36 protein-coding genes and 2 pseudogenes are annotated in these 44474 nt (G+C 36.8%); 28 read left to right on the plus strand and 10 right to left on the minus strand.

The features are described from left to right. Window positions 1–258: 258 nt before the first annotated feature. The 5 genes from BOQ62_RS08880 to BOQ62_RS08900 form a co-directional block, all read right to left on the minus strand. Complete coding sequence (locus tag BOQ62_RS08880; protein ID WP_129038779.1) at window positions 259–1479, minus strand: aminotransferase class V-fold PLP-dependent enzyme; 1221 nt, start codon at window positions 1477–1479, stop codon at window positions 259–261. A 241-nt stretch (window positions 1480–1720) separates the two neighbouring features. Further along, window positions 1721–2365, minus strand: a complete 645-nt coding sequence (locus tag BOQ62_RS08885) for a 50S ribosomal protein L25/general stress protein Ctc (protein ID WP_129038781.1) — start codon at window positions 2363–2365, stop codon at window positions 1721–1723. Between the two features lie 56 nt (window positions 2366–2421). Beyond that, on the minus strand, window positions 2422–3360 hold the full coding sequence (locus tag BOQ62_RS08890) for a ribose-phosphate pyrophosphokinase (RefSeq protein WP_076596457.1): 939 nt from the start codon (window positions 3358–3360) through the stop codon (window positions 2422–2424). An 84-nt stretch (window positions 3361–3444) separates the two neighbouring features. After that, window positions 3445–5007 carry a G-D-S-L family lipolytic protein gene (locus BOQ62_RS08895; protein ID WP_129038782.1) on the minus strand — a complete coding sequence of 521 codons (1563 nt, stop codon included), beginning with the start codon at window positions 5005–5007 and terminating at the stop codon, window positions 3445–3447. 12 nt (window positions 5008–5019) lie between these two features. After that, entirely contained in the window at window positions 5020–6258 is a 1239-nt protein-coding gene (locus BOQ62_RS08900; RefSeq protein ID WP_129038784.1) for an OmpP1/FadL family transporter, read from the minus strand. Window positions 6259–6726: 468 nt separating this feature from the next. Here BOQ62_RS08900 and BOQ62_RS08905 point away from each other — a divergent pair, with 468 nt between their 5' ends. From BOQ62_RS08905 to BOQ62_RS08930, 6 genes are all read left to right on the plus strand, one after another. Further along, window positions 6727–8136: a stage 0 sporulation family protein gene (locus BOQ62_RS08905; RefSeq protein WP_129038820.1), complete on the plus strand. Its 1410-nt coding sequence runs from the start codon at window positions 6727–6729 to the stop codon at window positions 8134–8136. Further along, the gene (locus BOQ62_RS08910; protein WP_129038786.1) at window positions 8129–8593 is read left to right on the plus strand and encodes a gliding motility lipoprotein GldH; all 465 of its coding nucleotides are present in this window, start codon (window positions 8129–8131) and stop codon (window positions 8591–8593) included. The genes BOQ62_RS08905 and BOQ62_RS08910 overlap by 8 nt, the downstream gene beginning before the upstream one ends. A gap of 6 nt (window positions 8594–8599) precedes the next feature. Then, window positions 8600–10978 carry a transglycosylase domain-containing protein gene (locus tag BOQ62_RS08915; protein WP_129038788.1) on the plus strand — a complete coding sequence of 793 codons (2379 nt, stop codon included), beginning with the start codon at window positions 8600–8602 and terminating at the stop codon, window positions 10976–10978. Between the two features lie 75 nt (window positions 10979–11053). Further along, the gene (locus BOQ62_RS08920) at window positions 11054–12595 is read left to right on the plus strand and encodes a protein adenylyltransferase SelO (protein ID WP_129038790.1); all 1542 of its coding nucleotides are present in this window, start codon (window positions 11054–11056) and stop codon (window positions 12593–12595) included. A gap of 109 nt (window positions 12596–12704) precedes the next feature. After that, window positions 12705–13541, plus strand: coding sequence for a T9SS type A sorting domain-containing protein (locus BOQ62_RS08925; protein ID WP_129038792.1), 837 nt, complete (start codon window positions 12705–12707; stop codon window positions 13539–13541). A gap of 75 nt (window positions 13542–13616) precedes the next feature. Continuing rightward, window positions 13617–14894, plus strand: a complete 1278-nt coding sequence (locus BOQ62_RS08930; RefSeq protein WP_228413858.1) for a DUF6080 domain-containing protein — start codon at window positions 13617–13619, stop codon at window positions 14892–14894. Window positions 14895–14951: 57 nt separating this feature from the next. Here BOQ62_RS08930 and BOQ62_RS08935 read toward each other — a convergent pair whose 3' ends face one another. Continuing rightward, window positions 14952–15509, minus strand: coding sequence for an SPOR domain-containing protein (locus tag BOQ62_RS08935; protein WP_129038793.1), 558 nt, complete (start codon window positions 15507–15509; stop codon window positions 14952–14954). Window positions 15510–15693: 184 nt separating this feature from the next. Here BOQ62_RS08935 and BOQ62_RS08940 point away from each other — a divergent pair, with 184 nt between their 5' ends. The 15 genes and pseudogenes from BOQ62_RS08940 (at window position 15694) to BOQ62_RS09005 (ending at window position 31991) form a co-directional block, all read left to right on the plus strand. Next, complete coding sequence (locus BOQ62_RS08940) at window positions 15694–17052, plus strand: c-type cytochrome (protein WP_129038795.1); 1359 nt, start codon at window positions 15694–15696, stop codon at window positions 17050–17052. A gap of 23 nt (window positions 17053–17075) precedes the next feature. Then, window positions 17076–20140: pseudogene (locus BOQ62_RS08945) on the plus strand (TAT-variant-translocated molybdopterin oxidoreductase). 25 nt (window positions 20141–20165) lie between these two features. Continuing rightward, window positions 20166–21563 carry an NrfD/PsrC family molybdoenzyme membrane anchor subunit gene (nrfD, locus tag BOQ62_RS08950; RefSeq protein WP_129038796.1) on the plus strand — a complete coding sequence of 466 codons (1398 nt, stop codon included), beginning with the start codon at window positions 20166–20168 and terminating at the stop codon, window positions 21561–21563. Next, on the plus strand, window positions 21550–22071 hold the full coding sequence (locus BOQ62_RS08955; protein ID WP_045491790.1) for a DUF3341 domain-containing protein: 522 nt from the start codon (window positions 21550–21552) through the stop codon (window positions 22069–22071). The genes nrfD and BOQ62_RS08955 overlap by 14 nt, the downstream gene beginning before the upstream one ends. 1 nt (window position 22072) lies before the next feature. Next, window positions 22073–22759, plus strand: coding sequence for a c-type cytochrome (locus BOQ62_RS08960; protein WP_129038798.1), 687 nt, complete (start codon window positions 22073–22075; stop codon window positions 22757–22759). Window positions 22760–22767: 8 nt separating this feature from the next. Continuing rightward, window positions 22768–24099 (plus strand): quinol:cytochrome C oxidoreductase, encoded by a 1332-nt coding sequence (locus tag BOQ62_RS08965; protein ID WP_129038800.1) that lies wholly within the window; start codon window positions 22768–22770, stop codon window positions 24097–24099. Window positions 24100–24238: 139 nt separating this feature from the next. Continuing rightward, a complete protein-coding gene (locus BOQ62_RS23070; RefSeq protein WP_228413860.1) occupies window positions 24239–24802 on the plus strand; it encodes a hypothetical protein in 564 nt (187 codons plus the stop codon). Window positions 24803–24954: 152 nt separating this feature from the next. Then, window positions 24955–25254: a hypothetical protein gene (locus BOQ62_RS23075; protein ID WP_228413862.1), complete on the plus strand. Its 300-nt coding sequence runs from the start codon at window positions 24955–24957 to the stop codon at window positions 25252–25254. 116 nt (window positions 25255–25370) lie between these two features. Next, window positions 25371–26570: a hypothetical protein gene (locus tag BOQ62_RS08975; RefSeq protein ID WP_129038802.1), complete on the plus strand. Its 1200-nt coding sequence runs from the start codon at window positions 25371–25373 to the stop codon at window positions 26568–26570. Window positions 26571–26573: 3 nt separating this feature from the next. Further along, on the plus strand, window positions 26574–27113 hold the full coding sequence (locus BOQ62_RS08980) for an adenine phosphoribosyltransferase (protein ID WP_129038804.1): 540 nt from the start codon (window positions 26574–26576) through the stop codon (window positions 27111–27113). A gap of 229 nt (window positions 27114–27342) precedes the next feature. Continuing rightward, the gene (locus BOQ62_RS08985) at window positions 27343–28050 is read left to right on the plus strand and encodes a tetratricopeptide repeat protein (RefSeq protein WP_129038806.1); all 708 of its coding nucleotides are present in this window, start codon (window positions 27343–27345) and stop codon (window positions 28048–28050) included. A 3-nt stretch (window positions 28051–28053) separates the two neighbouring features. Continuing rightward, a complete protein-coding gene (gene ribH / locus BOQ62_RS08990; RefSeq protein ID WP_034734563.1) occupies window positions 28054–28572 on the plus strand; it encodes a 6,7-dimethyl-8-ribityllumazine synthase in 519 nt (172 codons plus the stop codon). A gap of 176 nt (window positions 28573–28748) precedes the next feature. Next, window positions 28749–30827 carry an LTA synthase family protein gene (locus BOQ62_RS08995; protein WP_129038824.1) on the plus strand — a complete coding sequence of 693 codons (2079 nt, stop codon included), beginning with the start codon at window positions 28749–28751 and terminating at the stop codon, window positions 30825–30827. Between the two features lie 66 nt (window positions 30828–30893). Next, on the plus strand, window positions 30894–31757 hold the full coding sequence (locus BOQ62_RS09000; protein WP_129038808.1) for a neutral zinc metallopeptidase: 864 nt from the start codon (window positions 30894–30896) through the stop codon (window positions 31755–31757). Between the two features lie 36 nt (window positions 31758–31793). After that, window positions 31794–31991, plus strand: a complete 198-nt coding sequence (locus BOQ62_RS09005) for a hypothetical protein (RefSeq protein ID WP_129038810.1) — start codon at window positions 31794–31796, stop codon at window positions 31989–31991. Between the two features lie 39 nt (window positions 31992–32030). Here BOQ62_RS09005 and BOQ62_RS09010 read toward each other — a convergent pair whose 3' ends face one another. Continuing rightward, window positions 32031–32894 (minus strand): GLPGLI family protein, encoded by an 864-nt coding sequence (locus tag BOQ62_RS09010; protein ID WP_129038812.1) that lies wholly within the window; start codon window positions 32892–32894, stop codon window positions 32031–32033. 12 nt (window positions 32895–32906) lie between these two features. Further along, window positions 32907–33821 (minus strand): GLPGLI family protein, encoded by a 915-nt coding sequence (locus BOQ62_RS09015; RefSeq protein WP_185146794.1) that lies wholly within the window; start codon window positions 33819–33821, stop codon window positions 32907–32909. Window positions 33822–34060: 239 nt separating this feature from the next. Here BOQ62_RS09015 and BOQ62_RS09020 point away from each other — a divergent pair, with 239 nt between their 5' ends. The 4 genes from BOQ62_RS09020 (at window position 34061) to sufD (ending at window position 38374) form a co-directional block, all read left to right on the plus strand. Continuing rightward, the gene (locus BOQ62_RS09020) at window positions 34061–34390 is read left to right on the plus strand and encodes a HesB/IscA family protein (RefSeq protein ID WP_027372006.1); all 330 of its coding nucleotides are present in this window, start codon (window positions 34061–34063) and stop codon (window positions 34388–34390) included. Between the two features lie 82 nt (window positions 34391–34472). Next, the gene (gene sufB / locus BOQ62_RS09025) at window positions 34473–35921 is read left to right on the plus strand and encodes a Fe-S cluster assembly protein SufB (RefSeq protein WP_129038814.1); all 1449 of its coding nucleotides are present in this window, start codon (window positions 34473–34475) and stop codon (window positions 35919–35921) included. 233 nt (window positions 35922–36154) lie between these two features. Beyond that, window positions 36155–36898 carry a Fe-S cluster assembly ATPase SufC gene (gene sufC, locus BOQ62_RS09030; protein WP_105683083.1) on the plus strand — a complete coding sequence of 248 codons (744 nt, stop codon included), beginning with the start codon at window positions 36155–36157 and terminating at the stop codon, window positions 36896–36898. A gap of 141 nt (window positions 36899–37039) precedes the next feature. Beyond that, on the plus strand, window positions 37040–38374 hold the full coding sequence (sufD, locus tag BOQ62_RS09035; protein WP_410494184.1) for a Fe-S cluster assembly protein SufD: 1335 nt from the start codon (window positions 37040–37042) through the stop codon (window positions 38372–38374). Between the two features lie 77 nt (window positions 38375–38451). Here sufD and BOQ62_RS09040 read toward each other — a convergent pair whose 3' ends face one another. Both BOQ62_RS09040 and BOQ62_RS09045 read right to left on the minus strand, forming a co-directional pair. After that, window positions 38452–39375: a DUF3078 domain-containing protein gene (locus BOQ62_RS09040; protein WP_129038816.1), complete on the minus strand. Its 924-nt coding sequence runs from the start codon at window positions 39373–39375 to the stop codon at window positions 38452–38454. Window positions 39376–39602: 227 nt separating this feature from the next. Continuing rightward, window positions 39603–40528: pseudogene (locus tag BOQ62_RS09045) on the minus strand (DUF3078 domain-containing protein). A gap of 248 nt (window positions 40529–40776) precedes the next feature. Between BOQ62_RS09045 and BOQ62_RS09050 the strand changes: the two are divergent. From BOQ62_RS09050 to gdhA, 3 genes are all read left to right on the plus strand, one after another. After that, window positions 40777–41544: a rhomboid family intramembrane serine protease gene (locus tag BOQ62_RS09050; RefSeq protein ID WP_129038818.1), complete on the plus strand. Its 768-nt coding sequence runs from the start codon at window positions 40777–40779 to the stop codon at window positions 41542–41544. Window positions 41545–41576: 32 nt separating this feature from the next. Then, window positions 41577–42686, plus strand: coding sequence for a DNA-processing protein DprA (dprA, locus tag BOQ62_RS09055; protein ID WP_129038827.1), 1110 nt, complete (start codon window positions 41577–41579; stop codon window positions 42684–42686). Between the two features lie 189 nt (window positions 42687–42875). Continuing rightward, on the plus strand, window positions 42876–44234 hold the full coding sequence (gdhA, locus tag BOQ62_RS09060; RefSeq protein ID WP_105700419.1) for an NADP-specific glutamate dehydrogenase: 1359 nt from the start codon (window positions 42876–42878) through the stop codon (window positions 44232–44234). The last annotated feature ends 240 nt before the right edge of the window (window positions 44235–44474 follow it).

The following is a 44474-nucleotide window of genomic DNA, read 5'->3' on the forward strand; positions in this document are numbered from 1 at the left end:
CTTAAAAGTGCTTCGGGAATAAATTCTAAAACATCTTTAAGTGATATTTTGTGATCTTTAAAAACTGACATAAACAATTGATTATCAGCAATAAAGATACAAAAAATGAAATAATAAAACAAATTAAATGGCTGATAATCAATTAATTAAAATAATAATATTGAATATCTAAAAACAAAAAGTCGGAAGAAAAAATCTTCCGACCATGACTAGCTATTAAGCTGCTTTTAATTTATCTCATAAAGAATATTGTATTGATTAGCTCAACATTCTTTGTGCTTTCTTCACTCCTTCTACCAGAATATCAATTTCCTCGAAAGTATTATACACTGCAAAACTTGCTCTTACTGTTCCTGCAATATTAAAGAAATTCATAATAGGCTGCGTACAGTGATGTCCTGTTCTTACAGCGATTCCCATCTTATCAAGAATCATCCCTACGTCAGAAGCAATACCTACACCTTCTAAATTAAAGGAAACAACTCCGGTTCTATGAGCTTTTTCACCATAGATCTTAATTCCTTCTAATTCTAAAAGCTGTCTCTGGGCATATTCCAATAAAGCATTTTCGTGATTCTGAATATTGGTATATCCTACTTTATTCATGAAATCAACTGCTGCACCTAAAGCAATATTTCCTCCTACATTGGGCGTTCCAGCTTCATATTTAAATGGAAGACCTGCATAGGTAGTTCCTTCGAAAGAACACGTTGCAATCATCTCTCCTCCTCCATGAAACGGCGGCAAAGCTTCCAGTATTTCACGCTTTCCATATAAAATACCTGTTCCCATCGGAGCATACATTTTATGGCCTGAGAATACAAAGAAATCACAATCCATCTTCTGAACATCAATATTGAAATGCGGAGCAGACTGAGCACCGTCTATTACAACGTAAGCATCAGTATTTTTTCTTGTTTTAGCAATAATCTCCTCAATAGGGTTTACAATTCCCAGCGCATTGGAAACCTGATTAACAGAAACAACCTTTGTCTTTTCGCTTAAAAACTGATCAAAATGATCCATCTGAAGAATCCCGTTTTCATCAATAGGAATCACATGAAGTTTTGCTCCGGTTCTTTCACAAAGCATCTGCCACGGAACAATATTAGAATGGTGCTCCAGATAAGAAATAATGATCTCATCATCTTTCTGCAGTTTCTGTGTTAAAATATAGGCGATGAGGTTCAGTCCTTCTGTTGTTCCTTTTGTAAAAATAACTTCAAAATCATGCTCAGCATTGATGAATTTTTGGATTTTTCTTCTTGAAAGCTCCATTTCTTCTGTTGCCAGCTGGCTTAGGGTATGAATTCCTCTGTGAACATTGGCATTAAGTTCTGTATAATATGCGTGACAGACTTCCAAAACTGAATTTGGTTTTTGGGAGGTAGCTGCATTATCCAGATAAACCAGAGGTTTACCGTTCACTTCTCTGTCCAATATAGAAAACTGGCTTCTTATTTCCTGAATGTCAAACATTTATTTATTTTTTAAATTAAAACGTTCTTATTTAGAACTCTTCAAATTTACGGCTTTTTTTCCGAAAGGAAGTATGAGATAAGAAGTTGATAGTTATCAGCTGATAGAAATATTCGATAGCTTATAGTAGGGATAGTATATGAAGTAAGAATAGTAAAGAGCAAATTGTTGTTTATCTTTATCATACAAAAAAAACCTACCAATAAATTGATAGGTTTTATATTGTTTAAATAAGCAATTCTTATTCTGCTGCAGTTTCTGCTGCTTCAGGAGCTGCTCCTTCTTCAGTTGCAACTTCTTCTTCATCTTCATCATCCATTGCAGCTGCACCACCTTTCATTGCATTTCTAGACATCTTAACAGCAACTACTACTGCATTGTCTGGGTGTACAAAAGAGTAACCTTCTGTTTTGATACCACCGATGTAAAGTTTGTTACCAATTCTTAATGGAGTAACATCTACAACGATTTCGTCAGGTAGGTTAGCAGGGATAGCTTTTACTTTTAGTTTTCTGAAAGACTGACGTAAAACACCACCAGCAACAACACCTTTAGAACGTCCAGTAATTCTTACAGGAACCTCCATGATAACCGGCTTATCGTCAGATAACTGATAGAAGTCGATGTGAAGAATTTTGTCCGTGATTGGGTGAAACTGAATATCCTGAAGAACAGCTGGAATTGTTTTTCCGTCAACTTCAATAGATACCGTGTGTGCTTCAGGAGTGTATACTAATCCTTTGAAAGCTCTCTCTTCAGCAGAGAAGTTCAAAGGTGCTTCACCTCCATAAACAACACAAGGAACTAATTCAGCATCACGTAAAGCTTTTGTAGACTTTTTGCCCACGTTTTCTCTTTTTGTACCTTGAATTGTAATAGATTTCATTTATAAAAAATTTAAAAAATTATTTTGTTTTTAATTTGCAATCTGTTAAAAATCAATTAAATAACAAATTTACTACTAATTGATTTGTGCTCATGAACCATGGTCATAACATCTGCAAATAATGGGGCGCAAGATAGCACTTTTATTTTAGATGACAAATTATTTTTAACAGGAATTGAGTCAGTTACAATAACTTCCAAGAGTTTTGAGTTCTCAATATTCTCGTAAGCCTTACCTGAAAGCACTCCGTGAGTAGCCATAGCTCTTACTGTTTTCGCTCCTTTTTCAATTAAGATGTCTGCTGCTTTACAAAGTGTACCTGCAGTATCAATCATATCATCAATAAGGATTACGTTTTTACCTGTCACATCCCCGATAAGGAACATTTCTTCTACAACGTTTGCTTTCTTTCTTTCCTTGTAAGCAATTACTACTTCAGCACCTAAATGGCCAGCATAGTTTTTCGCTCTTTTTGCACCTCCCATATCTGGAGAAGCAATGGTAAGATTATCAAGATTTAAAGATCTGATATAATCCACAAAAATAGAAGAAGCATACAAATGATCTACCGGAATTTCAAAGAATCCCTGAATCTGGTCAGCATGAAGATCCATTGTCATAATTCTTGTTGCTCCTGCTGCAGTAAGAAGGTTAGCAACTAACTTAGCACCGATCGGCGCTCTTGGTTTGTCTTTTCTGTCCTGTCTGGCAAGTCCGAAGTAAGGAATTACTACGGTAATGCTCTTTGCAGAAGCTCTTTTCGCTGCATCAATCATTAGAAGAAGTTCCAAAAGATTGTCTGCAGGAGGGAATGTAGATCCAATCAGGAAAACTCTCCCTCCTCTTACGGATTCGTCCAATACAGGCTCAAATTCCCCGTCGCTGAACTCCTGAAAGTTGATTTTCCCTAATTCTTTCCCATAATTCTGGGCAATTTTCTCTGCCAAGTCCCTGCTGGTTCTTGTACAAAATAGATAACTTAACTGATCGGCCATTTTTACTTTTTAAAAGATTTTGCAAATTTAAAAAAAACCACAAGATTTACTCCTGTGGCTTCTAAGTTTTTATTTTATCAATTATTAAGGGAATTTAACTCCTGAATATTTGTTCGGATCTACCTGTGGAAGTGTAGACTTATATTTAGCGTTAATAGACTTAATAAATTCATTCGCTACAATCCCGTATCCACGACCTGTAAGGTGAACTCCATCTAATGAGAAAGCCCCTCCTGTTACGAACTTCGCAGTATATTTTACGCCGTCAAATGAAATACCGGATTGTCCGTTCAGTTCCAGCATTTTAGCTCCTGCATCTACAAAAGCCAATCCATAAGAATCAGCAAGTGATTTGATAGAGGCATTATATGCTGTTGTAGCTGTTTGTACATAGCCAGCTTCTGTTTTTGTTAATACATGCTGGTTTTGTAATGGGTAAGAAATACCATAAATATTTACCGGAGCCGGAACTCCTGCCGCAGTACTTCCAATCACAGAACTTGTAGTAAGTAAAATATAATCATCTGCCGTAGCCTGTCTAGCCTGTCCGAAGATCTGCCCAAATGCAGCAGCTGTTGGAGCCCCCAAAGAAGGAGTCAAAGCAGCAGTAAGCTGTGCTGATAAATCTGTAAGAGCAACATCTTTGATCAAAAGCGGACTTGGACCGGATGTAGAAAGTAAATTAATTCTATCTCCTGCCCCAAAAGCAGTAAGCGCCTGTTTCAACGGCCCATACAAGCTTGTATTAAGCGTCGCTAAATTTGAACCTAAAGTTGTAGGCGTCAAAGGATTGTAAGGAACGGTAGTGAAAAAAGGAACGGAAGTAACAGAAGGAATATTAGCAATAACACCTTTTGTTGTCCCTACACTTTTAAGACCATCTAAAACCGCCTTGATAGATCCCGCTACCAGTGCAGGATCTGAAATATCATTAGATTTATAAGTTGTCGGATTTGTATTTCCTGACTGCACTGTAGCAGTAGTATACGTTGTAACACCCCCTGTTGTCTGAGAGTTTGTTCCTCCGTTGGTAGCATATGATAATACATCATTATTTCCTATCCAAAGAGAAAAGAATGTTGCTTTCTGAGCCATAGCATCAGCCAGCACACTTGTTGTAGCAGAAGATGCAAATCTCACAAAATAAGGGTTAGCTGTTCCTGTAGCAAGACCCGCCTGGCTACCATATCCAGGAGCCACCAAATGGAAAGATTTTGCACCAGGCACCCCCATATTATTATAAGAACCTCCACCAGACAGAACATCCAGTGCGGCTGCCGGAGCACTTGGCACCGGACTCAGAGATCCGTTAACTACCTGAAGGTTCAATTTTCCAGGGAATCCCGGAAGATTGTTAAATCCTCCTACATCATTAGGCATCAATGGCAATTTAAAGTCTCCTCCACCTGCAAGTTTCATTTGCCCTGCAATCATATTAGGGTAAGATTCATTTTGACCACTGCTGTACAAAGCTCCGTCACGATATCCCGAAGTAAGTGAATTTCCCAGTGAAATATATTTCGTAAAATCTGCGTCACCTTTTGTTACCTGGATATCTTTCACATCCGTATCGAAATCCGTATTACAGCTTGTAACTGTAAAAAGAAGTGCAGAAACTGCAATTGTCGATATTATAATTTTTTTCATAGTCTTCTAAAATTAAAATGGATTATAAGATAAACCTAGACCTAAGTAGAATGCTGTAGCTTTCGATTGTCCGTAGAAACCTAAGTTAGCATTATCTACATTTCTGTATTGAGGCATTGCATATCCTCCGGCAATATCAACTCCGAATTGTTTCAACTTAATACCTATCCCTCCTGTTACAACATAAGTGTCATATGAAGGTGTTTCCGGAATAAAGTTATTTGTAGTATAAGGTGCTTCATCATAATAAGCCCCCAAACGTCCGTAAATCATATTGGTGAATGCATATTGAGTTCCCAATCTGAATGTTTTGGAGTTTCTGAAGTTTTTAGGACTGGTAAGAATAGTAGGATCTGACGGATTGTTTCCAATAGGAGCATTTTCGAAATCTAAAGTAAGCTTGCTGTATCTTTCCCATCCATGATAGTTAAAGTCTGCAGAAACCTGCCATTTCGGTGTTACTCTATAGGTTAAACCAATGGTATACTCTTCCACCAACGGAAGCGTTGCAGAGAACCCATCCTGTCCCGCAGCATTTAATTTCAACTGGTTATAGATAGATTGAGAAGGGAACTGGAAAGTAGCTGTACCATTTTTAGCCTTCATATCTATTGCTGAACGGTAAGCAATACTTACATCTAATTTCGGATCAGGTCTGAAGTAGAAACCGAAACCATATCCATGTCCGCTTGCTTTTTTATCATTGATATTTACCTGTCCTCCAAATTGTGTTACTGCTTTATCCCAATCTACAACTCCTTTTGCATAGATATAGCTGGCACCAAAAGATACCCAAGGAGCTAGTTTTACAGAAACCATTGGCTGGAAGTAGAAACTTTTCAGTTCTAATTTCTGGACCATTTCTTTACCTTCCCAGTCATTTGGCCACTTAATTGTACTTCCAAAAGGTGTTGTAACACTTAGACCTACGGTAAGCTTTTCTATCGGTCTATAAGTAATTGCGGCATAGAAAGGAGTTCCTACAGGGTTATCTGTCTCTGTACTTTGTAAAGTATTGAAGTTTTGAAAAGTAACCTTGTTACTTGCTGCAAACCCTCCTGCCACTACACTCAGTTTGGAAGGGATAAATGACATACCCGCTGGGTTAAAAAATGTCACACTCGCGTCTTCGGCATGAGCACTAGTATGCGCCATTGCCAATTGTTTTACCCCCTGCAGGGAAACTCTGAAGCCTCCTGCGTAAGATAGAACTCCCGCCAATAAAGCAGTTGATACTAATATTTTTTTCATAGACTATTATTATATAAGCCAAATATAAAATTATTTTGAATACGTCTGTTAATATTTGCCAATATTTTAAACAATATACTAAAAGAAAACTATGTTTAAAATAGTACATTCTGATAAATAAAAGATAAAACAATCATTATTAAAGCCTTAATATTATTTCAACTAAAAACATATTCAAGTGTTTAATTTTAAACAATTGTTTAACTTAAACATGATACCAAGATAAAAACAAGAAGAACAGAGTAAAATAATAATGAATGTTAAATTAAACAGTCATCAACTAAAAGTGTTAAATTAAAAAAAAACAAACCCTCTTCTATTCTCTTTAAAGCACCCATATTCCAGTCTCCGGCCTTTATTCTTGTTTAAAATAAGTAAATGTTTTATCCCGAATTCAGGTTATTTAAGTATTTTAGAATTACATAAAGATAAAAAAACATAAATTTGCAGATTATAAATAATAGAAATATGAGTTGTGGATGCAAAACATCCGGCGATTCTGCACATTCTTGCGGCCCTAAGAAAACCGCAAATGGTTGTGAAAATGTAAATACCTGCGGGAATAGTTATAAATTAAGTGTTTTTGACTGGCTTTCTAACATCAACAATCCGGCACCAAACAGGTGTGATTTTGTAGAAGTTAGGTTTAAAAATGACAGAAAATCGTTTTATAAAAATGTAAACAATATTCCTTTACATATAGGTAGCGTAATTACAGTAGAATCAAGTCCGGGACACGATGTAGGCGTTGTAAGCCTTACGGGAGAATTAGTAAAGATTCAGATGAAAAAGAAAAAGTTTTCTGAAGAATTGGCACTCAAAATATACCGACAAGCCAACCAAAAAGATCTTGAGGTGTGGCAGGAAGCAAGAAAAAAAGAAGATGGCGTAAAGCTGGAAGCAAGAAAAATTGCTCAGAGACTAGGCCTTGAAATGAAAGTTACTGATGTGGAATATCAGGGTGACTCTTCAAAAATCACTTTTTATTATACTGCAGAAAACAGAGTAGACTTCAGACAGCTGATCAAAGATTACGCCGGAGCGTTCCGTACAAAAATCGATATGAAACAGATCGGTTTCAGACAGGAAGCTGCAAAAGTAGGCGGAATTGGGTCTTGCGGACGTGAACTTTGCTGTTCTACATGGCTTACAGATTTCAGATCTGTAAATACCAATGTCGCAAGATATCAGCAGCTGAGTATCAACCCTCAGAAACTGGCAGGACAATGTGGTAAGCTTAAATGCTGTCTTAACTATGAACTAGACAGTTATCTGGATGCACTAAGCCATTTCCCTTCTTCTTCAACCACTTTAGAGACAGAGAAAGGAAAAGCATTCTGTATCAAAATTGATGTTTTCAAAAAGAAAATGTGGTTCGCTTATGTGGACAGTTCTATTGCATGGTATGATTTCGATATTGATCTTGTAAAAAAACTGATTTCAAAGAACAAAAGAGGAGAAAGAATACTCCCTCTTGAAGACCTTAAACAACCGGAACCTTCTGCTCATACGATTGACCTTATCCAGGAAAATAATGTGGATCGTTTCGAAAAGAAAAACAGAAACAACAACAGAAACAGAAACAACAACCAGAATAAGCAGAATAGCAACCCACAAGGACAACAGGGACAGCCACAAGGGCAAAAAAGAAACAGACCTGAAAGGCAAGACAGACCAGACAGATCTGAAAAACCTGAGAATCCTAACGCTAATGCTCAGTCCGGAAATCAGCCAAGACCTCAAAAACAACATCCGCAGCAAAAACCGCAAGCGGAAAAAGCAGAAGGAAATGCTGATGCTGGCAACAAGCCACAAAACAATCCGAATAAGAAGAAATTCAAAAAGAAATATCCTCCAAAAAAAGATAATAATGCATAAAATTTTAGGATTACTGTCACTTATCCTTTTCTTTAGCTGCAACTCTTCCTCAGGAGGAGATGTCATCATGAATTCCGTTGATAACAAATGGAATAAGAAAAGTGAGCAAAAATTTAATCTTGAAATTTCAGATCCGCAGAATCCTAAAAATATTATATTTGTTGTAAGAAATAACAACAGTTATCCTTACAGTAATATAAGGTTTATAGTGAATTTCACCAATCTCCAAAACAAAAAAAAGGAAACAGATACCTTGAATTATATACTGGCAAAACCAAATGGAGAGTGGCTTGGTACAGGGTTTGGTGATACGAAGGAAACTTTGTTTCAGTATAAAGTAAAGTATACATTCCCAACAAAAGGAAAATATGAAATCGGTCTGATACAGGCAATGAGGAATGACAACCTTGTGGGAATTGAGGATATTGGGGTAAAAATAGAAACGGCTAAACCGTAACCATAAATGGAAGAAAACAAAAAAAATGCAGGAAATAAGGGGAAAACATTTCCTCTGCCTCCCAAAAAAAAGAAAGATACCTCCTGGAGAAAATGGGTCTCATTCATTTGGATCGGACTTGTTGCAGTAGTTCTGGGAATTTCAGGACTTTTCTTTGCGGTCTCTCAAGGATTTCTTGGGGAAATGCCTGATGTAAAAGAACTTGAAAATCCAAACATCTTTGTGGCTTCAGAGATTATTTCTTCAGATGGAGTTACTTTGGGTAAATTCGAAAAAGAGAAAACACAACCTATCGTTTATAAGGATCTTCCTCCTTTCCTTATTTATGCCCTTCAGGCTAAAGAAGATGAGCGTTTCAAAGAACATTCAGGAATTGACCTTCAGTCTGTTGCCAGAGCCGTAGTTTTTGGCGGTGGCCGAGGTGGAGGATCTACCATAACCCAGCAGTTGGCTAAATTACTTTTCACAGGGAAAAGAGCGGACAATAAAATTAAAGCTGTTTTTCAAAAGCTTAAAGAATGGGTAGTGGCTGTAAGCCTTGAAAAAAGATATACCAAAGAAGAAATTGTAACCTTATATTTCAATAAGTTTGACTTTTTATACAATGCAAACGGTATTGAAATGGCTTCCAAAATATACTTCAACAAGAAGACATCCGAGCTTACTTTACCCGAAGCGACCATGTTTGTTGCCATGCTTGAAAATCCGGTAAAAAACAACCCGATGAGAAATCCGGAAAGAGCAAAAGCGAGAAGAGATGTTGTTTTGGATCAAATGCTAAAAACAGGTTATATAGATCAGGCTACTTTTGATAAAGCTGCTGCAACACCTATTACATTAGATTATCATCCCATCAAAAATATTAATGATGACTATTCTGCCTATTACAAATTTTATCTGAGAAAAGAGATTGACAAATATCTTGAAGCCAACGAAAAAGAAACCGGCAAAAAGCTGAACCTTTACAAAGACGGGCTAAAAATATATGTTACTCTTGATTCTAAAATGCAGAAATATGCGGAAGACGCCATCAAGGAACATTTAACGGATCTTCAGAAAAGATTTGATGCAGAACAGAGAGGAAGAAAGAACAGACCATTCTATTATCTGAATGACAAACAAATCAATGATGTAATGGTTCAGGCTATGAAAAGAACCGGCCGATACAAACTGTTGAAAGCCGACGGTATGCCTGACGACTCTATCATGATGGAATTCAAGAAACCTATCAAAACTTCACGATTCACATGGAGCGGAGAAGAAGAGATAGAAATGTCCCCTTGGGATTCTATCAGATATCACAAACAGATCGCACAGGCAGGTTTGATGTCTATGGTTCCGGGAACCGGAGAAATCAAAGCCTGGGTAGGAGGTATAGACTGGCAGCACTTCCAATATGACCACATTAAGCAAGGTAAGAGACAGGTAGGATCTACATTCAAACCTTTCGTATATGCAACTGCAATTATGAAACTGGGGATGACTCCTTGTTCAGCAGTTTCTAACGGAACTTATGATCATAACGGATGGCATGTACCGGGAAGAGGCGGAATGCTTACTTTAAAAGATGCATTGGCACACTCTCAAAACCCTGTTGCTGCAAGACTTATTGAAATGACGGGAGTAGATGCTGTAATCCAGACGGCAAGAGATCTGGGAGTAACAGAAGATATTCCAAGAAATAATACCATTGCTTTAGGTTCATCAGACATTACGATTTATGAAATGCTAGGTGCCTACAGTACTTTTGCCAACTATGGTAACTACATCAAGCCAGAAATGATCTGGAGAATTGAAGATGCCAACGGTAGAGTAATTAAAGAAGTAAACGCAGAGCCGAAAGAAGTCATGAACCCAATGTATGCATACACCATGATTGAACTAATGAAAGGGGTAGCACAATTCGGAACCGCTTCCGGAGAACTGGGAAGAAAAGGAATTTCTAAAGCAGTGGAAATTGCTGGTAAAACAGGAACAACTCAGAACAACTCGGATGGATGGTTCATGGGAATCACACCCAAATTAGCAACCGGAGCATGGGTTGGATGGGAAGACAGAGCAACTCACTTCTTTGGTACAGGTGAAGGTCAGGGTGCGAAAATGGCATTACCCATCTGGGCAATCTTCATGAAGAAAGTATGGGCGGATAAAAGTTTAGGAGTAACTCCTGATGATAAATTTATCAAACCTTCAGACTGGAAAGATGGCTGTGCTAATCTTAAAGGCTTAAGCGGAGGGTATGGAGACGACGGAAGTCTTCAGACTATTGATGAGATCAAAAATCCAAGACCTGTAGATCCTTCCCCTAAAAAACCAACAGAAAAGAAAGAGGATAACATTAATGAAAATCTTCATTCCAATGATGAAGTAGATTTCAATAAATAAATTCTCTTTTAGAAATATACAAGACCTTTCAATAATTTGGAAGGTCTTTTCTTTTATAATTAATACCTTTGAACTATGAATATCGAACGCATCAGACAGCCTTTCATCGAAAATTTCCCAGGTGATTTTTCTAACAACCCAATGCAGAGAAATACACCAAAGGTTTTATTTGCCACCACTAAACCCGCCGGTTTTGATAAACCCGAAGTAATTGCTTTTAACGAAGCCTTATCGGAAGAAATAGGATTAGGAAAATTTGAAGATAAAGATCTGGACTTTCTTGTGGGGAACAATCTTCCGGAAAACGTTCAAACTTATGCTACAGCTTACGCAGGACATCAGTTCGGGAACTGGGCAGGCCAGCTTGGGGATGGAAGAGCTATTCTTGCAGGAGAGATTACAAATGATTCCGGGAAAAAAACAGAAATCCAATGGAAAGGAGCCGGAGCTACTCCATACTCCAGACATGCTGATGGAAGAGCCGTATTAAGATCTTCTGTACGGGAATACCTGATGAGTGAAGCCATGTATCATTTAGGGATTCCTACAACAAGAGCATTGAGTCTGGCTTTTACCGGCGAAGATGTAATGCGCGATATTATGTACAGCGGAAATCCACAGCTTGAAAAAGGAGCCGTAGTCATCAGAACAGCTGAAAGCTTTCTACGTTTCGGACATTTTGAGTTAATATCTGCGCAAAGAGAATACAATAGTCTTCAGGAATTGGCAGATTTTACTATTGAAAACTATTATCCGGAAATTACATCATCTGATAGTCAGAGATACAAAGATTTCTTCAAAAATATTTGCATCCGTACTGCAGACTTAATGGTTGAATGGTTTAGAATAGGTTTTGTACATGGCGTTATGAATACAGATAACATGTCTGTTCTGGGATTAACAATTGATTACGGACCTTATTCTATGATGGATGAATACGATTTGAATTTCACTCCCAATACAACAGACCTTCCCGGAAGAAGATATGCTTTCGGAAAACAGGGACAAATTGCCCAATGGAATCTTTGGCAGCTTGCCAATGCCCTTCATCCATTAATTAAAGATGAAAAGTTTTTAGAAGACACTTTAAATAATTTCGGAACCTATTTCTGGGAAGCACATGATCAGATGCTCTGTAAAAAATTCGGGTTTGATCAGCTTCAAAAAGAGGATGAAGATTTTTTCACGAATTGGCAGGGATTAATGCAGGAACTTCAGTTAGACTACACCTTATTTTTCAATCAATTGGAGAAAATAACTCCAGACACCAACCTGAAAGATCATTTTAAAGAGGTTTCCTACATTATTTTTAATAAAGAAATGTTGGAAAAACTAGGTCATTTCATTACTAGCTATCAAAAAAGATTAGATTTAAATTCTATTTCAAAAGAAGATTCAGTAGCGATGATGAAAAAGACAAACCCCAAATTCATTCTTAGAAACTACCTCCTTTATGAATGCATTGAAGAAATCAGTAATGGCAAAAGAGAAATGCTGGAAAAACTTACCAAAGCCTTAGAATCTCCTTATCAGGAAATATATCCTGAGTTTTCTGCTAAAAGACCATCCGGCTATGATGACACCGCAGGATGCTCTACCCTTTCGTGTAGCTCTTAGTAAATTAATAACAAAAATACTTATTAACTAGTATATTTTTAACATATTAAATATTTTTCACTATATTTATAAAAATCTTTAATATGAAAAAATTGTATTTTCTTTAGCATTGGTATCATGCTTCTACAGTCATGCCCAAACGCTACTTTCGGAAAGCTTCGAAGGGACGACATTTCCTCCAACAGGATGGACAAAATCTAACACAAATGCATCAAGAGCATGGGATTTAACAGGTACCGTTTTTTCCGGAACCTCCGCCTCTTCTATTGAACTAAAAACAAGATTTACTATTGCCGGAACGAATTCTGCAACTATTGACTGGATCTCGGGAGCTAATACTGCAAATCTTGTAAGCCCAACTTTTAGCTTGGTGGGAGCCACAAGTCCAATATTCAGCTTCAAAGTAAAAGTGGGCTGGGGATATATGATAAGCCTGAATAAAGGTAACCTTCTTGCACAAATCTCAACAGACGGAGGAACCAACTGGACTACTCTTTGGAATGAAGATAGTGAAACAGCTTTCACCGATGATGGTGATGGCAATATAGATACTGACTTTTACAACACTGTTACCGTACAAAAAAGCCTTACCTCTTATATTGGCCAGGCCAATGTAAAAATAAGATTCCAATATGTTGCCAATGATGCCGATGCCGTTTCAATTGATGATGTTCAGGTTATTGCCAACGGAACCCTTGGTACAAACGAGACCACCAAAACAAGAACCAACAATCTCTCCATTTATCCGAATCCTACAAAAGGAGAAGTCAATATAAAAGTTGATAAAAAAATAAAATCAACATCCGTTATTGATCTATCAGGAAAAATCATTAGAATCAATAATTCCGGGAGCACAGACATCTCTTCACTTTCAAAAGGAACTTACCTGTTAAAAGTAGACTTCGCAGACGGAACGTCTACCACAGAAAAAGTGATCAAACAATAGTCACGTTTATACAATCTTTACATAACCACCAGCTTTTGGTGGTTTTTTTATTTTACTTTTGCAAAAATCTGACACGTGTCTTTTATCAAAACAAAAATTATCAATTTTTTCAAACTGATTTTTCCTTCCACTTATACTGAATTGGCAGTTTTTCTGTTTTTTATGATCTGCTATGGACTTTTAGGGTCATATATTGCGCTTCATTACAGAATTATTTTTGACAGCAGAATTCCATGGGATGCTTATTTTAGTTTTGATAACAAATCTATTCTGATGACAGGAGGTAGTTTTGAAAGACACCCCCTATCCTATTATTTTTTCAACTGGGTAAGAGAATTCTCTTTACTTATTTCAGGCGGAAAAATGGATGCCAGCTTCAGACTTACCCTGGCATGGCTTAGCAATATCATTATCACTTTAAATATTGTTCAGGTTTTCAAATATTTAAAGAACATTATCTGCCTTCCTCTTTGGCTAAGTGTTTTAATCGTTTTATTTTTCGGAGCTTTTTCTACCAATATAATACTATCATTCACCCCTGAGAACTTTACATACACTCTGTTTTTACTCTCCTTATACAATTACTATGCAGCGATAAAGCTAAGAAATGAAGAGAAAACACCCGCAATAGCCCTGTCACTGGCAGGAGTTACTATCGGAGGGCTTACCATTACCAATTTTGTGAAAGTTTTTATTCCTCTTCTTTTTGAAAAGGGTTTATTTAAAGATTGGAAGAAATTTGGAAACGCCGTAGTAAGAGTAATGATTACTGTGGTTTGTTTTGTTCTGCTTTATTTAAACAGAATTGATTTCAAATATCAGAATATCTTCTCTAAGACGAATCAACAGTATGAGAAATTCTCCAATGTAGAATCTATGCCTACATGGGACATGATTCTTTCTTTCTTTTTCGGAGGTAATATCCTTTTCCCCGGATTCATCATCTCGGATAAACATAACATGAAGGGATTTAATTTTAAAGGACTGTATATGGACCTTTACTCATCAGCTTTTCCTTACTTCTTTATAGCCATATTACTAATCCTCCTTATTTGGAGTTATTCTAAAAATTTCAAAAATAAATGGGTTCAGGTTATTGCCATCTCATTTTTCGTTGATATTGTGATCCACTGCGTGATGAGGTTTGGGCTTCACACTTCGTATATCTACGGAGGACATTTTGTTTTTGTCTACCCGCTTCTTTTAGGATGGCTATTTTATGCTTACAGATCATCACCAAAGATGATGTCATTTTTATCATTGACTCTTGCAGTATTATTCATTTATCTTCTGATCAATAATATATTTCGAATGGCAGAATTTTTCTGGTTTATGGAAACTTATTATCAATAAAAAAGCTGAGAAAATTTCTCAGCTTTTTTTATTATTTATTTCGAATAGAATCTTTTTTTATTTTGCTTCCGCACAGAAAATTCTATATTGTACAGCAACTGCAGATTTAAAATACTCTCTAATCTTTGAAAGGTCGCTGGCAGCACTTTGTTTAGTGAAATAACTTCCTGCCAGAATTTTATAATTCGGTCTTAAAGAAGCATCTGTTTCTACCTTAAGGTTAGGGAATCTTTTTCTGAAATAAGACTTAACTTCATTAGCCTCTTCATTACTTTTCACGGTTGTAATCTGGATTTTAAACCCTAAAATTCTAGGATTTTTCTTACAAATTTCAGCATTGGTAAGTTCTCTGTTCGGAACATAGATTTTGGGAGGTTTTGTATTGATCCCTGTAGAAATTCCACTATCATTAGAGCTGAAATCTTTAGGAGAATTGGCAGGAGCAGTTTTAGCACATTTTCCTTCAATTCCTTCCAAAGCAGCATTTATTTTGGAATCCATAGTCATAACAAGCTCTGTCCCGGAAAGGGTGTCCTTTTTAACAACTTGCTGGGCTCCAACACTATAAAAACCAAATAGTGATAATATCGAAAATATTTTAATCAAATTTCTCATTTAAACTTGTTTGCGCAAATTTATACAAATTAAAAAACTATACCAAACTAGTTATTTAGAATCAATACAAATTAAACGTAAATGATATTTTCCCTTTTCGATATACCGTTAAATTCCTGTTAAAAATATTATTTTTGCGGAATTGATTGAATGTTCAATAATTTACTAACATAAGATAATTTAAATGATTAGTTGGAGAAAGCATTATAAAAAAACGTTGATCGCAATAGGCTTATTGCTATCAACCAGTGCTTCATTTTACGGGCAAGACGGCGATCCTAAAAACGGAGAGAAACTTTTCAAAGCGAATTGTACTGCATGTCACGCGCTGGACAAACAAGTTGTTGGACCACCATTAAAGGGGGTTGTAGAACGAGTAAAGACAGAAGGTGGTGTAGACAAAGATTGGCTTCACAAGTGGATCAAAGACAACAAAGCTCTAAGGGCTTCTGGGGATAAATACGCCAATGAGATTTTTGAAAAGTTTAATAAGACTGAAATGCAGGTCTTTCCAAATCTTACAGATAAGGATATTGACGACATTTTAGCTTTCACGACTAATCCTCCTGCTCCGGAAGAGAAAAAGCCGGCAGCAACTCCTGCAGCTGACGCTTCTGCGGCAGCACCAGCAGACAAAACAACGACAAACGTTGTCATCATTTCACTTTTAGCGATTGCAGGTTTACTGGTTTGGATCTTGGTTAAACTAAGACAACTGGTAACGTTAGGTCAGTCTGAAGAATTAGCAGGATTGAACGAGACAAGAGTTCGTTCGTTCAGTGAAATGTATGAAAAGTTCCACTTTATCGGTAAAGGCTTATTAGCTATTCTGGCTATTCTAGCAGCTTACGGAGTATGGAACTGGCTGATGTGGATCGGGGTTTACAAAGGGTATAAGCCTGAGCAGCCTATTTACTTCTCTCACAAAATCCACGCTGGAGAACAGAAAATTGACTGTCAATTATGTCACTCTAGTGCTAAATACGGAAAAGTATCTGAAATTCCTTCTATGAACGTTTGTATGAACTGTCACAGAACAATTTCTGAATACAACGCAGATCACTACATGGAGCCAGGAAAAGATAAGGCATTCTATGACGGAGAAATCCAGAAGATCTATGCAGCAACAGGTTGGGATCCTGCAAAACAACAGTACACAGGAAAAACACAGCCGGTTGAATGGACAAGAATCCACAACATGCCAGACTTCGTTTACTTCAACCACTCTCAGCACGTTGTAGCAGGTGAGCAGGCGATTATCAATTCTTTCAACAAAAAGAACCCTAACAACAAAATTGATGTTGTATGTAAGGCTTGTCACGGTAAAATTGATACAATGAATGTTGTTCAGATGGCAAACGACTTTACTATGGGATGGTGTATCGAGTGCCACAGAACGACTGAAGTTGATATGAACAACGGTTATAATAAAGAGTACTTCAAAAATCTACATGACAAGTTGAAAAAACAGTATCCACAAGATGGAGGTAAGATCACTGTAGATGCCATTGGAGGTCTTGAGTGTGGTAAATGTCATTATTAATAACTAAAAAATTAGAAGTATAAATGGCTTCAAACAAAATACAATTCAGAAGTATTCATGAACTTAAAGACCCAGCTTTAATGGTAAGCTGGCTCTTAAAGAGTTCCAGGAAGAAATTCCGGTAGAAGATTTCCTTGGAGATGCTGAACAGAATGGTTCCAGTACTTCAAGAAGAGATTTCTTAAAATTACTAGGATTCTCTACAGCAGCAGTAACTCTTGCTGCTTGTGAAGCTCCGGTAATTAAAACGATTCCTTACGTAGTAAAACCACACGATATTATTCCAGGGGTTCCTAATTATTACGCTTCAACATATTTTGATGGTTTCGATTTCGCTAGTGTTTTAGTAAAAACCCGTGAAGGTAGACCTATCAAAATTGATCCAAACCCAGCTGCTGGCGATTTAGGTAAAACTAACGCAAGAGCTCAGGCAAGTGTACTTTCTCTTTATGATAATGATAAAGTAAAGCAGCCTAAACTAGACGGTAAAGACGAAACTTTCGATAAAGTAGACAGCTTCGTTCTTAAAGGTTTGGAAGAAGCTAAAGCGTCAGGTAAAAAGATTGTGCTTTTATCACACTCTTTTGCTTCACCTACTTTCAAAAAGTTATTCGGTGAATTCAAAGCTAAATATCCTACAGCAGAATTAGTAACTTATGATGCTTTCCCTTACTCTGCAGCATTAGATGCAGCTCAGGAAGTATTCGGACAGAGAGCATTACCTGTTTATGACCTTAAAGGTTCAGAATTGGTAGTTTCTTTCCAGGCTGATTTCTTAGGGGATTATAACGCTTCAAGCTTAGAAACTTCTTATGCAGCAGCAAGAAAGCCAGGTCAAACCATGTTGAGACACGTACAAGTGGAATCTAACATGTCATTAACTGGTGCTAATGCTGACTCAAGATACAGATTAAAGCCAAGTGCTGTAAACAAAACTTTAGTTGAAGTTTACAACGCAATCGTAGGTGGTGGTACTACTGATAAGACTGCTACTGAAATTGCTAACGAATTGAAAGCAAAAGGAAGCAAAGCGGTTGTTTTTGCTGACGGTTCTAAAGGTGCACAGGTTTTAGCACATTTAATCAACCAAAAATTAGGATCAGTAGCTTTCACAGGTAAAGCGAACTTCCTTAAAGAATTTGATAAAGCAAGATACCAAGAATTCTTAGGATGGGTAAATGCAGGTCAGGTTGGGGTATTAATTACCAACAATGTAGACCCTATCTACTCTCATCCAAAAGGAGAAGATTTCAAAAAATCTTTATCTAAAGTTTCTTATGTAATTGCCGTAGCTGATAAGAAAAATGAAATGTACAAAGCAGCGAAAGCTGTAATTCCGGTAGCAAACTGGTTAGAGTCTTGGGGAGATATTGAACCACAGACAGGAGTATATTCATTAATGCAGCCTACCATCCAGAAAATCTACAAATCAAGACAGATTGAAGAGTCTCTATTGGTTTGGAAGAATGGTAAAAACAATGCAGCAAACAACTACTACGATTATTTAAAAGCTAGCTCAGCTTCTATCTTAGGTGGTACTTCTTTCAACAAGGCATTGTATAACGGTATTACTGCTTCTACTAATTCTACAACATTAGCTTACGCAGGTGGAAACGCTGCTCAGGCCGTTGCTGAACTAGGAAACTTTAAAGCTTCTGAATTAGAATTAGTACTATATACTAAGACTTCTATGGGAGACGGTACTCAGGCAAACAACCCTTGGTTGCAGGAATTACCAGATCCATTGACAAGAATGTCTTGGGATAACTATTTGACAATTTCTCCTAAAGATGCAGAGAAGTTTGCCATTGACAACGATCTTAACGCGAGAATGCAGTTGGATGGTTCTATTGTAAACCTTACTGTAAACGGAGTAACAATAAAAGATGTTCCTGTATTTATTCAACCTGGTCAGGCAGAAGGATCTGTAGGTCTTGCCCTTGGTTATGGTAAGAAAAACTCAGGAGCAACTGCAGATACCGGAGTAAACGCTTATCCTTTATTTGACGGTTCTAACCTGGCTGTTTCAGGGGTTAAAATTGAAAAAACAGGAGAAGACCACGAATTTGCAGGGATCCAGCTTCAAAATACATTAATGGGTCGTTATGAAATCGCTAAAGAAGTTCCTTTGGCTGAGTTCATCAATGTTCCTTTCGATGATGAGCACAAAGGATGGAACAAACCTTTGGAATACCACACTATCAGTGGAGCTCTTCCAGCAAAAAAAATTGACCTTTGGGATGCTTTCGATGATACAGATGGACCTCACTTCAACTTATCTATCGACTTGAACTCATGTACAGGTTGTGGAGCTTGTGTAATTGCTTGTCAGGCAGAAAACAACGTTCCTGTAGTAGGTAAAGAAGAAGTAAGAATGTCCAGAGATATGTATTGGTTAAGAATTGACCGTTACTATTCTTCAAGACAGAAAGTAGAAGTATACGAAGGATTGAAAGAAGGAATGGCTGTACCGGAATTGTATGGTACTGCTTTCGGAGACGGAGGTGCATTAAACCACCCTGCAGACAATCCGGATGTAATCTTCCAACCAGTAATGTGTCAGCACTGTAACCACGCTCCTTGTGAAACTGTATGTCCGGTAGCGGCTACTTCACACGGTAAGCAAGGTCAAAACCATATGGCTTACAACAGATGTATCGGTACAAGATATTGTGCAAACAACTGTCCGTACAAAGTAAGACGTTTCAACTGGTTTACGTATAACCTAAACGATAAGTTCGATTTCAACATGAACAACGATTTAGGAAGAATGGTACTTAACCCAGACGTAGTTGTAAGAACTAGAGGGGTAATGGAGAAATGTTCAATGTGTATCCAAGAAACTCAGGCTACTATTTTAGCAGCTAAGAGAGAGAACAGAAAAGTAACAGATGCTGAGTTCAAGAACTCTTGTGCTTGTGCTGCTGCTTGTTCTACCGGATCAATGACTTTCGGAGACATGAATGATAAAGAGTCTGAAGTGAGAGAATTGTATTCTAGCAACAGAAGATATTATTTACTAGAGGAGATCGGAACCAAGCCAAACGTGTTCTATCACACTAAAGTAAGAAACAGAGTAGAAAAATAAAGTTTAAATAATAAATAGGTAAAAAATGTCAGGACATTACGAAGCTCCGATAAGGGAACCTCTAATTATTGGTCACAAAACTTATCACGATATCACAGAAGATATTGCACGACCTATCGAAGAAAGAGCAGGTAAATTATGGTGGATCTCATTATATGCTGCACTAGTTCTATTCCTCTATGGATTCGGCTGTATCGCTTACACTATCGGGACAGGTATTGGAGCATGGGGGCTTAACAGAACTATTAACTGGGGTTGGGATATTACCAACTTCGTATGGTGGGTAGGTATCGGTCACGCCGGGACCCTAATCTCAGCAGTATTATTATTATTTAGACAGAGATGGAGAATGTCTGTAAACAGATCTGCAGAGGCGATGACGATCTTTGCGGTTGTACAGGCAGCAATCTTCCCTGTAATCCACATGGGTAGAGTTTGGGTTGGATACTGGGTATTCCCTTTACCAAACCAATTCGGTTCTCTTTGGGGGAACTTCAACTCTCCTCTACTTTGGGACGTATTTGCGATCTCTACGTATTTCTCGGTATCAACTGTATTCTGGTTCATGGGACTAATCCCTGACTTTGCAATGATCAGAGATAGAGCTAAAACTCCTTGGACGAAGAAAATTTATACATTCCTAGCATTCGGTTGGGGTGGTAAAGCAAAACACTGGCAAAGATTCGAAGAACTTTCTTTGGTTCTTGCAGGGTTGGCAACTCCACTTGTATTCTCAGTACACACAACTGTATCCTTTGACTTCGCAACTTCAGTAATTAAAGGATGGCACTCTACGATCTATCCTCCATACTTCGTTGCTGGTGCGATCTTCTCAGGATTTGCAATGGTACAAACACTATTGTTGGTAGCTAGAAAAGTGTGTCACTTAGAAGAATACATCACAATGTATCATATCGAAATTATGAACATCGTAATCGTTCTTACAGGTGGTATGGTAACTGTAGCTTACGCAACTGAATATTTCATCGGATGGTACTCAGGATCTAGATTTGAAGATTTCACATATCTTTCTCCAGGTGCTGCTGTTGGACCTTACTGGTGGGCATTCTGGTCATTGATCATCTGTAACCTTGTAGTTCCTGCTTCATTCTGGTTCAAAAGAGCAAGAACGAACATTATCTGGACATTCATTGTTGCATTGATCATCAACATCGGTATGTGGTTTGAGCGTTTTGACATCATCGTTATCAACCTTTCAAGAGACTACTTACCAGGATCATGGACTATGTTTAAGCCAACGATCATTGATGTGGGTGTATACTTAGGAACAATCGGGTTCTTCTCTGTATTATTCTTATTATACGCAAGAACATTCCCTGTAATTGCACAGGCTGAATTAAAATCGATTCTGAAAATCTCAGGTGAAACTTATAAAGCAAAAGAAGGAGATGAGCACCACTAAAATTGTATACGGACTTTATGCTGACGACGACGATTTAATGAACGGCGTTAAAGCATTCAACGATAAAGGAATCGCAATAAACGAGGTTTATACTCCGTTTCCGGTTCACGGACTAGATAAAGCTTTAGGTTTAAAGAAAACTAGAATTTCTGATGCAGCTTTCATCTATGCTTGTTATGGTGTTACTATCGGTGCTACTATAACCTGGTATGTAATGAATCATGACTGGCCACAAAACATTGGTGGTAAACCAGCTTTTGACTGGGCACATAACATGCCGGCATTCGTAGTTCCAATGTTCGAATTAATGGTATTCTGTGCAGCTCACATGATGTCTTTAACTTTCTTGGTTAGAAACAAAATGTACCCAGGAGCTCCAGCTCAGAACCCAGATCCAAGAACTACTGATGATAAATTCATGATGGAATTTGTAACTGAAGATGTAGAATCTGTAAAACAGTTGCTTATTGAAACTGGAGTTGAAGAAATAACTGTTAAAGACGCTTAAAATGAAAAAGAATGTATTAAAAATTACAGCAGTTTTAGGTTTAACAACGGTTTTACTTAACTCTTGCGGACCAAAGGAGAACACTCCGTTGGTATATTTCCCGGATATGTATTTTCCGGTAGCTTATGATCCATTGATGAAAGCTCAGGACGCTTATTCAGATCATGAAAATGAAATTCCTGCTTTTGTTAAAAATAATGGTGCAACAGGTCTTTCTCCAGTAGAAGGATCAGTTCCTCAAAATAAAGACGGTGTTTTTGAAGAAAGCCTATTACCTAAGAATGTTGACGAGTACAACGCTGGGTATGATGCTTCTAAAAAACTTACAGTATCTCCTCTGAACCCAGCTAATGCAGCTAAGGATCTTGAAAGAGGTAAAGTATTGTTTGATCACACTTGTGCTGCATGTCACGGAACAGGAGGTGATGGACAAGGACCTATCGTACAAAGTGGAGCATTCTCCGGAGTGCCTAACTATGCTGACAGAGAAATTACTGTAGGATCTGTTCATTATGTATTAACAAACGGTAGAAACGCGATGGGATCTTATGCAGGACAACTTAACGCTGGAGACAGATGGAGAGTTGCAATGTATGTGATGAGTGCTTTCAAAAAAGGAGCAGCAGCACCAGCGGCAGCAGCTACAACTGAAGCAAAACCTGAAACTACTACTGAAACTAAAAAATAAGAAAAGAAATGTATAGTTTTTCACCAAAATTAAAATCAACTTCTTTAATACTTCTTGTTGCAGGTTTAGTACTATTTGGTATTGGTTTCTTTATGAACAAAGGAATTTCTACTGAGAAGATTGAACAAATGATGGAAGCTGTTCATGCTTCTGGTCATAATGCACCTACTCACTCAAGTGAAATGGTAGGACCTCAAGATCATGCTGCTCACCTGGAGCACGCTACTCTACAGATCCACAACCAGCCTTTAGCAGCAATACATTTTGTAGCTGTATTTTTCTTCGGAGTAAGTTGTGCTGTATTATTCTTCTATTGTATTCAACACGCTGCACATGCAGGTTGGCCAATTATTATTACAAGAGTAATGGAAGCTATTGCTTCTTATATTCCATACGGAGGAGCTATTTTGATCATCTTAATGCTTTTAAATATCTTCCACCAAGGACACCTTTTCCACTGGATGGATCCGGATTTGACAGATCCTAACTCTGCTCATTTCGATGTGATCTTATTCGAAAAGAAAAGATTCCTGAACATTCCTTTCTATGCAATCAGAACGTTTATCTATGTACTAGGTGCTTCTTTCTTTGCTTGGAAACTGAAAGCTCAGTCTAAAAAAGTAGACGAAACCAAATCTAAAGTAGAATATCAATTCCTTTACAGATGGGCAGTAGGATATATCGCATTCTTCGGATTTGCTTCTGCAGCTTGGGCTTGGGACTGGTTGATGTCTATTGACCCTCACTGGTACTCTACAATGTATATCTGGTATTCAATGGTTAGCTGCCTTTCAAGTGGTATTGCTGTAATCATTTTACTAAGTGTATATCTTAAGAAAAACGGATTCCTTCCTCAGTTCAATGACAACCACTTACACGATTTAGGAGTTTTTCTTTTCGCTACAAGTATGCTTTGGACATATACATGGTTCGCTCAGTTCATGCTTTATTGGTATGCGAACGTTCCGGAAGAGGTTAACTACTTCTTTGGTAGATTCCAGCACTATGGTACTACATTCTTACCAATGCTGATCGTAAACTTCTTATTACCATTATTGGTATTAGTGAGCAGCAGCATCAAGAGAAACTACAAAGTTGTTACAACAATGGCTGTAGTAGTAATCTTAGGACACATTTTGGATTATTTCAATATGGTAATGCCGGGAACGGTAGGACCTTACTGGAACACTCCGGAAGTATTCATCCTGATCTTGGGAGCTTTATTATTCGTAATCGGATTATTTATGTTTACTGTACTTTCAGCTTTATCTAAACTGAAGTTGATCCCTACAGGAAACCCTTACCTACACGAATCTGAAATTTATGAGTATCCTTTCTAAGGACTTGTAACAAAATAATATTATAAAAGACTGATTGTTAAAACAATCAGTCTTTTTTTATGCATATCAGTCAGCAGGCAACCATTCTGAGTTTTATGCGTCTCTATAATGAGATTATTAACTAAAACAAATTCTTATTATGAAAACAAAATTTGTCCTTTACTCATTATTTATATTTTTATTCAGCTGTATTCAGGCTCAAACCATCACATTTGTCTCTGAAAAAACCAACCAGCCACTTCCAAGAGTTTCAGTATTTGGAAAAGATGGTAATATCCTGGCCTATTCTGATATTGACGGAAAAATTGATAAACAGACTTTATCTCCGGTACAAGAAAAATTTCAGCTGGTGTATAATAATTTCCCGGTAGCTACATTATCCTATTCTGACTTTGATCAGCCAATCATTAAGCTCAATGATCAGGTGAAGGAAATAGAAACGGTTGTCATCAAAAATAACAAACCTGCCAGATACATTTTTATCAAAGGAAACTTTAATGCTTATGTCACTGTAAACAATAAACTGAATAGTTACGCCGATGGGATTGTCACCTACATTTTTGATAATAAAACAAAAAAACTGAAAAGTACCAATGTTGAACAATACAGAGTTTTCAGACTGACGGATCCTAAAAATGAAAAAAAGAAACTTCATCATGGGATTATGGAAAATCTCTCCAGATCCCAAAGCTTAAAAATGTAGGAAATCCGGAAGAATATAAAACGAAAAGAAATCTCATCAAAGAATTAAAAGGAGACCGTAAAGATCAGATCGAAGTGACTGAGGGCATACTTCAGGAAAAAGAATTTTCATTCTTTGGGTATCGGTTTTATGATATAAAAACCATACTCAATATGTCGTTTGAAAAAGGATCAGAAAAGACACTGAAAGATTTCCTGGAATACAATGAGCTTATATTTGTAAAACTTAAGCATAAAAGTGAACCCAATTATAATCAGATAGCAGTTTACACTAATTTCTATCCTACAGAATTAAATTTCAATAATGACAACGATATTGAAAAGGTAAAGTTTGATGAAGACCACAGTAACTACAAAACATCTTACTGGCAAGATTCTTCATTCCCGAATATGCAGACAATTTTCAGCAATTTTTTTAAAGAGGATCTAAAAGAGCTGCCTAATAAAAAGTAAAAATATAGGATTATGAATGCTGCAAAAAAGAAATAGAATGAGCAGGAAAACATAAAGTAAAAATAAAATCCAGTATTAATAAAGGTTTTATTAAATTTGCAACAAACCAAATAAAAATGAAAAAGTTTTCTTTTCTACTTGTTTTCAGTCTCTTGCTTTTTACAGCATGTAAGAAAGATCATGTAGATGCTACGAATACTAAAACACTGCAGTCAAGTATCAATGATATGACTTCCAGTTTACCAACCATTAAGCAGATTAAGTTTAATGAGGCTCTTTATATCCTTAAAACATTTGGCGTAGAAGCAGATGGTGATATTAATGAATTGAAAGCCCTTGGAAAACTGATTAATGGAAAAAAAGTTCCTGAAATCATGTCTCTTGCAGACGAAGTTGCACAGAAAAACGGAATAGAATGGGCCAGTACTGCCCCACCTTCACTTGGAGAAATGAATATCTTCGGAGATGATAAAGCTAAAGAAAGTGATCCTAACGACATCAAAGCCGGATCTTTGAGTATTGTCACAAAACCTACGGGAGACGATGGTACCGGAGCACCTACTGCGATCCAGATCGTTCCAAGACTTGTAGATACAGCAGGAAACCCGGTTTCGTTTACAGGAGCTGGTCTTGAGGCTACTCTTGAAGTGTTCAGCAATGGAGTAAAATTGGCTACTGCTAAAAACCTGATGCAGGATAATAACTTCAAAGGATTCAACCTTAAGTTCTCCTCTATTCCTGCAGCAAAAGTGATAGATAACAAAATCGATATCACGGTTTCTGTAAAAACAACAGCCAAGACTTTCAAAATGTCAAAAATCGGACTTGATGTAAACGCAGCTGCTCTGAAAGTCCCTGCCATTCCTAAAACCGATACACTTGCTGTACCGGAACAGCCAAGCGCAGTAGTAGATCCAAACAATCCAACAACAACTACAGGAACTACAACGGACCCTGCAACTGCTACTCCTACAGTACCGGCAGCTCCAAAACAACCTACAGCAGATCCTAAAAATACGGTAAGCAAGTTTTTGAACAGTGTAAGCTCACAGAATTTAAAAGCGGCTTACGAAACAGCAAGCAATCCAAGCTGGGGAAGCTATGAGTCTTTCTCTAATCCAAATTCAGGTTTTGGAGCGGTGAAAAATGTAAGCGTAAAAAATATTACGACAAACGGCGCCACTGCAAACGGAGCAAGTGTAAATGCGACGTATGATGTAACGGACAAAAGTGGTAAAACAACTTCTTTAAAAGTTACTTTCGGGCTTAAAAATGTAAATGGAGAATGGAAAATTTCCAGCTATAAAATCAATTAATACATGGCTTCAGCAGAACTCATCAGAAAACTAGAAGAAACAATTGAAAATATTCCTGATTTTCCGATTCCAGGAATACAGTTTAAGGATATTTCGCCGATCTTTTTAGATCCAAAACTTTACGAAGACGTTATTGCAGATCTTGCAGCTTTCAGTAAAGGTGGTAAAGTAGATGCAGTCTGCGGAATAGAAAGCCGTGGTTATTTGTTCGGAATCGCTATTGCTGTAGCCCTTGAAGTTCCATTCATTTTAATCAGAAAAGCAGGAAAACTCCCGCCACCGGTCATTTCAGAAAAATATGACCTGGAATATGGAAGCGCTGTTATTGAAACCCGCGAAGGACAGATAAAACCAGGACAAAGAGTGTTGATTCATGATGATCTTTTAGCAACGGGAGGAACTACAGAAGCCGCTGCAAAGTTGGTAGAAAAACAAGGAGCAACCGTTGCCCAGTTCAGTTTCCTTATCGGCTTAAAAGATTTGAATGGTGATGAAAAATTGAAGAAGTTTGGTGCTGAAGTATACCATATTTTAGGATATTAGATTTAAAACATATATGCTTCGGCAGGCTCAGCATGACAACGCTAATAATTTACTGTGAGATAAGAACAGGTAGTATTAGAAGTGTCATGCTGAGCCTGCCGAAGCATCTTTTTTTAATAAATTCCTCATTCACCAATAACAATTCACAACATTTCATCAATAATACTCACAAAGTATTTTGTAAATCATTCAGAAACAATTAAATTTGCATTTCAATTTTTAAAAACTTATGGCAAAATTGGGAAAGAGTGCTCAGAACGAGCAAGAAGGTAAAGAAACGGTTGAGTTCTTTAAAGACCTTGACAGAGAAGCTTTAAATACTGAAAGATTTGTTGAAAAATATTCAAAGCCACTAGGTTTTGTATTTGGAGCATTAATTTTAGGAGTTTTAGGATTCTTCGCTTACAAGCAATTTGTAGTTGCTCCAAAGAACGCTGAAGCTGTGAAAAGTTTCCTTTCTGCTCAAAAAAGTCTTACTGAAGGTAAAGATAAAGATGCTTTGGGTGGAAAATCTGCGGCTAACCCAGGTTTTGTAGGTACATATAACGAATATTCTTCTACTAAAATCGGTAAACTTTCATCTTACAATGCAGGTTTATTGAAATTCAAAGAAGGAAAATTCCAGGAAGCTTATGATCTTTTAGACCAGTTTTCATCTGATAACAAAACTTTAGTAGCAATGAAATTCGGAGCTATGGCAGATGCAAAATCAGGTCTTAACAAAAATGATGAGGCTTTAGCTTTATTAGACAAAGCAGCAACGGCTTCTGATGATCCTTATACAACCTACTATTTCACAAGAAAAGCAGGTATCGTGGCTTTAGGATTAAAGAAAAATGCAGAAGCTAAAAAATACTTCTCTGCAATTGACGAGAAATATCAGGACTACGACAACGGAATGTCTGATTCTTATATTGAAATGACTAAATATTACTAAAAAATGGCAACAGTTAATCTTTCCGATTACAAGCCACTTCATATAACGAATGCCGAAGATTTTTCTATCGGCATTGTTTTTTCTGAGTGGAATGATTTTGTAACGTACAATCTTCGTGATGCAGCCTTGGAAATCCTTGAAAAAGAAGGCGTAAAACCTGAAAACATAAAGCTTTTCCCTGTTCCCGGAGCTTTCGAACTCAACTATGCAAGCATGCAGCTTTGCAAAGAGAGAAAATATGATGCTGTGATTTCTATCGGATGTGTGATCCGTGGAGAAACACCTCATTTTGACTATGTATGTTCTGCAGTAGCACAGGGAATCAAAGACTGTAACATCATGACAGATACTCCTACTATTTTCTGTGTATTAACAGATGATACCAAAGAGCAATCTATCGCAAGAAGCGGAGGTGATCTTGGAAACAAAGGTGTGGAAGCAGCTGTTACCGCTTTAAGAATGATTGATTTCAAAAAGAAATTATCTGACAAAAAGGGAAATATCGGTTTCGGACACTCTTAAGTAGACAACAATCTTTACAATATAATGGGACTATTTTTTAATAGTCCTTTTTTATTGGAGTATTTCCGAATCATAAATCATAAATCTTATTAATAAACGGGATGTTTTTGCTTTATTTCCGTCAAAAGTTATATACAAAAACTATCTTTGTGAAAACTAATAAAAACAGTACATACATGTTTTTAAGCAAAATAAAACCGTTCCTATATTTAGGAGTCTTCTATCTTCTTATTTCGTTGATAATAAGAACAGTATTCTTTTTTCACCCTATTACGACAGCTAGTTTTGGATTTTTTGAAGTTGTAAAAGTTTTGTTAATAGGTCTGGTGAATGACATTTTTGTTTTCATCATGGCCAGTTCTATTCTTGCACTTTACTTCCTCTTCCTCTCCAATTCAAAATATAAAAAACCTTACGGATACATTATTTTGAGTGCTCTCGTTCTATTCTTCCTTTATATCTGGCTTGTTCCAAACAATATTTTCAAGCAATATGGAGGTTCCATTATGGAAATAGCACTTGTTTTTGTTGGAATAAAGACTCTTTTCTTCGGATTGATGCTTTTCCTTCCTACTCAAAGAACTAAAATACGTAACATATTATATTTCATAACATTACTATTATACGTTCTTCTGATTATTTTCAACGGAGTAAGTGAATATTTCTTTTATAATGAATTTGGAGTGCGTTATAATTTTATTGCCGTAGATTATCTTATCTATACCAATGAAGTGATCGGAAATATCATGGAAAGCTACCCTGTTGTTCCCCTATTTTCAGGAATAATGATCGTTACGCTTACCATCACATGGTTTATTTATAAAAAGACAAAAGATGAACTGCTGGAACTTCCTGATTTTAAACAAAAAATGGTGCTTCTTGGTAGTTTTATAGTGCTTTGTGCACTTAGTGCTCTGGCAATACCATCTTTGATGCAAATCAGGTCTGACAATGTTTTTGCGGATGAAATTGAAGCCAACGGACTTCCTAAGTTCTATTGGGCATTTACCCATAATGAATTGGATTATTTCCAGTTTTATTCACAGATTAACCAGCAACAGGCCGAAAAGAATTTCTTAAGCCAGTATCCACAACAAACGCTCTCAAGAAACGTTATTGCAGAACAGCCTGAACTCAAGAAAAATGTTGTACTGATCTCTATTGAAAGTCTTTCCGCAGATTTCATGGAGCATTACGGCAATACTCAAAAAATCACTCCTTTCCTGGACAGCCTTGCAGATAAATCTTTGATGTTTACCAATCTGTATGCAACAGGAAACAGAACGGTACGCGGTCTTGAAGCTTTAACCCTTTGTATTCCTCCTACAGCAGGAGAAAGTATCATCAAGAGAGATGATAATAAAAATAAATTTACAACCGGAAGTGTTTTCAAATCTAAAGGATATGATGTCAAATTCTTATATGGCGGCTACAGCTATTTTGATAATATGCAGGATTTCTTTGCAGGAAACGGATATGGTATTGTAGACAGAAACAACTTTAAGCCCGAAGAAATCACTTTTGCTAATGTGTGGGGGGTAGCTGATGAAGATATGGCTAAAAAAGCAATTCAGGTGATGAATGCAGAAGCCAAATCAGGAAAACCGTTCTTCAATCATTGGATGACCGTTTCCAACCACAGACCATTTACTTATCCGGACGGAAGAATAGACATTCCGGGAACAGCGAAATCACGTGAAGGTGGTGTAAAATATACAGATTACTCTCTTAAGCTATTCTTTGATATGGCTAAAAAACAGGATTGGTATAAAAACACGGTATTTATTATCATTGCAGACCACTGTGCATCAAGTGCCGGAAAAACAGAACTTCCGATGGATAAATACAGAATTCCAGCAATGGTCTTTTCAGAAGGTTTTGTACAGCCTCAAAAATTTGAGGGATTAATGTCTCAAATCGACCTGATGCCTACTGTTTTAGGACTGTTGAATTTCAACTATCAGTCTAAATTCCTTGGACAGGATGTATTTAAACCGGAATTCCAGCCTAAAGCTTATATTGCAACATATCAGGATTTAGGTTTTGTAAAAGATGGCCGCCTGACGATTATTTCTCCTGTAAAGAAAGTGAAACAGTATTCTTTAGAACTGGAAAAAAGCGATCTTGCACCGGCATTCAAGCTGTATTATGACGAGAAATTATTGAAAAATACAGATCAAAAACTGGTAGATGATGCAGTATCAGCCTATCAGTCTACTTCGTACTGGTTAAAAACCAAACAACTTAACAGATAAATATCTAGATATTTTTCGCTTATAGTTTGGCGTAAATTATTTAAATTAACACATAAATTTATTATCATGAAATGGACAGACGACAGAGGCGGAAACGTTGATGACCGCCGTGGTTCAGGAGGCGGAGGCGGCGGAATGATTGTAGGAGGCGGACTCGGAACTCTAATTATTGCAGCCATTGTATTCTTTTTGGGAGGTGACCCATCCGGTATTTTGAATTCCGGAAGTATACAATCTTCGGGAAATTCCGGAGAACAAAGAGAGCTTACAGCTGGTGAAAAACAGGTGGGACAAATGGTTGATATGATGGCCAAATGGAATATTCTTACCTGGGATCAGATTTTTAAGGAAAACGGAATGACTTACAGTGCTCCTCAGGTAGTCCTTTTTGAAAATACAACTTCTTCAGCATGTGGTACAGCTCAGTCTGCCATGGGACCATTCTATTGTCCAGCTGATCAGAAAGTTTATATGGATATGAGCTTTTTTGGTGAACTTCAGCAGAAATTCGGAGCTAAGGTAACTGAGTTTACAGTAGCTTATGTTCTTGCACACGAAGTAGGACATCACGTACAGACACTTCTGGGAACTACTCAGAAAGTAGATGCATTAAGAAGAAGCGGAAGATATTCTGAAGAACAGATGAACAGAGTATCTGTTGCTACAGAATTACAGGCCGATTTCTATGCAGGAGTTTGGGCAAAAAGAACCAATGACAGCAAGCACATTCTGGAACCCGGAGATATTGAATCTGCAATAGATGCTGCTGAAGCAGTTGGGGATGATAACATTCAGAAAAGAGCACAGGGATATGTGAATCAGGAAAGCTTTACCCACGGATCTTCTGCACAACGTAAAGAATGGTTTATGAAAGGCTACAATACCGGAGATATCAGACAGGGAAATACTTTCGATCAGCTTTTGAAATAATTTTCATACATTAGCAATTCATAAAAACTAATTTCAATGAAAATCAAAAAAAATTTTGAGAGCAAAGCTATTAAGCTTTCTAAAGATGCAATGAAAAATATCGGAGGCGGAATGAAGCATACACCATGCCGTTCGTACAATGTAGAAGATAGAAGACCTGGAGCATCCGCTTTATGGATTCAAAAATTGGAAACATTTGCACATAATTTTATGTATTGTCCCGATCATCTATAACAAATAAAAACCCCAGAAAAATTTTCTGGGGTTTTTATTTTATTGCAATTCGATTGGGTTAGAATTTTTCTTCGCTTCTTCTTTTACCCTTTCTTCCATTCTTTTTCTCATATCAGCAGGATTCTGGTTTCCGCCACCACCTCCAGGGCCTCTTCCACCGCCACCTACTCTCATTGTAGTCGCAAATCCACCTTGTCCACCACTTTGATTCATGAATGACATCGGATCAGTCTTGAACTTTTGCTGCTGCTTTAAATAATCAGCTCTTTTCACTTTTAAAGTATTTCCAAACTGATTCAAAGTCGGAAACTCAGCAATTTTATAATTCTTCATTAAATCAAAAGAATACTCTCCTTTATCATCTTCCACTTTTACAATCAGTCCCGGAAGCCCTCCGAACTTATAAGGTCCATCCTGGTAAGGAAGATCTGTGGTAAACCATGCTGTCCATTTTCTTCCTCCAAAATCAGTTTCAGCTTTCTGAACTTTGTATTCGCCAATTTTTCTTGTTTCTGATCCAATTTTCCAGTTCAGAGGTCTGTCTTCTTCGTATGAATAGATATCTCGTCCAATTCTGTCTTTAAAATAGGTCTTTTGGTTGGTCTTATCTTTTTCTACAGAATAATTGATATTGGTTCTCAAACCTTCCATCTGATCTCTGTTGATACTTCCTCTTCCACCTCCACCTTGAAAAGCTTTCTGCATGATAGAATCTCTTTTGATTCGGTTTTCAGAATAAAATACAGATTTCTCAGGAGAAATATCCAGATAAGCGTTTTCAGTTTTGATATCGGTTTTATTTTCTGCATCAGGCTTCATAGTCACCTGATACACAAACCTGTTTGTCTGTGCAGAAACATTCTGTATAAAGAGTGCCAATGCGATAATACCTAATTTTTTCATTTATATTTTTATTTATTTTAATTCAATTGGATTTTGTACTGTATTCGTAAAAGAAGAAGTATCAGCAGATGAGCCTTGTGACATCGGCATCCCCTGATTGTCACCGCCCATTCCTCCTCTGTGCATTCCGCCCCCTCCGTGGCCTCCGCCTCTCATTCCACCGCCGCCCATGCCGCCATTATGTCTTCCTCCTCCCATATTCATATTTTCACCACCATTATTTCCGGCTATTGTTTTTCTGTTTTTACCAAACTCCAGCTCCAGGGCAGCTTTATCTCCATGGAAATTGACTCTTGTGCTTTGTTTGGCTTCAGCACTTATCTGTTCCTCAAAAGCATTTTTAATCGTTATTTTCTTAACAAGATCAAATTTATAATCTCCTTTGTCATCTTCCAGCTTTACAATCAATCCCGGTAATCCAGAGAATTTGTAAGGACCATCAGATAAAGGAATTTCTTTGGTGAACCATGCTGTCCAGACTCTTCCCCCAAACTCTGCAACTGCTTTTTGGGCAGAATATCCATTTTGTTTTTCAATTACATTGGTCACATCCCATTTTACAGGTCTGTCTTCCTGATAATAAATTTGTTTTCCAGCCGCTCTTTCATAATAATATACTTTCTGATCCGGAATGCTTTTAGAAATAAAATATTCAAAGAAAGTAGGTTCAAAATGTTTCTTTCCTTCCAGCTTTGAAAAATCTTTTTCACCTTTTTTATCATTTTCTTTCGCCTCTGATCTTAGAGAAGTAAAAAGAGAGTCTTTTTTCAATTTATTTTCGCTGATAAATAAAGAACGGTCTCCTTTAATATCCAAAAAAGTTCTTTCACTTTTCATGCTTACCAGATTGATAGAATCTGGGTTTACCAGGGTTTCGTAAACAAATCTTGTAGTCTGTCCATAAGAGACTACCGTGAAAAACAACACAAAAAAAGCAGCTATTTTTGTTTCATTACCAATTTTATTTATAGATCAAAAATACGATTCAAGGTTAAAATCCGTAAGAAAATCTTCACATTGAAAGGCTAAATTTATCTTTTTTTAACATATTTTGTTCCTCCGAACCGAGCTATTAATATAAGAATCATTAAAATAGATATCTTCGATTTGAGATTGCGGAAATTAGTTCGTATTTTTGCATCATTAAATCATTCTAAATAAATACAATGATAAAAGTATCAGACTATGCAAAGGAGAAAGCCATCCAGTTGATGACGGAAGATGGTTTTAACCCTGCTGAAGATTATATAAGAGTAGGGGTGAAAAGCGGCGGATGCTCTGGTTTAGAGTATGTTTTAAAGTTTGATAACCAAAAAACAGACACAGATCAGATTTTTGAAGATAATAATATTAAAATTATTATAGATAAAAAATCCATCCTTTATTTAGCAGGAACAACTCTTGAGTATTCAGGAGGATTGAACGGAAAAGGGTTTGTTTTTAACAACCCGAATGCATCCAGAACATGTGGATGTGGAGAATCATTTAGTCTTTAGAGAAAAGACCTTAGATCCTAGATTCCAGACCTCAGAGCTTTTCTGAATTCTGAAATTGAAAATCTGAAATCTAAAAAAAATAATGAGTAAATATACAGAAGACGATTTAAGAGTCGATCTAGAAAATAAAAAATATGAATTCGGTTGGGAAACGAAGATTGATTATGAAGATTTCCCGATCGGTTTAAATGAGGACATCATCCGTGCCATCTCTGCTAAAAAAGAAGAGCCGGAATGGATGACTGAATGGCGTTTGGAGTCTTTCAAAATCTGGCAGAAAATGGTAGAGCCTAACTGGGCCAATATCAAGTATGAAAAACCAGATTTTCAGGCAATCCGTTACTATGCTGCTCCTAAAGTAAAGCCTGAACTGGCTAGTCTTGACGAGGTAGATCCTGAATTATTGAAAACATTCGCTAAGCTAGGGATTAACATCGAAGAGCAAAAAAGACTTTCCGGAGTTGCCGTAGATATCGTAATGGACTCAGTTTCTGTGAAAACCACTTTCCAGGATACATTGGCAGAAAAAGGAATTATTTTCTGTTCAATTTCTGAGGCTATTAAAAACCATCCTGATTTAGTAAGAAAATATCTTGGAAAAGTAGTTCCGAGAGGAGATAATTTCTACGCAGCACTGAACTCCGCAGTATTTTCTGACGGAAGTTTCTGTTATATTCCTAAGGGTGTAAAATGTCCTATGGAACTTTCCACTTATTTCCGTATCAATCAGGCAGGAACAGGTCAGTTTGAAAGAACGCTTCTTGTGGCTGATGAGGGAAGTTATGTTTCTTATCTTGAAGGATGTACAGCACCATCAAGAGATGAAAACCAGCTTCACGCTGCGGTAGTGGAACTGATCGCTTTAGATAATGCAGAAATCAAATATTCAACCGTTCAAAACTGGTATCCTGGTAATGAAGAAGGAAAAGGCGGGGTATTCAACTTTGTAACGAAAAGAGGTCTTTGTGAAAGAAATGCAAAAATCTCATGGACACAGGTTGAAACAGGTTCTGCTGTAACATGGAAATATCCGTCTTGTATTCTTAAAGGAGACAATTCTATCGGAGAGTTCTACTCTATTGCGGTAACCAACAACCACCAGTATGCAGATACAGGAACAAAAATGATCCACATCGGGAAGAATACCAAATCAACAATTATTTCAAAAGGTATTTCTGCCGGAAAATCTCAAAACTCATACAGAGGACAGGTAAAAGTAATGCCTTCTGCTAAAGGAGCAAGAAACTTCTCACAATGTGACTCTTTATTGATGGGTAATGAATGTGGAGCTCATACTTTCCCGTATATTGAAATCAAAGATCCTACGGCACAGTTAGAGCACGAGGCAACGACTTCAAAAATCGGGGAAGATCAGATTTTCTACTGTAACCAGAGAGGTATTGATACTGAAAGAGCAATCGCCCTGATTGTGAATGGCTTCAGTAAAGAAGTTTTAAATAAATTACCTATGGAATTTGCTATTGAAGCTCAGAAATTACTTGAGATTTCACTAGAAGGTTCGGTAGGATAAAATAAATACTTCAGATAAAAACAAACTGATTTAATGGCAAGGTTTTCAGTGTTTTTATCAGATCAAAAACCGTTTTATACGGAAATATAAGTTCTCGTCTTCCCAGAAGATGATGACAAAACATAAAATATAAAAAGCTTCTATCCGTCTCTTAAGGAAATGTTCCAGATAAAGACAATGTGTATATACAGAGATGAGGCTCACACAATTATAAAAAGCAAAAGTTAGCAAGAATGTTACAAATTAAAGACCTTCACGCCAAAATTGAAGATGGCGCAGAAATATTAAAAGGTATTAATCTTGAAATAAAGCCGGGCGAAGTTCACGCTATTATGGGGCCGAACGGAGCTGGGAAATCTACCCTTTCTTCTGTGATCGCTGGTAAAGAGGATTATGAAGTGACTGGTGGAGAGATTCTTTTCCAGGGAGAAGACATCAGTGAAGATGCTCCTGAAGATAGAGCTCACAAAGGAATTTTCCTTTCTTTCCAGTATCCAGTGGAAATTCCGGGAGTTTCTGTAACGAACTTTATCAAAGCTGCTTTAAACGAAACAAGAAAAGCAAATGGACTGGAAGAAATGCCGGCAAAAGAAATGCTTGCATTAATCCGTGAAAAATCTGAAAAACTGGGAATCAAAAAAGATTTCCTTTCAAGATCATTGAACGAGGGATTCTCAGGAGGTGAAAAGAAAAGAAATGAGATCTTCCAGATGATGATGCTTAATCCTAAATTGGCTATTCTTGATGAGACAGATTCAGGATTGGATATTGACGCTTTAAGAATCGTTGCAGATGGTGTAAACCACTTTAAAAATGAAGGAAATGCAGTTCTTCTGATTACACACTATCAGAGATTGCTTAACTATATTCAGCCTGATTTCGTTCACGTTTTAGCAGATGGAAAAATCATCAAAACTGGTGATAAATCTTTAGCATTAGAGCTTGAAGAAAAAGGTTACGACTGGCTTCTTAACTAAGAAGAATATATTATTTCAGAGATTAAAATTTTTCACAATTATTCATTCGTGAAGTCTGTCAAAATAAAGAATCTCTACTATTAAAAATTGGATTCCCTATTCCTCGGAATACCAATATTTTAGTTCAAAAAAAAAGAAAAAATGGTGCAAACCACAGATATACCAGTAATGGCATTAAAAGAACAACTTATAGAGAACCATAATGAATTTTTGGAGAGTCTTCGTCACAGATTTCTGGATGATGAAAGAAAAGCAGCTCTTCAGAGATTTGCAGACCTTGGTTTTCCTACTAAAAAAGACGAAGAATATAAATATACCAATCTAAAGGAAATCACGGAAAAAAGCTACAACTTCTTCCCGAAAGAGAACCACAATATCACTAAGGAGCAGTTTGATGAATTGCACCTTGGGGAAGAAAATTTTGATTGGATTGTTTTTGTAAACGGTAAACTTCACAAAGAGCTTTCTAAAGTTTCTATTGAAAATGTAGAATTTCTTTCATTCAACTATGCATTAAACGATGAGAAGCATAAAGAGGTTTTTGAAAAATACTTCAATACGATTGCTTCTAAAGAACAGGCTTTTACTAACCTGAACCTTGCTTATTGCAAATATGGGTTCTTCCTTAAGGTTCCTAAAAATGTAGTGATTGAAAAACCAATCCATGTTTTCTATATTTCTCAGAATCAAGAAGAAAACACATTCTACAATACAAGAAACCTTTTAATCGTAGAAGAAGGAGCCAAAGTAGAAGTGATTGAAAGCCACCATAATTTTGACAGCACGTATGTATTAACGAACTCTGTAACGGAGATCTTTACTTATCCGAATGCAAAAGCAGACTGGCACAAGCTTCAGAATGATAACAACACAACCTATCTTATTGACAGTACGTTCGCAAGACAGGAGAAAGACAGTTTAACAACTGTAAACACATTCTCTTTCGGAGGTAAACTGGTAAGAAACAACCTTGATTTTATTCATAATGGATCTAATATCAATTCATTTATGAACGGAATCACAATCATTGGGAAAGATCAATTGGTAGACCACCACACGGCAGTTCACCACAACTTCCCGAACTGTGAAAGTTATCAGAACTACAAAGGAATCTTTGATGGGAATGCCCATGGAGTTTTCAATGGAAAAGTTTTTGTTGACAAAATTGCTCAGAAAACAAACGCATATCAGCAAAACAACAACGTATTGCTAAGCGAAGGGGCTAGTATTGATACGAAACCTCAGTTAGAGATCTTTGCTGATGATGTAAAATGTTCTCACGGTTGTACCGTAGGTCAATTGAATGAAGATGCTTTATTCTACCTGAGAGCGAGAGGAATTTCTAAAAAAGAAGCGCAGGCATTACTTTTATATGCTTTCGCTAATGATGCAATGCAAAACATTGATATAGAACCTCTAAAAGAAAAAATCTCAAAGCTATTGGCTGAGAAATTAGGAGTTGATATAGAATTCTAAGACTTATATATATTGATACACAAAAGCACTTCTTTTTGAAGTGCTTTGTTATTTTTATGCAGATAATGTTTCTGTTTTTATTTCTTTAACCAACCTTGGTTGTCTTTATTATCAGAACGTTTTTTTCCATTATCGAAATTATAGGCTAAACCTACTCCTAACGTCTGCTTCAACTGTGTTTTCCATATCTGATTATGGTCGTACAACAGATCAAGGGTAACATTGGTAGAGATGTATTTATTGATTTTCATGCTTAAAACTCCGCTATATCCAAGAACCAGTCTTTCAGGATGATCAAGATAGTTTGAGAATACAGAAGCCGTATTCAGCAAAGTAATGTTCTCCATAATCTTCAGCTTATACATTGCCGTACCAAGGAAACCGAATTGGAACAGAGACGAATCTCCGTCATTTTTCAGCCCATAAGTTCCTGCTTTCTGAAGGTCTTCATCTAAAACAAAGGTCCATCTTGCATTGGCAGGACGCAAAGTCACAGAAAGATTATCATTGGGACGGTAAGTCACCCCAGCTCCTAAATTCAGGTAGCCTGGCGCCATAAAATTGGAAATCTTCTTAGCATCAGGATTGTTCCCATCTTCATATCCGGGAGCAAATTGAGTCTGAAGACCCGCACCTACTGAGAAATACCAATGTTTCGCAAATTCTCTACCATAGTTGGTAGAAAGATTGATAACATCCTGAGTTTTTCTTACACCCGTCCCCTGTGTATTATTTTGTCCATACCCAAGGATAATAATGTTTTCCCAAAGGTCTTTCCCTTTTTCATAGGTTAGGTTGTAATTGACACCAGCAAGCCATCCAACGTTGTTGGCTCCTCCTCCTACCCAGTTTGAAAAGGCAGCCTGATTGAGCATTAATGTATTTTGTCCTTGAATAGACCAGGCCTTAACAGTGTCTGTTGCCGGCGCTTCCGTTTTAGTCTCCTGAGCCATTACTACAGCTCCTAAAGAGATAGAGCTGATCAATAAAAGTTTTTTCATAATGTCGATTTATTACAAATGTATAAATAATAATCTACGCCGGAATAAAATTCACTTTAAAATGAATTTAACATTATTAAATTAATGCTTATAATCCAATGAAAATAAACCATTTAAATAACACCCATTCATCTGTCAAACTTAAACCAACTTAAAAGCACAGTAATTTTAAGAACAAAAAAGCACTTCATTTCTGAAGTGCTTATCATTAAAATATGTATTCTGTTTTATTTTTTTAACCACCATTGGCTGTCTTTCCGATCAGAGCGTTTTACACCGTTATTCAGCGTATAAGCGAAACCAATTCCAAGGGTTTGTTTAAGCTGTGTTTTTTCTATCTGGTTATGATCATATAGTAAATCTACCGTGACGTTGGACGAAATATACTTATTAACTTTCAGATTCAACAGAGCTCCATAAGCAAGAACCAATCTTTCCGGATGGTCAAGATAATTTGAAAAGACAGAAGCTGTATTCGTTAAATAAATGTCTTCCATTATTTTCAGCTTGTACATGGCTGTTCCCAGAAAACCAAACTGCAATAAGAAGTATCACCATCATTTTTTAAACCATAGCTTCCTGCCGTCTGAAGATCTTTATCTAGTACAAAAGTCCATCTGGCGTTGGTAGGGCGCAAAGTTACCGTAAGGTCATCATTAGGTCTGTACGTGATACCCATCCCGATGTTTACGTAACCTGGTGCCATAAAGTTTGAAATTTTTTTTGCATCCGGATTATTTCCATCTTCATATCCTGCTGCAAACTGGGATTGTAAACCTGCTCCAAGAGAGAAATACCAGCTTTTTGAAAACTTTCTCCCGTAATTGGTAGAAACATTAATAACATCCTGAGTTTTTCTTATTCCAAGACCTTTGGTATCATTTTGCCCATACCCTAGAATGATGATATTCTCCCACAGATCTTTGTCTTTTTCATAGGTGATGTTGTAATTGGCTCCGGCAAGCCATCCAACGTTATTGGCTCCCCCTCCTACCCAGTTTGAAAAGGCAGCCTGGTTAATCATTAGTGTGTTTTTTCCTAATACTGACCAGTATCTTACTGTGTCAACCACTACGGAATCTTTTTTCAATTCATCTTGTGCACTCGCAGAGATCCCTATCAAAAAGGAAAGAATCAATAAAAACTTCTTCATTACTCTAAATAATTTTCAATACAAAAGTATTAATATAATTTTTTTTAAAGGCAAATTCAGCTTTAAAGAATCAAATTTCATCAAAGTTGAATCAATCACAATAACATATTATATAAAATCAATGCCAAAATAATAAGTTTCAAAATAAAATTTGATACCTTTTGTCTTAAAATCAGCTAGGTAGGAATGAATTCATCGCCAAATTTTCCGAAATTTATCCTTGGCTTTTGATTTGACATAAAATCTTCATGTTTAAAAATATAATTTCCAAAAGAGCAGTTATATACCCATTGTTGATGCTTTCTGCAATGTGGTTCGGGTATTTTTTACAAATGCAGGGCTTTTTTCAAAGCTGCTTTGGAGCCATTATTCCGCTTTTGCCTGAAGGATTGCTTGGAGTGGTTACCTCTCCTCTTTTACATGGAAATATTGATCATATTATAGGAAATTCTATTCCGATAGCCGCACTGATGTTTTTGTTGTATCAGTTTTATCCTATAGTGGCCAACAAGGTTTTTATTATCGGATGGCTGGCAACCGGGCTTTTGGTATGGCTTCTTCCTCCTATTGATATTCTCACAGGCGACTACATGTATACATGTACCATCGGAGCCAGTGGTGTAGTATATGTTCTTGCCTTTTTTCTTTTTTTTAGCGGAGTATTCAAGTGGAATACGAAACTTCTGACGATTTCTATGCTTGTTGTACTCTATTATGGAAGCTTAGTATGGGGTATGCTTCCGGAAGAATTGTTTTATAACATGCAGGAGCCTAGTAAAATTTCATGGCAGGCTCATCTTTCCGGAGCCGTAGTAGGAAGTATCATTGCATTTTCCTTTAAAAATGTAGGGGAAAAGAAGAAAAAATTCATTTGGGAATTTCCTAATTATTATAGTGAAAAGGACGATAAACTGTGGCAGGAATACAAAGAAAATCATCCGGAAGACTTTATGGAGCTACCTTATAAAAAAAGAGATGATATCTGGGATCATTTGGATGAATTAAGAAAGAGATAAAACTTATTTCATTACATTTGAAAAAAACATACATGATCCCTGAAGAATATTTATATGCCATCGCTCTCCGTGAATGCAGCCAGATTGGCGACATCCATTTTCATAAACTAGTCCATACTTTTGGAAGTGCTCAGGAAGCATGGAAAAGAGCAAAGAAAGAGCATAAAAAACTGGAAGGAATAGGACAAAAAACGGTTTCTGATATTGGCAATGATGCTCATTTGAAATTCGCAGAAGAAGAATTGAATTTTTGCGAAAAAAATAATATCCAAATCAGGCTGAGACACCTTCATGAAACCCCTTCCCTTCTTCATGAATGTAATGATGCCCCTGCTATTCTTTATCAAAAAGGACAAATTAATGATTCGCTTGCCAAAGTAAGTATCGTAGGAACAAGAAATATGACTGCTTATGGTCAGCAATTTATTGAAGAATTCTTTGAAGCCTCGCAATCTTCAAACTATATATCGGTAAGCGGTCTTGCCCTGGGAGTTGACAAAGAGGTTCATGAACAGTCTATTCGCACCCGAAAACCTACTATAGGAGTTCTGGCTCATGGTTTTAAATTTTTATATCCTGCAAAAAATAAACGACTTTCAGAAAAAATTCTTCAGGAAGGAGGAGCATTAATCACAGAATTCAGCTCTAACAGAAAGCCAGACCGGGAAAATTTTATTCAGAGGAACAGAATTGTTGCAGGAATATCGCCAGCCACAATCGTAGTAGAAACAGGTTTTGGAGGCGGATCCATAAGTACCGCAGCATTTGCCAATGACTATAATCGTGATGTTTTTGCCCTACCGGGAAAAATTACCGATACAGCCAGCCAAGGGTGTAATCAATTGATTTTCCATAATAAAGCAACGGCTATTTCTACCATAAAAGATCTTATCGGCATGCTTGGATTTAATGAACCAAAAGAAAAAATGGAAGAGTTATTTCCTTACAGCGAGACACAGGCACAATTATCTGAAAATCAACAATTAATATATCAATCTATTAAAGAGCATCCCCAGATTTCCCTAGATGATCTGTCACAGAAAATTGAAGTTTCTACTCACAAAATTTTGCCAATAATTTTAGAATTGGAACTTTTAGGTAAAGTAAAATCGTTTTCCGGGAGACAATTTATGGCAATTTGACATTTAACGATTTCTTAATATTGCATTATTTCATACATAACATTTCATTTTAATAATTTTTGATCATAAATTATCAATTTAATAATATTACGAAACATTATTATTTAATTTTTAACAATGTTGAAATAGAGTGTTGTGAATCTTGAAAAAAAAATTAAATTTGTTGACAATAATATTCAACCTTAATATATGGAACAATATAATATTGACCAGAAAATCCAAGAGTTTATTGCAAAAATTGAAGCAAAAAATCCTAACGAACCGGAGTTCTTACAGGCTGTAAAAGAAGTTGCCGTAACTGTAATTCCATTCATTGCTACTAAAAAAGAATACACCGGAATGAAGCTGCTTGAAAGAATGGCTGAAGCTGAAAGAATTATTATTTTCAGAGTTCCATGGGTTGATGACAAAGGAGAAATTCAGGTTAACAGAGGTTTCAGAATTCAAATGAACTCTGCTATTGGTCCATACAAAGGAGGAATCCGTTTCCACCCTACAGTAAACTTATCCGTTCTTAAGTTCTTAGCTTTTGAACAAGTATTCAAAAACTCTTTAACAACGCTTCCAATGGGAGGTGGTAAAGGAGGTTCAGATTTCGATCCACAAGGAAAATCTGACATGGAAGTAATGCGTTTCTGCCAGGCTTTCATGACAGAATTATGCAAGCACATTGGTCCTGAAACAGACGTACCTGCAGGAGATATCGGTGTTGGAGCAAGAGAAATCGGATATTTATTCGGCCAGTACAAGAAAATCAGAAACGAATTTACTGGAGTTCTTACAGGAAAAGGTCTTGCTTACGGAGGTTCATTAATCCGTCCTGAAGCTACAGGATACGGTGTAGTATACTTCGCTGAGCAGATGCTTAAAACAATCGGACAGAATTTCGAAGGTAAAATTGTAACGGTATCAGGTTTCGGAAACGTAGCTTGGGGAGTTATCAAAAAAGCAACTGAACTGGGCGCTAAAGTAGTAACAGTTTCTGGTCCAGATGGATACATCTACGATAAAGATGGTATCAGCGGAGAAAAGATTGATTATTTATTAGAGCTGAGATCTTCAGGAAACAACAGAGCTGAAGATTATGCTAAAAAATATCCATCTGCTGAGTTCCATGCTGGAAAACGTCCTTGGGATGTGAAGTGTGATGTAGCTTTCCCTTCTGCAACTCAAAACGAATTAGATTTAGATGATGCAAGAAAATTAGTTGAAAACGGATGTATCTGTGTAACTGAAGCAGCGAATATGCCTTCTACATTAGATGCTATCAACTATTTCTTAGACAATAAAGTATTATTCTCTCCTGGTAAAGCTTCCAATGCTGGAGGTGTTGCTACATCAGGATTAGAAATGACTCAGAACTCTATCCGTCTTAACTGGACTTCTGAAGAGGTAGACGCAAGATTAAAGGAAATCATGATCGGTATCCATAAAGCTTGTAGAGACTACGGAAAAGACGAAGACGGTTATGTAAACTACGTAAAAGGTGCCAATATTGCCGGCTTCGTAAAAGTAGCAGAAGCAATGTTAGCTCAAGGAGTTGTATAACATAAAAAACAAAGGTTGGGAAAAATCCTAGTCATGGTCGGAAGATTTTTTCTTCCGACTTTTTGTTTTTAGATATTCAATATTATTATTTTAATTAATTGATTATCAGCCATTTAATTTGTTTTATTATTTCATTTTTTGTATCTTTATTGCTGATAATCAATTGTTTATGTCAGTTTTTAAAGATCACAAAATATCACTTAAAGATGTTTTAGAATTTATTCCCGAAGCACTTTTAAG

The sequence above is a fragment of the Chryseobacterium sp. CH21 genome (assembly GCF_004119445.1).
In the GTDB taxonomy this organism is placed as follows: Bacteria; Bacteroidota; Bacteroidia; order Flavobacteriales; family Weeksellaceae; genus Chryseobacterium.

What these genes read in the sequence shown, in the direction of transcription:
- BOQ62_RS08920 (WP_129038790.1), top strand. Translation starts at nt 11,054, where the DNA reads ATGAATATCGAACGCATCAGACAGCCTTTCATCGAAAATTTCCCAGGT.
- sufC (WP_105683083.1), top strand. Translation starts at nt 36,155, where the DNA reads ATGTTACAAATTAAAGACCTTCACGCCAAAATTGAAGATGGCGCAGAA.
- BOQ62_RS08895 (WP_129038782.1), bottom strand. Translation starts at nt 5,007, where the DNA reads ATGAAAAAAATTATAATATCGACAATTGCAGTTTCTGCACTTCTTTTT.
- sufB (WP_129038814.1), top strand. Translation starts at nt 34,473, where the DNA reads ATGAGTAAATATACAGAAGACGATTTAAGAGTCGATCTAGAAAATAAA.
- BOQ62_RS09020 (WP_027372006.1), top strand. Translation starts at nt 34,061, where the DNA reads ATGATAAAAGTATCAGACTATGCAAAGGAGAAAGCCATCCAGTTGATG.
- nrfD (WP_129038796.1), top strand. Translation starts at nt 20,166, where the DNA reads ATGTCAGGACATTACGAAGCTCCGATAAGGGAACCTCTAATTATTGGT.
- BOQ62_RS09040 (WP_129038816.1), bottom strand. Translation starts at nt 39,375, where the DNA reads ATGAAAAAACTTTTATTGATCAGCTCTATCTCTTTAGGAGCTGTAGTA.
- BOQ62_RS08965 (WP_129038800.1), top strand. Translation starts at nt 22,768, where the DNA reads ATGTATAGTTTTTCACCAAAATTAAAATCAACTTCTTTAATACTTCTT.
- BOQ62_RS09000 (WP_129038808.1), top strand. Translation starts at nt 30,894, where the DNA reads ATGAAATGGACAGACGACAGAGGCGGAAACGTTGATGACCGCCGTGGT.
- BOQ62_RS08910 (WP_129038786.1), top strand. Translation starts at nt 8,129, where the DNA reads ATGCATAAAATTTTAGGATTACTGTCACTTATCCTTTTCTTTAGCTGC.
- BOQ62_RS08995 (WP_129038824.1), top strand. Translation starts at nt 28,749, where the DNA reads ATGTTTTTAAGCAAAATAAAACCGTTCCTATATTTAGGAGTCTTCTAT.
- sufD (WP_410494184.1), top strand. Translation starts at nt 37,040, where the DNA reads ATGGTGCAAACCACAGATATACCAGTAATGGCATTAAAAGAACAACTT.
- BOQ62_RS08880 (WP_129038779.1), bottom strand. Translation starts at nt 1,479, where the DNA reads ATGTTTGACATTCAGGAAATAAGAAGCCAGTTTTCTATATTGGACAGA.
- BOQ62_RS08940 (WP_129038795.1), top strand. Translation starts at nt 15,694, where the DNA reads ATGATTAGTTGGAGAAAGCATTATAAAAAAACGTTGATCGCAATAGGC.
- BOQ62_RS23075 (WP_228413862.1), top strand. Translation starts at nt 24,955, where the DNA reads ATGTCGTTTGAAAAAGGATCAGAAAAGACACTGAAAGATTTCCTGGAA.
- BOQ62_RS08890 (WP_076596457.1), bottom strand. Translation starts at nt 3,360, where the DNA reads ATGGCCGATCAGTTAAGTTATCTATTTTGTACAAGAACCAGCAGGGAC.
- dprA (WP_129038827.1), top strand. Translation starts at nt 41,577, where the DNA reads ATGATCCCTGAAGAATATTTATATGCCATCGCTCTCCGTGAATGCAGC.
- BOQ62_RS09010 (WP_129038812.1), bottom strand. Translation starts at nt 32,894, where the DNA reads ATGAAAAAATTAGGTATTATCGCATTGGCACTCTTTATACAGAATGTT.
- BOQ62_RS08955 (WP_045491790.1), top strand. Translation starts at nt 21,550, where the DNA reads ATGAGCACCACTAAAATTGTATACGGACTTTATGCTGACGACGACGAT.
- BOQ62_RS08885 (WP_129038781.1), bottom strand. Translation starts at nt 2,365, where the DNA reads ATGAAATCTATTACAATTCAAGGTACAAAAAGAGAAAACGTGGGCAAA.
- ribH (WP_034734563.1), top strand. Translation starts at nt 28,054, where the DNA reads ATGGCAACAGTTAATCTTTCCGATTACAAGCCACTTCATATAACGAAT.
- BOQ62_RS08975 (WP_129038802.1), top strand. Translation starts at nt 25,371, where the DNA reads ATGAAAAAGTTTTCTTTTCTACTTGTTTTCAGTCTCTTGCTTTTTACA.
- BOQ62_RS08980 (WP_129038804.1), top strand. Translation starts at nt 26,574, where the DNA reads ATGGCTTCAGCAGAACTCATCAGAAAACTAGAAGAAACAATTGAAAAT.
- BOQ62_RS08985 (WP_129038806.1), top strand. Translation starts at nt 27,343, where the DNA reads ATGGCAAAATTGGGAAAGAGTGCTCAGAACGAGCAAGAAGGTAAAGAA.
- BOQ62_RS08935 (WP_129038793.1), bottom strand. Translation starts at nt 15,509, where the DNA reads ATGAGAAATTTGATTAAAATATTTTCGATATTATCACTATTTGGTTTT.
- BOQ62_RS08900 (WP_129038784.1), bottom strand. Translation starts at nt 6,258, where the DNA reads ATGAAAAAAATATTAGTATCAACTGCTTTATTGGCGGGAGTTCTATCT.
- BOQ62_RS09050 (WP_129038818.1), top strand. Translation starts at nt 40,777, where the DNA reads ATGTTTAAAAATATAATTTCCAAAAGAGCAGTTATATACCCATTGTTG.
- BOQ62_RS08915 (WP_129038788.1), top strand. Translation starts at nt 8,600, where the DNA reads ATGGAAGAAAACAAAAAAAATGCAGGAAATAAGGGGAAAACATTTCCT.
- BOQ62_RS08905 (WP_129038820.1), top strand. Translation starts at nt 6,727, where the DNA reads ATGAGTTGTGGATGCAAAACATCCGGCGATTCTGCACATTCTTGCGGC.
- gdhA (WP_105700419.1), top strand. Translation starts at nt 42,876, where the DNA reads ATGGAACAATATAATATTGACCAGAAAATCCAAGAGTTTATTGCAAAA.
- BOQ62_RS09005 (WP_129038810.1), top strand. Translation starts at nt 31,794, where the DNA reads ATGAAAATCAAAAAAAATTTTGAGAGCAAAGCTATTAAGCTTTCTAAA.
- BOQ62_RS23070 (WP_228413860.1), top strand. Translation starts at nt 24,239, where the DNA reads ATGAAAACAAAATTTGTCCTTTACTCATTATTTATATTTTTATTCAGC.
- BOQ62_RS08960 (WP_129038798.1), top strand. Translation starts at nt 22,073, where the DNA reads ATGAAAAAGAATGTATTAAAAATTACAGCAGTTTTAGGTTTAACAACG.